The organism is Paraburkholderia sp. GAS448 (assembly GCF_050435685.1).
GTDB lineage: Bacteria > Pseudomonadota > Gammaproteobacteria > Burkholderiales > Burkholderiaceae > Paraburkholderia.
Map to the genome: position 1 here is coordinate 227555 of NZ_JBNDKT010000007.1, position 57671 is coordinate 285225.

A 57671-nucleotide genomic window follows, 5' to 3' on the forward strand; every position below is an offset into this window, starting at 1 on the left:
GGCTAAGCAGAGCCCGCTGAAATTCGTGTAGTTGATAGAGCATGGGTGCTCCCAGGTATCCGTAGCAAGGCCCGCCTGCGGCATCTACTGCAAAGCGCATGCTCAGTCCGCCTCGCGAAGGTCCCTCATTTCCGCGAAGCACTCCGCGCAGCAGACTGCCGTAACATCCGGCCAGTAATTCACGCGCTTCTGGACGTCGTCCTTCAACTCGCCGCATTTAACGCAGCGATTCAAGACACGGACCTTCAACGGTCGTGAGCGCCAACGGTCGAGCACGTTCATGTCAGCATCCTCCGCGTTGATCTGTGGTCGACTGCAATCACGATCAGCGCCAGACCGCGTCTCGACGAGCGCGGGCCAGCAGCATGACGCGTGTTCAATGGTGAGCATAGATCGACTGTGCGTCGTTCATCGCGAGCGCCGCTCCGGCCTGCGAAGCGCCCGTCGTCACACCGCCGACCGACGCTGCCTCGGGTGTTTGGCGTTGCGCCGCGATCTTCGCCTCGGCCGCCTGAATGTCGGCGGGGTAGTACCGATCTTTCGCTGCTGGACGATAACCGGCCTGTTCGACCCGGACGAGATCGGCTCGCACCTCGGCGCGGGTTACCGGTGCATTGGCGGCCTGGGCAAACACGAATGTAGGCGAGCTCAACGCGCTGGCAATCAGTACGGCCTTGATCAGTGCTTTCATGATGGTCCCCTTTGAGAACGTAGTGGCCACATTCACCATGAACGAGGCCTCGAGCCTCTCCATCGGCGTCGATGAAGAGTTGCCTTCATTCTCGGCAATGGCGCCTGTCTCGATGCTGACCCGCTCATTACAAGATCGTTATCTTTCCCGGCTGCCGGGCGCGCCTGTCGCCACTACGCTGTAAGCTTATCCGGTGCGGCGAAAGTCATTCTGTCGATTCTCCGTGGTCACTATCAGTCTGGCCGCAATCGAGTGGACGTTGAATACATCGGTCAATTGGAAGACGACATTGCTGATCTGTCGTTTCGCGGGACGTGCCCACGCGAACCATCTTTCGCGGTCCTGTTGTCACGCGCCGTTATTCCGACATTCTCGACCTTCAGAAAGGGGGCGGCCGGTGGCTGGGCACAGTAGCTGCCGAGCTGCGAATGGGCAGAAAGCAACTTATAGCCGTCATACCGTTGCCGATACCTGAACGTCGGGTATGGCCGACCTGCTTCCACCGGGCATCCGGCAGGTTACGAAGTGAACCAGCCATTGGAATGACGACAGTCTCTGTTGCGCGAACGGCAACTATTGGCCGTTCGGCGACGCATGAAACACTCCTGAAGAGACACTCACACAGCGGTCACCGCAGAATCTCCGAGCAAACCGATGAGCGTGCGCGCGTTCCGCTGCCCCTGGTCTTGATAATTGTTGTTAAGGAGCAACTTAGGATCGCCCGAAGCCTTTCTGGTTGGGGATCGGGGGTTCATTGTTGAGTGAAAATATGAATTTTTACCCGCGATTTACCCGCAGGTCGCTACCCGGTCTCCAGCAAAGTTTTGAGGGTGCTGCCCGCGCAGATCAAGGGTTTCGAGCGTTACGACTCGATTTTGGCGTCGCTGGGAGGTGGCGGATGATCTTGCTGTGGAGAGCCAGCAAGCTCCATTAGCCAGATTCGAAGAGGATCGCCGCACAACAGGAAACGATCAAGGCGGACACGCAACTCCGGGATGTCCTGCCGCGCGAATATGCGCTGGGTGAAATTGCGCATTCGGACGTGCTCCAGCAAGACGCGGTGTTGGCCCAGGCTGAGGAATGGCTGCCGCCGATGCAAAAGGAACTGGCACTGCAGCGCAACGCGCTGATCGCGCTTGTCGGTGGCTTGCCCAACGAGGATCGCGCTGCGGATTTCGAACTTTCTTCCTTGCATCTGCCGCAGGAGTTGCCGGTCAGTATTGCGTCGAAGCTGGTTGAGCAACGCCCGGACATTCTCGCTGCGACAGCGACACTGCACGCGGCGAGTGCGCAGGTCGGTGTCGCGATCGCCAGCCGTTTGCCGCAGCTTTCATTGACGGCATCGTTCGGCACGTCGCCGGGTGCGATCGCCAATGCCTTTTCGCCGTACAACCAGTTCTTCACCGTGATCGGCAAATTATCCCAACCGATCTTTGACGGCGGAACGCTCATGCATCGTCAGCGCGCGGCACAGGCAGCGTTCGACCAGGCGGCGGCGCAGTATCGCGTGACCGTTATCGGCGCCTATCAGAACGTCGCCGATGTTTTGCGGGCATTGCAGTACGACGCCAATACGCTGCAAGCCGCCGTAACAGCCGAGCAAGCCGCTTCCCGGAGCCTGGAGCACGTCCGCAGGCAGCAGTTTGGGGCGATGTCCTACCTGGACGTTCTGAATGCAGAGCAGATCTGCCAGGCGGCTCGGCTTACCGTGGTTCAGGCGCAGTCGGCGCGCCTGTCCGATACGCCGGCGCTGTTCCAGGCTCTGGGGGGCGGGTGGTGGAGTCGTTCCGATCCGACTATCGGGGCCAGCGGGCAGTTAGCGGGCAATTGATTCTCCGGCCACCTTTGTCGGTTGAGGGTGGGGGCGCAACGCTGCCAGCGTCAGATCGTTTCGCCTCTCACAAGGACTTCGTTCGGGTGAAGCCGGGGACGACGCAGCCCTCGAACGGGAGTTTTTCAGTACTTTAGTATCGAGCAGCTTTCACTAAAAAACCGTAGGGGCCGGGGCACTGCATAGGTGATGGCCGGAGCCCGGAGCCCATGACCGTTATCTGCAGTTTCGCCGGGCCCTTTTTCTGATCTTCCTCGTCAGGTTTTCAATGTCACGATGCCGCTTGGTTCGATGCCTCTAAACGGTTGCTCGCGCTCGTGTGTTTGGAGCAGAGTGGGAATTTTTCTGTCTTCAAACGTGACTTTGTAGATTACCGAAACGTCATTCTCGGGCCATGTCATTTTCACGCGGTCGATCCAATAATAGAAAAACACGAGATCGATGCCCTCCGATTTCACTCTCAAGGAGCCCTTATGAAAATCAAATTTTGCGTAGCGCTCATGGCGATAATGTCTGCGCCATCTGTTCTTGCTGAAAGTGGTCACGATGATCCGGAGTCAGCCATCTCCGTCGAAGCATACACGGGAGACCAAGCCGAAAAATCACTGTCCAGTCTCGATGCAGTTAAGGCAGAAGTTCCCGGGGCAGAAAAAACGCGTGGGCAGGTGCGGCAAGAACTGATCGAGTCAGAACACGCTGGCCTCGTGCCTGCTGGGAGAACTGGTTATCCACCGAGTCAGGCGACGATTAACCGTAATCGAGTGCGTTTCAGTCTTGCCGAGAAATATTGGATGAAGCAACAGTAACAAGATGATATTTCTAGCGATAGGCACTTTTTTTTGTTATGCATAGATATATGAACACAATAAGTCGTTTTAAGCGTGGTATCGATGCCGCGGCCCAATGTCGAGATCCATCGACGCGCTACCTCCGTGGGCAATTTATGCTGTCGCGATCTTTTTCATTGAGCCGTCTGATTGTTATTTTTGCTTTATTTGGAGCGGTCGCAGGATGCGCAAACTCGACGACGCAAGGAACGGCAGATTCTCTTGCTCGCAACGAAACGCCGCGCCTTCCACACGAATATCCATGCCAAAATATGCATGTGAAAACCTTGAACTGTCCGTCGAGGTAGAGGCAGCCACTGAGTCGTAGAGTAGGAATTTTTCTTCAAACTTGACTTTGTATATTGCCGAAACGTCATTTTCGAGCCATGCCATTTTCAGGCGGTCGATCCAATAATAGAAAAGCTCAGACCAATTTCGTCCGATTCCGCTTTCGGCGAGCTTTTACGAAAATCAGATTCTCCGCAGCGATTGTGGCTACGAGGTTTGCGAGCCCAAAACAGGAAATCACACGCAGAGAGCTGAAGGGCGCCACGTTAGAACGTTAGCGACCTATTAGCGGAGAGGACCGAAGCTGCGGTCCGGCGCAAGCGAGCCTTGATGCGTTTGCGAATGGGCACTACGAGAAGCTCTTCCCGCCAGAACTAACCTGGTGCATCGTAGCGCATGAGAGTCGCACATCCAATTCAAAGTCTACCGCATCAACCGGGCCGCCTCGAGGCCGGGCGACTGGCGAGTGCGTCCATCTCGGCAGAGAGCGGCATGCATGTTCGCAACTCGAACGAACCGCCACATCGACTTCGTATCGCTCAAGGTCGTCGACAATCCTGAACGAGCGTGTGGCTGGACGCGCCCCCTGCGAATCTTCGATTCGTGATCTGTCTACAGGGAAGGGGCCGCGTATCTCTCGCGCCCGCAAGCGCACCGTCAACCGGGCAGCTTCGCTGTATGAGGTTGCCAGTCGGCCTGCAGTGCCTGGGCGCGCGCGTAGACCTTCTCCATCTCCGCGCGCAGCGGTGCGACGGATTCATCTGCGAGGTCGAACTCCGCGCCCAGTGCCTCGTAAGCGGCATTGATCTCCCGCAGCAGTGCGCCTTCATCGACACGCGTGAGTTGTCCGTTCCGCACGACTATCTCGCCCGCAACGAATACACTGTCGATCGCGGCGCCGCGCTCGGCATACACCAGTTGCCGCACCGGATCGATTAGCGGCGTGAAGCTGATCGCGTCAGTTCGGTAGGCGACCAGGTCGGCGCGATAACCCGGTTCCATTGCGCCGAGCTGGCCGCCGAGTCCGAGCGCCGTCGCGCCGCCAATCGTCCCCGCATGCAGCGCTTCCGCTGCGGACAACCAGCGCGAATAATCGTCGCCGCGTATCTTCGACACCGCTGCGGCGCTGCCAAGCACGTTGAGCATATTGACGGTGACCGTCGACGCGCAGCCGTCGGAGCCGAGACTCACGTTGACGCCCGCATCGAGCAGCGCGCGCACTGGTTGAACGCCCGAGCCGAGCAGCAGATTGCTCCAGGGATTGTGCTGCACGCTTGCACCAGATCGAGCCAGACACGCGATCTCCGCATCCGACAACCAGACCGCGTGGATCAGCGAAGTGCCCGGCCGCAGAAATTCCAGCTCGGCAAGGCGCATCACCATGGACTTGCCGTAGAAGGCTTGCGCCGTGACCACCTGCAAGCGCGTTTCCTGAACGTGGATAATGACCGGCAGATCGTGCGTGTCGGCGAACTTGCGGCAACGCGCGAGAAATTCCGGCGTGCAGCGCTGCGGTGCGGAAGGGGCGATCAGCATGCCTACCCGGTCATGCCGGGGATGGTGACGCGCCAACTCGTTTTCCAGCAGCGAGAAGAACGCATCGGGTGAAGGTCGTGGCTGCGCACGCAGTTGCACAAGCAGCGCGGGTGGGAAAATGCTGTCCACCTCCGGGAAGTTATCGACGATCGCCCGATCCATCATCGAGAACCCCACGAGCGCGCGAATCCCCGCGTCCTCGTAGGCCTGGAAGATCGCGTCGACACTCGAGGTGTCGATGGCCTGGCCGAGGCTCACGTCGTCGACAAGCGTGGTCGTGCCGCTGCGCAACGACTCGAGCGCGCCGATCAATGTTCTCAGATAAATCTGGCGCGGCGTCAGCTTCACCGGCCGCGGCGCGCGCACGTAGTGCATCCACAACTCGAGCGGCAGGTTTTCGAGCCGTCCCTTGTGAAAATGCTCGTGCGAATGTTGATGGCCGTTGATGAGGCCCGGCACCAGTAGGCAGTCGTCGAGCGGTATGCGCTCGCCGTCGGTCGCGCTGCCGCCCGGCACGATGGCGGCGATACGCTCGCCTTCGATGACGACATCCACGCGCCGCTCCTCATAACGCTGTTGGGTGCCGTGTAATGCTCTGACGTTGGAGAGTATCTTGCGCACGGTTTCTGCCTGTTCGAATGACGGCGTTGGCTGCAACGGTTAGCGAAATTGCCGCGACAAGCCGGCGAGCCGCTCCATCAGTAGCATGGAAATCAAGGTGGCGACAATCAGCACGCCCGAGGCCGAAGCCGCCCGCACGTCTAGGCTGTCCTCGATGATGTGCCAAAGATGGATGGGCAACACTTCGGAGCGCGCGTCCGAGAGGAATAGCGACAGCGCGACGTTATCGAATGAATTCATGAACGCGATGAACGCCCCCGACGCAATGCCCGGCGTCAGCGCCGGCAGTACGACACGGCGAAACGTGAACCAGCTACTCGCGCCGAGGCACGTCGAACTGTCGAGCAGCGCGGGATCCAGTTGCGCATAACTGGCTGACGTCGTGTACAGCACATACGGTGCGCACAGCGCGATATGTCCGGCGAGCAGACTGTAGAACGAGAGCCCCGCGCTTTCGAGGTTGAACAGGATCAGAATACCCAGGCCCAGCGCCAGCGACGGAATGGTCAGCGGAGCCATGAAAAACGAATCGAGCAGTCGCGCGACGAACGTGCGACGGCGCGCGAGCGTCATCGCGGCGGCGACCGCCAGCACGGTCGCGCAGGCGGTTGCAGCGGCAGCCAGCTTCAGGCTCAACAGCAGATCGTCGATGATCTCCGGCGAATCGAAGATCAGCGCGCGATACCAGCGCAATGACAGCCCCGGCGGCGGAAACTTCAGCGAGTAGCCCGACGTGAGCGACGTCACCAGCACGATCAGCGTGGGCCCGATCAGCATCAACAGACCGATGCCGCCCATCAGGCCCATCACCGCGTTGAACGACAGGCGGCCCGGTGCGGTGCGGCGCGCCGGCATGACCGGCGGCGTGGCAAGCGTGGATTTAGCCATGGACAAATCCTCTGGTCTTGCGGCCGAAATAGTTGAGCAGCGTCACCACGAGCAGCACGCTCACCAGCAGAATCACGGCGAGCGTTGCCGCAAACGGATAGTTCTGCGTCTGGATAGCCTGTTCGTAGATGTAGAACGGCATGTACATCAACTGGCCGCCGCCCACCAGCGTCTGTACGACGAACGCGCTGACCGCGCCGGTGAATACCAGCAAGGTGCCGCTGAGCAGACCCGGCATCGCGAGCGGCACCGTGATCTTCCACCAGGTGCGCCAGCTCGTCGCGCCGAGCGCATGCGACGCCTCGGGCAAGCGTGTGTCGAGCGAAGTCAGCGTGGTGACGAGCGGCAACACCATCAACGGTAATTCGATCTGCGCCAGCGAGAGGATCACCGCCAGCGGCGTGTACAACAGCTTGATCGGCTGACCCGTGTACCCGAGTGCCGCCAGCATCGTGTTGACCAGCCCTTCATTGCCGAGAATCACGACCCACGCAAAGGTGCGCACAACGGAACTCGTCAAAAGCGGCAGCAGGATCAGCACGATCAGCACACGGCGCCAGCGCGGCGGGCTCACCACGTACAGGTGCGCCACCGGATAGCCGAGCACGATCGTCACCAGCGTGGTCGCCACACCGAGCCAGAGCGTTTGCCCGAGGATGCCCCGGTTATAGCTGTCGCCGAAGAACACCAGATATTGGCGAATGCCGACGTGCGTCATGGCCGTGTCGTTGTGCAGGCTGATCAGCGCGACGAGCAGGAGCGGCACGCCGACAAAGGCTATGAAGAACAGGCCCAGCGGCAGCACGAGCAGCCAGTCGCTAGGCATCCGGCGGTTCGCGTTCATCATGCGTCAGACCTTGACCAGACGGTTGAAACGATCGATGTATTCCGCCCGGCGCGGATTGATGCGTGCCCAGTCGACCTGTACGAACGACGTCATGTCGTTAGCGTTGCGAGCAATCGCGGCGAGCGCTGCGCCGAACGGCACTTTCGTGTTGGTCGGCGCGACGTAGTAGGGCGCACTCGTCATTTGCTGCTGCACTTCGACGCTCAACGCGGTGTTGATATACGCGGCGGCAAGATCCGCCGCCTGGGTGTTCTTCACGATGTTCATCGTGCTGCGCACCATGCCCCAGTTGCTGTCGGGGCGCGCGAGCGCCACCGGCACGCCCTTGGCCTTGAGCGATTCCACGTTATTGATGTAGTGGCAGGCAATATCCACCTGACCTTGCTGGAACAGCGTGCCGAGCGCGCCCGGATTGGCGGCGACCGCCCCGACATTCGGCATCAGACGCTTGATGTAGTCGAACGCCGGGTCCATGTGATCTTCGTCGCCGCCCAGCATCTTGGCGATCGCCACCATCCATACCGTGCCCAAGGTCGAGTCGAGACTGACGAGGCCCACGCGGCCCTTGAATTCCGGCTTGAGCAGATCGTTCCAGGACTTCGGCGCGGTCTTCACGCGCTCGGTGTTGTACGCGATGCCGTAGATCTGTGCGGACACATAGGCGCCCAGACCCTTCGGATCCACGAAGTGTGGAGGCAGATTTGCGAGGTTCGGCACGCGTGCCGCCGGAATGGGTTCGAACACGCCTTGCGCGATGCCCTGCAGGTAAGGCCCTTCGTCCATCATGACCACGTCGAACGGCGGGTTGTTGCGCGCGGCCACCAGCTTGGTCAGCGTGTCGACCGCCTGCGATGCGGTGAGCACCGCGCTCACGGTTGTGGCCTTCCGAAACGCGGGCAAGAGGATCTTGCGTTGCGATTCTTCCCACGCGCCCGGAAACGTCGTAGCGGCAAGGGATTCGGATGCAGCCATGGCAAGCGCGCTACCGAGCGACAGGCCGACGGCCCCAGCCGCTCCCATCAGTTGCAGGAGCTTGCGACGTTGTTGATCGATCAGCGACATAGGACCTCTGGATGAACGGTTGAACAAAATGAATCGGCGATAGCGAAGCGGGCGGCGCGTGGGGTCAGGGCTGTTGTGAACATGCGCTACACGCCTGCGGGATTGGGTGGCGCCGGCTTGAACGTGCGCACTCCCGCGCCCGGCTTCAGATCGAGCGCGACCCGCAAGCCCGGGTGCAACTCGGCGGCCTCGGCACGCGGTAGCGAGATCTTCACGGTCGTTCCACCATCGGTCTGGAGATCGACCACCAGCGTGGGGCCGATCGGCATCGCCAGTTGGACGGTGGCCAGCAGTTGACGCGCGCTGCCGCCGGCCTGCGGCAGCTGCCAGGTCCATTGTTCCGGGCGAACGGCCAGCAGGGCCGGGCCGGGCTCGCGACACGGACCTGGCTGAGGGACGGCCAGACCGGCGCCGTCGGCGAACTCTGCCAGGCATTGGTCGCCATGCATGCGCAGTGCGACCGGCAGCAGATTCGCGGTGCCGACGAAGGTGGCGACGAAAAGCGTGGCGGGCTGGTCGTAGATCGCCACCGACGAGCCGTATTGTTCGAGCCGCCCGCGATTGAGCACCGCGACCCGGTCGGCCATACTCATAGCCTCTTCCTGGTCGTGCGTCACCATCACGGTCGTGATGTTCAGTTCGCGCTGCAGACGACGAATCTCGATCTGCATATCCAGGCGCAGGTTTTTGTCGAGCGCGGCGAAAGGCTCGTCGAGCAGCAGGATGCGCGGCTCGACGGACAGCGTGCGGGCCAGTGCCACACGTTGCTGCTGACCGCCCGACAACTCGCGCGGATAGCGTTTCGCGAATGCGTCCATGCGCACCATCTCGAGCATCTGCATGGCCTTGCGAGCGGCGTCACGACGCGCGACGCCGTTGGCTTCGAGACCGTAGGCGACATTGGCGGCGACGGTCATATGCGGAAACAGCGCGTAGTTCTGGAAGACGATGCCGACGCCGCGTTGGCGCGGCGCGAGGCCGTCCACGCGTTGTCCGCCAATATGCACTTCGCCCTCGGACTGCACCTGCAAACCGGCAAGAATGCGCAACAGGGTGCTTTTGCCGCAGCCCGACGGACCGAGCAATGCAACCAGTTCGCCTGCGGCTATGTCGAGGTCGACGTCTTCGATCACCGGCACGGCGCCGAAGCGATGCCGGATGCCGCGCATCTGCACGGCGGCGCCGGTTGGAGAGATACGCGCCTGCGAAGCTGAAGGGACCGCGGTTACGCTGCTCGCTGAGCCGTGTTTCGGCTGTGAATCGATACTGTGCGGGGTGCTCATGCGCCAGCCCTTTTCCATAATTGCGTGGCGGCGCGCTTGCCGGTGGCGATAACCGCGACAGCGTCGCAACGGGTGGGCGCGCCGCCGTCGACCACGATCTCGCCATCCACGATGACCATTTCGACATCGCGCCCAAGTCCCGTGTGCACCAGCGTGCCCAACGGATTGTGATGTGGCGTCAGATGCGCGCGCCGGAAGTCGAACACGGCGAGGTCGGCGAGCCAGCCGGTCTTGAGGCAGCCGAGTTCGTCGCCGAGTCCCATCGCCCGTGCGCCGTTGTGCGTGGCCATGGCGAGCGCGTCGGCGGGTTGCCAGTCCGCGGAGACTTCGCCCAACTGGATACGCGCGATGGCGAGCGCCCAGCGCATGACCTCGGTCATGTCGGCGTGCATGTTGTCGGTGGCCAATGCAATGCGCGCGCCGGCGTCGCGCAGACGCGGCGTGGGTGCCATCGTGCCGCCCGTCGCGTTGCCCTTGGGAATGTGCGCCACCGTGATGCCAGCGCGTCCCACGCGCGCAATGTCGTCGTCGTCCAGATACAGACAGTGCGCCGCCACGAGCCTTTCGTTGAGCAGCCCGACTTCGTCGAGCAACTGCGCCGGACTTTTGCCCGAGCGCCGTTTCACCACGCTGACTTCGGCGCGGCTTTGCGCGAGATGCGTCGTCACGCCCAGATCGTGCGTGCGCGCTGCGTCGGCAATCAGACGCAGAAAGTCGTCGGAACAGGTGTCGGGCGCGTGAACGGCCAGTTGCACGCCGGTGCGGCCATTGCCCTTGCGATGCCAGCGGTCGGCGAGCGCCAGCGCGTCGTTGAGCGTGCGCTCGCCGGTCGCGGCGTGGTATTCCCAGCGCCCGTCCGCGACACCGGAGAAATCGACGTCGTGCAGGCGGCCGCATGAATACACACGCAGGCCGAGGTCGGCCATGGCGTCCATCGTCAGGTCGGCGTGGACGTAGGTGTCGTTGATCAGCGTCGAGCCGAAGAGCATTGCCTCGAGTGCGCCGAGACGCGCCAGCGCGACGGCTTCGTCCGGGCGCACGTCATGGCCGTGCGGAATGCCGGGCGTGTAGGCGGGCGCGAAGCCCAGGTCTTCGGCCACGCCGCGCACCATCGTCAGAATAGCGTGGGTATGCACGTTCACGTAGCCCGGCACGATCACGCGTCCGTCAAGCCGGCGCGTGATCCGCGGGCGTGTCTGCACCGGCAGATCGTGCGCGCGGCCGACAAAGGCGAGACGGTTGCCGCGCAGGCCGATGGCCGCGTCGTCCAATAGCGGTTGAGCCGCGTCCATCGTCACGACAGTGGCGCCCAGCAGCAACAGGTCAAGGTCAAGCTCGATAGGTGGAACAGTCATCAGTCAGGTGGTCCGCTTCAGTTCAGGTGTGCAGGTGCTGCAGGAAACGCCGGGTGCGCTCTTCGCGCGGACGGCCGAAGACGTCGCCGGGCGTGCCTTGTTCGACGATGGCGCCGGCGTCCATGAACACCACCCGATGCGCGACGTTGCGCGCGAAGCTCATTTCGTGTGTCACGACCATCATCGTCATACGGGCCGCGGCGAGATCGCGCATCACGTCGAGCACTTCGTTGACGAGTTCCGGGTCGAGTGCCGAAGTCGGTTCGTCGAACAGGATCATCTCCGGCTCCATCGCGAGCGCGCGGGCAATCGCCACGCGTTGCTGTTGGCCGCCTGAGAGTTGCGCGGGCCGTTTGCCGACGTGTTGCGCGAGATGGACTTTTTCCAACGCTACTTGTGCGCGAGCGCGGGCCGCGTCGCGCGGGAGCCCCAGCACGCGCTGCGGGCCGGCGGCGACGTTATCCAGTGCACTCAGATGCGCGAACAGATTGAAGCGCTGAAACACGAAGCCGAAGCGGCTGCGTTGTCGCGCCAGTTCGGCTTCGGGCAGCGCGCGGCCTTGCTCCGACAACCCGATACGCTGGCCGCCAAGGCGGATCGTGCCGCCGTCCGGTCTCTCCAGGAAGTTGAGACAGCGCAGGAGCGTGGTCTTGCCCGAACCCGACGGCCCGATCAGCACCACGGTCTCGCCGTGCCGGATCTCCAGCGAGACGGAGGGCAGGACGACCTTGTCGTCGAAGCGCTTGTGCAGCCCTTCTATGGACAGCAGCGTTGCAGCTCCGCCCTCATGCACGCGCGCGGCGGCGTCCATAGCGGACGCTGCGGGCAGGTCAGTGACGGTAACGGTGGAAGACATGCTGGAACCCGAACTCATGAAGTCAGTATTGCGGCAGTCGCCGCTCGAGGTAGCGCGACAGCCACGCCAGCGCCGAGATCAACGCGTAGTAGTAGAGGGCGATCAGCAGGAAAATCTCGAACGGCGAAAAATACGTTGCGATGATTTCCTGACCGGCGTGCGTGAGCTCATACACGGAGATCGCAGACAGCAGCGCCGAACCCTTGATTAGCGAGATCAGTTCGTTGGTGAGCGGCGGCAGGATGCGCCGCCACGCTTGCGGAAAGAGCACGTGCAGAACGATCTGGCCGTGACGCATGCCGATGGATTGCGCGGCTTCAGTCTGGCCTCGATCGACCGACTGCATGCTGGCGCGCACGATCTCGCAGATGAAGCCGCCCGCGTTCAGACTGAGCGCGATGACGCCGGCCCAGTACTCGTTGAAGTTGATGCCGATGACGGGCAGCGCAAAATAGACGAGAAAGATCTGCACGAGTAGTGGCGTGCCGCGCACGAAATCCACGTACGCCAGAACGGCGATGCGAACCCCCCGGTAGCGGCTGAGCGAACCGAAACCCAGCGCGAAACCGAGCACGATGCCGATCGCGATGGCCGCGAGACAAACCTTCAGCGTGGCCAGCAGGCCGACCGCGAGGATCGGCAATGCCATGACGACAATGCTCCAGTCCATGAACGCCACGCTCTCAGGAAAGCACCGGAATCGCGTCCGGCAAGTTCATGTCGAAACCGAACCACTTCTGCTGCAACGAATGCAACGTGCCGTCGGTTTTGAACTTGCGCAACTGCTGGTCGATGAAGCCTATCAGCGCGGTGTCGTCCGTGCGCGCTGCGATGCCCGCCCAGTTATCCGCGCCGATGCCCTTCACGATCGCGTATTTGCCCGGCGCGTTCTTCAGCACGAGCGAAAGCGTCGGCAACGTGTTGAGCACGCCGTCCACTTTGCCTTCTGCCAGCGCGATATAGGCGGCCGGATGGTCGTCGAAGGTTTTTACTTCCTTGAAACCCGCGCCGCCCGCTGCTTTCAATTGCGCATCGAGCTTCGGTTCGAGCGTCTGACCCGGCGAACCGAGCTTGAGTCCCAGCACCTTGCCGTTCATGCCGGTAATGCCGGTGACGCTCTTCTGATCCGCCGCCCGAATCAGGAGTGCCTGTGAGGCTTCGACGTAAGGCACGGAGAAGTCCACGCGTTTTTCGCGCTCGGCCGTGTAGCTCAGGCTGCTCATCACCAGATCGAACTTCTTCGTGTAGAGCGACGGAATCACGCCCGACCAGACCGTGTCGATGAACTGCGCCTTGACGCCGAGATTGCGGCAAAACGCGTTGGCGAGATCCACGTCGTAGCCGATCATCGTGCCGCTCGAGTCGCGGTACGTGAGCGGCGGATAGGTCGCTTCACAGCCGATGCGCAACGCGCCGGCTCTCTTGATTTCGTCAAGCGTGAGCCCGGCGGCCATCGCAAGGCGGGGCAAACCGATCGACACCAAGGCTGCTCCCGCGCAGGCACGTTGGAGGAATTGGCGACGCGTAGTTTGTTCGGACATCAGGCTCTCCAGAAAAATCACAGTACGTACAAGATAGAGACAGCGTGTAAAGCGGCGCGGAAGGTGCCGAATGCACTGCACGTTCCGCGCGCGCTCGCAAAGCCATTCTTACTCGCGATAGACGGCGGGAAAGGCAAAGCGCGCTAGCACCCGGTGAGCGTCAATGCGTGGGCTCAACGGCCGATGCGGTTGCGCCGGTTGCGGGCGCAAGGCCGGCAGGAACTCACCGCGGCCGCGTGTGCCGCTGGGCTGCACGCCGTCCCACACTACGTCGCCGCGCGACAGCGTCAGCGCTGGCCACGCTTTCATCTGCCAGCCCTCATACGGCGTGTAGTCGACGTTGTGATGCAATGCCTCGTTGGTGAGCGTGAAGGCACGATCTGTGTCCCAGATCACCAGATCAGCGTCGCCGCCGATTGCGATTGAACCCTTGCGCGGATAAAGGCCGTAGAGCTTCGCGGCATTGGTTGCGGTCAATGCGACGAAGGCATGAATGTCGATGCGTCCGTTCATCACGCCTTCGGACATCAGCAAGGCCATGCGCGTCTCGAGACCCGGTATGCCGTTGGGCACCTGATCGAAGGTCGGGTTTTCGCCGGCCACCTGCTTGCCGTGCGGACCGTCGAAGCGGAACGGCGCATGGTCGGAGGAGAGCACTTGAAACGTACCGTTCACGAGACCGTCCCAGACGGCCTGGCGGTTGCCTTCGTCGCGCGGTGGCGGACTGCATATACATTGATAGCCGCGAGGGCCATCTTCGAGCATGTCATCGGTCAGCAGCAGATAGTGCGGACATGTCTCGGCGTAGACGGCGAGGCCATGTCCTTGCGCCCAGCGAATCTGCTCGATCGCTTCGCGGCCGGAGACGTGCACAATCAGCACGGGCGTGTCGACCAGTTGCGCGAGACTGATGGCACGATGCGTCGCTTCGCGCTCGACCAGCATCGGGCGGGACAGCGCATGCCCGATCGGCGCGGTGATGCCTTCCTCCAGTAGCGCTTCGGTGAGCCACGCAATGCAATCGGCGTTTTCGGCATGAATCATCACCATGGCGCCGTGGACGCGGGCCAATGCGAGCAGTTCGATAATCTGACGGTCGTTCAGCTTGAGTGCCTCATACGTCATGTAGATCTTGAACGACGTATAACCCTCTTCGATCAGTTGCGGCAGCTCCTGTTCGAGCACATGCGGCGTGGGATCGGTGACGATCAAATGGAAGGCGTAGTCGATCACCGCGCGGGCGTGGGCGCGTCGGTGGTACGTATCGATCGCCGCACGCAGCGTTTTTCCCTTCTGCTGGCACGCAAACGGAATCACCGTGGTGGTGCCGCCGCAGGCAGCGGAAACCGTGCCGCTCAGGAAGTCGTCGGCCATCACGCTGTCGTCGCCGGTGTCCTGATCCAGGTGGCAGTGGCTATCCACGCCGCCTGGGGTGACGAGGCGGCCGCCCGCATCGATCTCGCTGGCGCCCCGAGCCAGTCCGCTGCCCAGCGCGACGATGCGCCCGTCGCGTACGCCGATGTCGGCAGTGAAGCGGTCGGCCGCCGTGGCGATATCCGCGTCGCGGATCACGAGGTCGAAGGCCGCCACCTCGCTCATGCGACCTCCCGGAACAGGCTGCCCCAGCCGGTGACGCGCGACGTCTCGATGCCGCTCATCCGCAGCGCTTTCCAGACCACCGTCGAGATGGTGTCGTACACCGGAATGCCGAGTTCGGCTTCGAGCTCTTCAGCGAGCGGCGCGCCGCGCAAATTGGTGCAAAAAATGGTAATCGCGTCGGGTTTGCTCTTTGCGACTTCGCGCGCCATCTCACGCAACGTATCCGCACTGACTTCCGAAAACGAAAAATTATCCTGCTTGTTCAGATGACGTTCACCGATACATTCAAAGCCCGCGCTGCCATACGTTGAGATGACCTTTGCCTGCACGTCGTCGCGATATGGCGTGACCAGACCGAAGCGGTGCACGCCCGTCATGGCGAAAATTTCGTTGAGCGCGAGCACTGAGGTGCAGGCGGTAATGCCGGTGCGTTCTGTGATGCTGCGGCACAGACGCTCGTCTGCCTCAAACCCCAGCCAGCCCGACGATGTCCCGTTCCAACCGATTACGTCCAGCTTCGCGTCGGCGAGCAACCCTGCCGCGCCGAGAATTTCCTCGTCGTCGAACTGGGCCAGCGCCTGTTCGGACAACGCGATCTGGGTTACCCGGAAGCGGCCGAAATGCGCGCTGACGTCGGGTAGGCCCGCGAGCATCGCCGAAGTGACCGGTTCGAGAACCGTGTTGGAAGACGGGGTCAACATGCCAATCAGAGTGCGTTGCGTCATGATTTCCATATCAAGGGTAGCTTCTGGCGGGCCGCGCCGGAAAAAGATGCTTGCTGGATTCTCCTGATGCAAACATTATGCCAACATAAATATGCGAAGTTGTACGCAATCCAGACTGGATTGTATGCAATGCTGGATGCGCGTTCGATAGCGGAAACGGCTGCTTCCTGAGCACCTTTCTCTGGAACGAACGTCAATGGATCATGGCGGAAGCTACGGTAAGCGCGCAAGAAGATGGTGCATGGCGCACCAAAATAGAATTATTGGCACTAAATGAGGGCTATTGCGCGGGCCAAAAGGCGTCTGCGAAAGAGGTCTCCAGGTAGTCGGGCTCAACAAGCGCCAATAACCGTTTGCATACAAAAAAAATTGCAGCTTCCTCCGTTAGAACATGATTTCGATGCGAACGCTCCATCGAATTTTTGTGTACAAAAATGCTCGCAATTGCTCTATCATCGATTCATTTCCCAGTTGCGAGAAACCCTTTGAGCCGAGCCTCCTCCATGCCTGCCAGTAAAGTTGCCGCGCCCAAGGCGCCGTTTACGAACGAGGAAATCTACGGCCGCATCCAGAAGGCGGTGCTTGAGCATCGCCTTGCACCCGGTACGAAATTGATTGAGGAGCGGCTCGCGGAAGTCTCGGGCGTGAGTCGGACCAAGATTCGCGAAGTGCTCAACAAGCTTGCCCATGAGGGGCTGGTCGAGCTGGTGCCGAATCGCGGAGCCTTTATCGCCAGCCCAAGCGTCCAGCAGGCGCGAGACGTATTTGTCACGCGGCGCATGATCGAGCCGGAAATGGCCAGACTGTTGAGCCGCACCGCGACGTCGGGGCAAGTGCGTGCGCTACGCAAGCACGTGCGGCAGGAAAGCGACGCGCGCAAGCAGAATGACCGGCCCGCCATCATCCGGCTGTCAGGCGAGTTTCATGTGCTGATCGCAGAGATGATCGGCAACGAAATCCTCTTGCGGATGATGCGAGAACTCGCGCCGTTGACGTGCCTCGTCATCACGCTCTACGACAAGCCCAACGCCCCGGCGTGCCCGCATCACGAGCACAGTGATCTGATCGATGCAATCGAAGCGCATGACGAAGCAAAGGCTGCGGCGAGCATGCTGGAACACCTGCAGCATATCGAAGCGACACTGAACTTCGACGAAGTGAAAGACGCGTGGCCGGATATCGAAGCGATTTTTTCCTGAGCTAACCCAGCTTCACTCCGTCGCACTCACCTGGCGCAGCGCATCTGCCGCCGCCGTATTGCGCTGTGCGATAGCCATTTGCAGTGCGGTGCCGCCGCGCACATCTACATGGTTCGCGTTTGCGCCGTGCGCCACCAGCACTGGGATCATATCGACGCGACGAAACAGCGCCGCCGCCATTCGCTGCAGGCCCGGTGCAGCCAGTAGCGGACCGTGAGGCCATTTCAGACCCGATTAAGCGTCGCCGAATGGATTTCCTTTTTTGGCGGATGGCGCCTGCGCCCTCGTGGCCAGATGGTTCTGCAACCAGTATGCAGCTTTGTTCAAGCCAGGTATTTGCCAGTCCTGTCCGATTTCGCAGATGAATATTCGATCGTCCGATGCGGTTGCAGGCGCAAATGCATTCGCTAGTTCCCTGGCACCTCGATCAGTGTTGAGCACCAGGAACGCTCCCATTTGATGAAGATGCCGACCAGGTTGCCAGCGGCGGCCGATCCATCGCGCTACCCGTCGTTGATACGAGAGATACTGATCTCCGAATAGTTGGGCAAGCGCGTGTTCCTCAGGAATGATCTGCACGACCGTGATGACGATCACGAACAGCGGCGGAACGAGTCATGGACTCGCGCTGCCGAGCCAGACCGCCCAGCCGATCAGGAGCAACTCCAATCCCAGATACATGGGGTTGCGGCTAACGCAAAAAACCCCGTCGGTCACAAGGCGCGAGGCCTTGCTTGGGTCCATGGGATTGGTGGTCGTTCGCGCCTGACGAAAACGGACGAAGGTGCCACGGCGATGGCGAGCCCGATCGCAGCGGGGAGGCTGCCGAATCGATTCCATGGCGGGCGATCCAGTGTGGGGGATGGACCAGGAATGAAGCCGTCCTGCGACGCCATGAGACCGATCCCGGGAAATCCTCTGGGGATCAGTCTCGCAATCCTTGTCCAGAGGAGCAAAAGCGCTCCTCTCGAATGGGGATCAATGGCCGAGGTGCATGTCGAAGAATTGAGTGATTTCTGCGAATGCCGCTCTGTCCTCAGGCACGCGATCATCCATCTGGTACTGAGCGTGCGACATTCCGTCGAAAACTTCGAGTTGTGCATCGACGCCGGACTGCTGAAGCTTCTGGTGCACACGGACCGTGTTGCTGAGCAGCAAGTCGCGTGTTCCCGTGGTCAGGATCGCCGGCGGAAAGCCATGCATGTCTCCGTAGACGGGTGAGAGCAGCGGGTCCTTCAGATCATGACCGTGCGCGTAGACTACTGCCGCGGCATGGCAGAACCCATTGGGCGACACCAGGACGTTGTCCACCTTTTCGTTCGTGTAGAACGAGTCACCAGTCTTCGTCAGGTCGGACATCGGCGTACCGGGCGCGATCGCACCCGGCATTTTCAGCCCTTCCTGCTTCGCGCGCAGCATCAGCTCGAGCACGAGCGCGCCGCCGGCCGAGGTCCCGAAAACGCCTACATTCTTCGGGTCGCTCGTCTGGAGCACCGACTTATACACAGTCTCGACGTCGTCGAGCGCCGCGGGGAAATAAGCCTCGGGCGGCATGCGGTAGTCGACCGAAATGACTTTGTAGTGTCCAAGACCCGCCATGATGATGGCCTCGCCCGTACCCGACTCGCCAGGGTAAAGCTCGTAGCAGCCGCCATGGATATGAATCAGCACCTTGTCGCGATGTTCGGGCGGAATATAGTTGGGCGTCACGATGTGCACCCTCACGCCGTTGATCGTCGATGCCTGCACCGTCACGTCCAGACGCTCGCGCAGGGGCGGGAGCGTTTGCATGACCTTTGCGGCCTGTGCGTTGGCAGCCGCTCTCCATCGCTCGCCCGTCGTCCACAAGACATTCCAGGCGGGGTTGAGTGGGGCCGCGATGAGCTTTTGCAATTGGGGGCTGACTTCCGTCGGCACCGGAATGGTCTTCGCGGGCACCTGGCGGGGCGCAAGCGCACCGTCGTCGGCAAGCGCCGCGCTGGAAACTGAGGCGAAGGCGGCGCACGCGAGCAGGAGGAATTTAGTGAGCTTCATGTATTGGCAGGGGGAGGCGTGTGGAAGGCGGGGCGTTCCGTTGCTGACAAGAGAATGCGCCGTTCCCGTCGTCGAGCTTGCGCAGTCTGCGATCGTTCCAGGTAAAGCCGAAATGAGAATGAGGTGGTTGATCCGTCACAGTCGTGGCCACGTCAATTTGACTCCAACGTAGTGCGTCGACAGACAGGTGGCGTTTCCGCCGCCGGGCCGGCGATGCATGCTCACGCAAGGCGATCAATTGCCTGCGATCTGTTTGCCGGGAAAGGGAAGGGGATCGGAGCGATTCCACCATCCACCGCCCAGCGCCTGGAATAGTGCCGCGGTATCGGCGAGGCGTGCCGACTGTGCCTGAACCACCGCAAGCCGTGCTGCCTCCTCAATCTGCTCCGCGTTTAGAACGTCCAGATTCGACATCGCGCCAAACTGCTGCTGCTTTTGAGTCAGCTCCATGGACCGGGACGCGGCCTGTTCGGCGATAACTGCGGCTTGCAGCGTATTGGCGTCGTACTGCAATGCCCGCAAAACATCGGCGACGTTCTGATAGGCGCCGATCACGGTCACGCGATACTGCGCCGCCGCCTGGTCGAACGCTGCCTGTGCCGCGCGCTGACGATGCATGAGCGTTCCGCCGTCAAAGATCGGTTGGGATAATTTGCCGATCACGGTGAAGAACTGGTTGTACGGCGAAAAGGCATTGGCGATCGCACCCGGCGACGTGCCGAACGACGCCGTCAATGAGAGCTGTGGCAGGCGGTTAGCAATCGCGACGCCGACCTGTGCACTCGCCGCGTGCAGTGTCGCAGCCGCAGCGAGAATGTCCGGGCGTTGCTCGACCAGCTTCGACGCAATGCTGACCGGCAACTCCTGCGGCAGATGCAAGGAAGAGAGTTCGAAATTCGCGGCCAGGTCCTCATTCGGCAAGCCACCAACAAGCGCAATCAGTGCGTTGCGCTGCAGGGCCAGTTCTTTTTGCATCGACGGCAGCCGTTCCTCAGCCTGGGCCAACACGGCCTCTTGCTGAAGCACGTCCGATTGCGCAATTTCACCCAGCGCATATTCGCGCTGCAGGACATCCCGGAGTTGCGTGGCCGCCTTGATCGTTTCCTGTTGCGCGGCGATCTGTCCGCGCAGTCCAGCCTCTTGAATGGCAGCCAGCACGACGTTCGTGCTCAGGGTCAGATAAGCCGCCTCCAGCTCGAAGCGCTGATTGTCAGCCTGCGCCGCAAACGATTCGACCGTCCGGCGGCCGAGGCCGAACGCGTCAAGAGAATACGAAACGGTGAGGCCGGCCGAATAGAGCGAATAGATAGATTTGTTGTTCGCAGCAACCGGTGCGAGGCTTGCAGTTGAAGTCTGGTTCTTGCTGCCGGATACGTCGAGTCCGACGCTGGGCAAGCGTGTGCCGCCTTGCGCGAGCATGTTTTCCCGCGCCACCCCGAGCGCGGCCTGGGCCGCTGCGATCGTGGGATTGGCCTTGAACGCCCGGTCCACGAGGTCATTCAGAGGCTGCGACTGAAACAGTTCCCACCACCGGCCCGAGATGTCCTTGTCCTCGATGAAGCTTTGCGCCCCACCGAATTGAGCGGGTGCTGATGTTGTGGTCCGCGCGAGCGGCTCCGGCGTGTATCCGGCGCCGCTCGGCGCCGACGGCTGCTTGAAGTTCGGACCGACCGCACAACCTGCGAGTAGCAAGGTTGCTAAAAGGCTTGTAGAGCGCCTGAAAGCCATGACTGAAGAACCCCCTTTCTATTCTGCAAATTGTGGCTGGGATGCGGACTCGGCTGACGTGCGCGGGGCCCGTCGCTTGCCGCTAAACCAGGGGTAGACAGCAGGCAGCACCAGCAGCGTCAGCAGCGTGGCGGACACCAGTCCGCCGATCACGACGGTAGCAAGCGGTCGCTGGACTTCAGCACCCGAGCCGGTGGAGATCGCCATCGGCAGGAAGCCCAGGCTCGCGACGGTCGCGGTCATCAGCACAGGCCGCAACCGGGTCATCGCGGCTTGCATCGCGGCCTCGACGGCATCGAGACCGCTTGCGCATTTTTCTTCGATGTAACTCACCATCACCACACCATTCAGGACCGCAATACCGAACAGCGCGATGAAGCCGACCGCAGCGGAAATGCTGAACGGCAGTCCGCGCATTGAAAGCGCGAAGATTCCGCCGATCGACGCAAACGGCACATTGAAGAAGATGAGCGCGGCGAGCCGCCAGTTTTTGAACATCAGGAACAGCAGCGCAAAAATCAACGCGAGCGCGGCCGGTACGACGACCGCAAGGCGCGACATCGCTTCCTGGAGATTCTGGAAACTCCCCGCCCACGAAACAGAATATCCGGGCGGCAGATGCACCTGTGACGTGACCGCCTGCTGCGCAGCCGCCACAAAACCGGCAAGATCGCGGCCGCGCACATTGGCTTGCACCGTGATGACGCGCTGTCCCTGCTCACGTGCAATCGCAGAGGGCCCCGGCTCCATGCGTATGGCAGCGATCTCGCTCAACGGAACGGCGCGGCCCGCGCCGTCGCTGACACGCAGATCGCCGATTCTCGCAACGCTGTCCCGATCATGCGGCTGAAGGTGAACGCGGATATCGAAGCGACCGTCGCCGTCGACGATTGTGCCCACGGTGCGACCGCCCAGCGACTGCACGAGGTCGAGCACCTGACTGGCATTTAATCCATAGCGCGCGATCGCCTCACGATTGACGACGATGCGCAGATAGGGCTGGCCGATAGTCTGTTCGGCCTCGACGTCGGCGGCTCCGGGCACGCGTGCGAGAACGGCGGCCACGCGCTCCGCCGTATCGTGCAGCGTGTTGAGGTCGTTGCCGTGGATTCGCACGGCAACGTCTGCCTGTACGCCCTGCAGCATGTCGTCCATGCGCATTTCGATAGGCTGCGCCCAACTCAGTTGCAGGCCGGGGACGTCGCGGTTCAACGCTGCTGAATAAGCGGCGACGAGTCCTTCCTGAGTCCGCGCAGTGCGCCATTGGGAGGTCGGCTTGAGCATGATGAACGTATCGCTCTGCTCGACCCCCATCGGGTCCGTCGGAATCTCCGAGGTACCACCCAGAGTGACCGTCGACTGCACCTCCGGAAAGCGCATCAGGGTGCGCTCGATCATCGTCTGCGTTTGAATGGCCGAGGCGAGCGAGATGCCAGGCAGTTTGGTCGTCGTGACAGTCAGCGCACCTTCGTCGAGACGCGGCAGGAATTCGGCGCCAAGGCGCGAGCCGGCCACGCAAGCGCTCAACAACAGCAGCACGGCCAGTCCCATCACAATGCCTGGATGGCGGGCGGTTCGCGCCAGCGCCGGCTTGTACATGCGGCGAGCCCATTGGATGATGCGGCTGTCATGTTCCGCCACCTTGCGCCGGAGCAGAAAACTCGCGAGCACCGGCATGAGCGTGAGGGTGAGCGCAAGCGAAGCGACGAGTGCGAAGATCACGGTCATCGCCATCGGTTTGAACATCTTTCCTTCGACACCTTGCAGGCTAAGGATGGGCAGGTAGACGGCAGTGATAATCACGACGGCATACGTGACCGGTCGCGCGACTTCCTGGGCCGCCTCGCGGACCGTCTGCAGGACCGGGCGGTCCGGCATTTCCGCGCGTCGGCGCACGACGTTTTCAATCAGCACGACGGCGCCGTCGACGAGAAGACCGAAGTCGATCGCACCCAGGCTCATCAGGTTTCCGGACATACCGGCGTAATACATTGCGGTAATGGCGGCCAGCATGGAGAGCGGAATGGCCAGCGCCACGATCAAGCCGGCGCGAGCGTTACCCAGCAGCAAAAACAACACCACCATGACGAGAACCGCACCCTCGGCCAGATTGTGGGCGACGGTATGGAGGACGCGGCCCATGAGATCCGCACGGTTGTAGTAGGGCGCTATCTCGACACCAGGGGGAAGGGAGCGCTGGATCTGCTTGATGGTCGATTCAACATTCTGCGCAACTACCCGCGTGTTCTGGCCGAGCGACATCAAGACGACGCCCACCACTGCCTCGCCGTGGCCGTCTCGCGTCACGCCGCCAAGGCGTGGCATCGGCGCCTCGACCACCCTGGCGACGTCGTGCACGTAAAGCGGCGCGCCGCCGCTGCGCGTACGCAACACGATGTTGCCGATGTCTGCGCTCTTTTGCAGCAGACCCTCGCCGCGGATGATCGCCTCACCGCCGTTGTGCTCGATCGTTGCGCCACCGGAGGCACCGTTGTTCACTTGTACGGCATTGAATACATCGTCGATTGACAGGCCGTAGCGAGTCAAAGCATCGTCCGAGACCTGCACTTCGTAGGTCTTGAGTTCGCCGCCATTGACGTTGACGTCCACCACGCCAGGCACCTGGCGCAGACGAGGAGCGACCTGCCAGTCGAGGATCGTGCGCAAGTCCATCAACGACTGTCCCTTGCCACGCACCTGGAACTGGTAGATTTCGCTCAGGCCATCGGAGAGCGGCCCTAGCTGCGGTGCACTGGTACCCGGCGGCAATTGCACGGTCTGCATACGCTCGGTCACCAGGTTGCGATCGAGGTAGATGTTCCCGCCGTCCGCAAAGCGCACGTAAAGTACGGACACGCCGTAACGCGATATGGAGCGCAGCCCCTGCATGCCCGGCAGGCCCTGCAGCGCCAGTTCGATCGGCGCGGTGATGTTGCGCTCGACATCGAGCGGCGCAAGACCCGGCGCCTGGGTGGTGACCAGTACCTGAAGAGGCGAAATGTCAGGGTCGGCATCGAACGGCAAGCGCTGCATGCTCATGAAGCCGATACCGGCCAGAAGCAGAACCAGAAGCAGCACGACGGCGCGGTTCCCGAGCGCTGCGTCAATAATCTTTGTAATCATGGGGTGGCCTCTCAGCCTTCGTCCGGAATGGCGTTCTGAAGGAAATCGGCTTTGAGCCAATAGCTGCCGTTGGTCACGACCTGCGTACCCGCCTTCACGCCCTCGATAATTTCAGTGAACCCGCCGCTGCTGACACCCGTGCGGACGACTTGCTTCGCAAAGTGGCCGGCGCCGGACGGAATAAAGACCGCTGTTTGACCATCCACGTCCTGCAGCGCGCTATCCGGCACCAGTACGGCATCGCGACCGAGCGGCGACGCGATATTCGCTGTGGCGAACATATTGGCGCGCAGGGCACCGTCGGGGTTCGGCAGGTCGCACCGCACGGTCACGGTACCGGTGTTCGGATCGACCTGGTCGGCGATGTAGGTGACGTGTCCGGCGAACTGTTTGCCGGGATACGCATCGACCGTGACGGCGACCGCGTCACCCTCTTTGATGGTGCCCAATTCCCGTTCAGGGACATTGGCTTGCAACCAGACTGTCGAAAGATCCGCCACTGCGAAGATCTGCAGCGACGTGTCGACGATATCGCCGGGCGCGGCTCCCACCGAATTGATCACACCGTCAAAGGGCGCCACTACAGCGCCCAACGAATCGCCGGGACCCAGTCTGGTCAAAGCGGCGTTGTCGCCACCCCTCGCGAGCGACCCGGTCGGCACCAGCCGCTGTCTCATGCCCAGCCACTTTTGCAACTCCGCCTCGCGCGAGCGTAACGTTGCCTGCGCGCTTGCGACCATCGAACGACGGCGCTCGAGTTCGCTTTGGGCCATCGCACCAATGCCAACCAGCTCGGTGGCACGCGTCAACGCCACCTGGGCGGTCGTGGCCGCGACCGTCGCGTCCGTGACCGCGGCCTGGGCGCTCGCCACCTGACTGCGCACATCGCTGAGATCGAAGTCATCCAGGACGGCGAGCCGTTGGCCCGCCCGCACGCGTTGCCCCACCACAACGTCAATTGCTTCGATCCGCCCGCGCGATGGAGAACTGACTTGAGCGAGATGCCTTGCGTCGAAACTGACCACGCCCGTGGCCTGCACCGAGCGCACAAGCGGCCGGAGCTCGGCGTTGGCGAAGTGCAGATCCATATTGGCGAGCGCCTCGCGAGGCACGTCCACTGCGGTGGGTACCGGCTGGTTAGACGCCACGGCGGAGGGTGGCGTCGTGTTCGCCTCGGCCGGAGAAAACGCATGAAAAGCGATCAGACTGCCGACGGCCACGACGCCGGCGGAGCCAATCGATACAAAAAGCCGCCTGCGGGTCAGCATGTCGCCTCCGCGCGCGCTGTCCGGCGCGACTGGGCGCCCCGGCCAATATCGTCAGTATCGTTGGCATCGCTAACGAAGCTGTGAAAAGCTCGCATGCACATCGAAGACGTATGGATATTTTGCATTTTCTGTGATCACTCAAGCATTGGAATGAAGGTCGACCCGAAAGCCGTTCCGGTTGACCGTGGAGTGATCTGATTTTTGCCTCGGCGCAATGAACGTGGTGTGGCGCGAAAATGACTTTTCGGTCATTCCTTCGTCATCGCGAGGATGAGCGCCCCAAAGACGAAACAGCGCGTAACTGGTACGATTCACTTGAGGCCATCGGCTTGCTCGCAACCACAACCTGGCCGAAAATGACTGATAAGTCATCCGCACCAAGATGGCAAAAATGTAATTTTCTTGCCATTCGTCTGTATCAATCGCCAGGATAGCTTCGACAATGCGGCGTTGGCTCCGCTTTAGCTTCCTGACCTAAAAGGTATTCGTGTCATGAGGATCCTGATCGTTGAGGACGAGCCCAAGATGGCGTCCTACCTTCGCAAGGGGCTGACGGAAGCCAGCTTTACTGTCGATATCGCCGCGGACGGGAGGGACGGACTGTTCCTCGCGTTGCACGAGGATTTCGACCTGATCGTGCTCGATGTGATGCTGCCGGAGCTGGATGGACTCAGCGTGCTTAAACGCCTGCGAATGGAAAAAAAGCACACGCCCGTGCTATTGCTCACGGCGCGGGATACGGTCGAAGACAAAGTCGCCGGCTTCGAATCGGGCGCCGACGATTACCTTTCCAAGCCGTTCGCCTACGCCGAGTTGCTGGCGAGGATTCGCTCGCTGATCCGTCGGGCGCCACGTACAGCGCGCGATGTCCTGGTAGTCGGGGATCTTGAGATCGATCTGATCAAACGGAGAAGTCGACGTGGGAACGCGCGCATCGACCTGACGGCCCAGGAATTTGCGCTTTTGCAACTTCTTGCTGAACGGCAAGGGGAGGTGCTGACACGAACGTTCGTAACGTCACAGATCTGGGATATGAATTTCGACAGTGACACGAATGTGGTCGACGTTGCTGTCAAACGCCTTCGCGCGAAAATTGACAGCGCATTCGACAATAAATTGCTGCATACCGTTCGAGGCATGGGCTACGTGCTCGAGGACAGATCTTGACTGCCTCTGCCAGACCTGCCGTCGCCAGACCGTATTCTCTACTCAAGCGCCTGACGGTAGCGATCTCGGTCGTTGCGCTATTCGTGTTTGCGTTGGTGGGTGGTCTGCTATACAACACGCTAGGGCTCGAACTCCAACGGCGAGATGACACCGAGATCGCCGAGAAGCTGGATCAGTTTCTACAACAGGCTCGCGATTTCGGTTCAACACAGGTGCTGCGCCAAAAAAGTGCGGTTTTCCATGAAGTGCTGCAGTCGCATCCTGCCGTCTATCTCCTGATCGCGAACAGCCGCGGCGACATCCTGGTCCAGCATTCGAACAAGCCGTCGCGCGAGTTGAGATCTATCGGGTCAAGTCACCCCGGTCAACATACGGCGTATACGTGTGATCCCCCAACCATCGGAACGTCCCGCTGCATCTTTGCGGACGAAACTCTGCCCTCAGGCGAAGGGATTCGCGTCGTTCTCGCGCACGTGGCGGCGGAACGGCAATCGCTACTCGACACCTATCAAGTCGATGTTTGGCTAGCGATTGCCGCGGGGTCGATCTTGATGGGCATCCTGGGTTATGCAATAGCGGGCAGGGGACTTTCGCCTGTAAAAGCGATTGGCCGTCAGACGTCAACCATTGAAGCGCACAGGCTGAACGAGCGCCTCGATATCAGCGCGGGTCCCATCGAATTGCAGGAAATTGCGGTATCGGTCAATCGCATGCTTGACCGTCTGGAACGGGCGTTCATGCGCCTGAGCCAGTTTTCGTCGGATCTGGCTCACGATATGCGAACACCGTTAGCGAACGTGATCAGTTCGTCGCAAATCACGCTGTCCCGCACTAGGACGACGGAAGAATACGAAAACCTGATCGACTCCAATATTGAAGAGTGCGAGCGTCTTCATCGAATGATTGAGAACATGTTGTTTCTCGCGCGAAACGACAATTCAAAGCAGTATTTCAAGCTGGGTGAAGTAGACTGCCGCGGCGAGCTCGCGAGGCTTACCTCGTATTTTCAAGGCATCGCCGAAGGGACGGGGGTCCGCTTCGTCATCGATGGCAACGCCACGATCTCCGCGGACCCAACCATGTTTCGCCGGGCAGTCAGCAACCTGATGTCCAATGCACTGGATCACGCCGCGGTGGGAACCGACATCGAACTGCGTACGTACGAATCGGAAGGCTATGTGACCATCGAGGTCACGAATAAGGGGCAGCCCATTCCCCCTGAGCACATCGAGAAAATTTTCGACCGGTTTTATCGAGTCAATGCGGCGAGACACGGGTCAGCCAAGAACACCGGGTTGGGTCTTGCGATCGTGAAGTCGATCATGGAGTCGCATCGGGGCAAGGTGGAAGTTGTGAGCAATCGCGACAACACGACCTTCGCGCTGTATTTTCCACGCTCTGCCTGAATCCACGCCGTCGTAAAGGCTAGAGTCCCCTTCAGGGGTGCGACCTTCACGCCTTCTGGCGTACCTGACGATCACGCCCTGCTCGGTCAGGGAGCGCGACGCCGGCTGCCGCAATATCTGGCGGATTTGCGATACGTGATTTCATGGAAGTGCCTGCCAATGGCATCGATTTCGCTGACGAGCACCTTACCGTAAGGCCTGACGGCGCGGCGGTGCTCGAGTTGATTCAGTATCGCGTGATGCCCGCCAACACCGCGACCGTTACGGTGCGATCACTGTCACCAGTGACATACCAGCCAGTGTCCACGCCGCAAGTATTTCAGTGTACTTTGGGAGAAGGTCTTCGCTTCGTCCATGTTTCGCGTGAACGTGATTGACACGGCGCCGTCGCCTTACAGGCGATAGCTCGCGCTGGCCGGTATTGCGTCGCTTTCTCATTAGAGTGACAGCGCGCGCCGGCAGAGAAATGCAGCGAGCGCCGCTAACGCCCGGGCGACCCTGAATGACTGTAGAAGCCGGACAACAGGTTGACGAGCTTGTCACGATCGTCGCCACAAGCATGCGTGAGCGCATGCGTCGGACCGTGGATGAATTTATTGGTGATCGCATGCGACAGTGCTTCGAGCACTGCGGCAGGGTCGTCGCCGCGTGCGAGCATTTTCTGCGCACGCTCGAGTTCAACTCGCCGCAGCCTGTCTGCCTGCGTGTGCATATGGCGGATCAGCGGCACCACGCTGCGCTGCTCGAGCCACCGCATAAACCCCTGAACCCGCGTCTCAATGATCGCTTCGGCTTGCGCGACCGCGGCCTGGCGCATCGAGGTGCCTTCGCGCACGATCGTGCCCAGATCGTCGACCGTGTACAGGAAGATGTCTTCGAGCTGCCCAACTTCCTGCTCGATATCACGTGGCACCGCGAGGTCGAGCATGAAGATCGGCCGGCGTTTGCGCGCCTTGACTGCGCGCTCGACTGCGCCGAGGCCGATGATCGGCAACGTCGACGCGGTGCACGACACCACAATGTCGAACTCGTGCAACCGCTCGGGCACATCCGCCAACGGAATAGCCTGACCGCGGAAGCGATTGGCCAGATTGCTGCCGCGCTCGGGGGTGCGGTTCGCGACTACCAGCGCTTGGGGCGCTCGCGCCGCAAAATGGGTAGCGCACAGCTCGATCATCTCGCCCGCGCCGATGAACAGCACGCGCTGGCTCGAGATTTCGTCGAAGATCCGTTGCGCCAACCGCACCGCGGCCGCGGCCATCGATACCGAATGTGCACCGATGTCGGTCTGGCCGCGCACTTCCTTGGCGACGGAGAAGGTACGCTGAAACATCTGGTTCAGGTAGGTGCCCACCGCGCCGACCTCGGACGCGGCGCGCACCGCCTCCTTCATCTGACCGAGGATCTGCGTTTCGCCGAGTGCCATGGAGTCGAGGCCCGAGGCGACGCGCATCGCATGGCGCACCGCCTCCGATTGCGGCAGCGCGTAGACATGTGGCGCCAGCTCGTCAGCCGGAATGCCGTGATATGCGGACAACCACGCAATCGCGTGCTCAGGGGCGGCTGGGTCATCGCTCGCGCAATAGATTTCGGTGCGATTACAGGTCGACAGGATCGCCGCTTCGGAGAGCGCGTCGCTGCTGAAGGCGGGGGGTTCAGCCGCCGGCGCAGTGTGCGCCGCCCCGCCGCGCACGCTGTTGCGCCCCCGCCAGGCGGCTCTCAGCGTCTGCAGCGCGGGTCGGATCTGTTCAAGCGGGAACGCCACGCGTTCGCGCAAGGCGACCGGCGCGGTGTGGTGATTGATCCCGATCGAGAGCAGTTGCATGTAAGGACAATGAGTCGGCGGATGGGCTGAGCAGCATGCTATGGTTTGCGACACCCGACTGCCAATGGTTTGTCTTTATAGATCCAATAGGCGCGCAGACCATACCGCATATAAGGACTTTCCCTTTTTAGCAAGCTCTATCCGGTCATGCGGTTGCGGTGCCACGGTCAGCGGGCGCCAGGCGAGTCGGCACATACGACGGATCGAAGCGCTCGCCCTTGGCCAGAATCACCCACAGGGCGAAGCTGGATCCAGGTTATGTGCGTTCGTCGCGTCAGCTGGCGGTAACGCCGAGCATAGCGACACCTGCGCACACTGGGGCGGTTACCTTGAGGGCGCCTGCTTGAAAGGACCGGGGAAGTCTTTCGATTGACATGTAGGAATCCATATGAGTTAGGTGGCGTAAGTGCCTCCTGTGACGCGTATAAAACAGGTTACTTTCGGCTGGCTTTCTGGTCGACACGTCGATGTTAGGAGCCTTACGGCCAGAAGAGTAAGGCGCTAAGAGCGAAAGTCGCGGAGAGCATGCGGCAGTGGCCGATTCAGGACCGGTGCCGCGAGTCTTCCCATGCGGCATATCTACGAAGCGCAAGCACTTGCACAGTACGTCAAGGCAGGATTGCCTTACATCAAAGGCAACTGCCTGCCGATACGCTTGATCGAGGACGATACATCGACCGTCGCCAACGCTGATTTCGTCCACAATCGGATCGGCTCGACGGTTAAGCCAAAGGTCTTTCTGGACGATTGATATCACGTCGTTACGATGGACAACGAGCGTGAGCTTTCAACCTCCACTTTGGCAATAGATTTTTTTGATCAATTCAATAGCGCGAGGCATGAAAAATTTGTCATCTCCCCGTCTCCTGAATGTCTGAATTGCCGCCCTAAGATGCAGCAGCGGTTGTGCCAGAGGTTGACGTCGAGCACGAACTAGCTGCCCTCGGAATCGACGATCGCGCTTCCGCGACCTGACATGCCCTCGCGCCCCGTGTTAAAAAGGAATCCACCATGAAAAGATCTAAGGCTTATCTCTCAGTAAGCATTCTCTCCGTTGTCTCGGCCATCGGTCTTGCTGAACTGGCTCACGCGGAAGGCGTGATGACCCGTGACACTGGCGCGCCTGTCGCCGACAATCAGAACTCCGAGACCGCCGGTCCCGAAGGCCCGGTTGTGCTGCAGGACTCGAATCTCATTGAGAAACTGCAGCGCTTCGATCGCGAGCGCATTCCTGAGCGCGTCGTTCACGCGCGTGGCACCGGCCTCTTCGGCGAGTTCGTGCCGAGTACCGACATCAGCTCGCTGACCACGGCCAAGGTGTTCACGCCGGGCACGAAGACCCCAGTCTTCGTCCGCTTTTCGACTGTGATGGGCTATCGCGGATCGCCGGAGCAGGCTCGCGACCCGCGCGGCTTCGCGATCAAGTTCTACACGCAGCAAGGCAACTGGGACATGGTCGGCATCAACTGGCCGGTGTTCTTTATCCGTGACGCCATCAAGTTCCCGGACTTCGTGCATGCGAACAAACCGTCGGCAGTGACCGGCGTGCAGGATCCGAACCTGGCCTTCGACTTCTTCGCTCACTCGCCCGAAGCGACCAACATGCTGACGCACCTGTACACGGACGAGGGCATGCCTGACTCGTACCGTCACATGGATGGCTTCGCCGTGCACGCGTTCAAGTTTGTCAATGCTCAGGGCGAAGTTCACTACGTGAAGTTCCACTGGAAGAGCCGCCAGGGCGTCCAGGGCATCCGCCCGCAAGACATCCCGCATTCGATCGGCGCCGACTGGAACATGATGACCAACGACCTGTACAACTCGGTCAAGGCACATTCGTATCCGCAGTGGGACCTGTATATCCAGGTGATGTCGCCGAAGGATCTGGCCAAGTACGACTTCGACCCGCTGGACGACACGAAGGTATGGCCGACGTCGATTCCTGAGCAAAAGATCGGCACCATGACGCTCAACCGCATTCCGGACAACTACTTCCAGTCCACGGAAGAGTCCGCGTTTGCGCCGTCGCGCCTCGTGCCGGGTATCGAGCCTTCCGAAGACCGGATGTTGCAGGGTCGCCTGTTCGCCTACGCCGATACGCAGATGTACCGTCTCGGACCGAACTACATGGATCTGCCGATCAACCGTCCTGTTGTGCCTGTGAACAACAACAACCAGGACGGCTTCATGAATGGCAGCGACCGCAAGGGTGAAGTCAACTACGAGCCCTCCGGTATCAACGAAATCTCCGAGCAGCCGAAGTACAAGGCCGTGCGGACACCGGTGTCGGGTACGATCCAGCAACAGGCGATCCACAAGACGCTCGACTTCCGTCAGGCCGGCGAGTACTACCGCACCTTGTCCGATCAGGACAAGACGGACCTGGTGACGGCGCTGTCGGCGGACCTCTCACACGTAACGAACGATGCGAACAAGTACGCGATGCTGTCGTACTTCTACAAGGCTGATTCCGACTACGGAACCCGTCTTGCGAAGGCGACGCACGCGGATCTGTCCAGGGTGCAGAGTACGGCTGCGCACCTGAGCGAAAACTAAGCCGTAGCGTTGAGCCTGCGCGAGCAGGCTCATCTTTGCCCGCAACCGACTTTCGACGGAGCACACATGCAATGCATTTCTACCGCGCGGCGCAGGATTCGCAGCGCGGCGGCCGCGGCCATAGCGGTATTGATGACGGTGGGTTGCGCGCAGCACATGTACCTGTCGCAAGGGTACTCGGGAGCAGATAACACAGCGGCCGCATCGAAGTACACCGACGACTGGTTTGCCGCGGCGCGTGCCGGACGAACCGATATCGTCCAGTTACTGATCGACGCGCACTATCCGCTCGAAACAAAGACGCCTGAGGGATACACGGCGCTGATTCTTAGCGCGTATGACAATCATCCGGACACGCTCAAGGCCTTGCTTGCCGCCGGCGCCAATGCGTGCGCGGCGGATCAGCACGGCAATACCGCACTAATGGGCGCACTTTTCAAGGGCGAGACGAACATCGCAAAGATACTGCTGGATACGCCCTGCAATATCGATCAGGCCAACAATGCCGGCGAAACCGCATTCTCGTTTGCGGCGCTGTTTGGCCGCCTCGACATGATCCCGGTGCTGGTGGCGCACGGCGCCAACGCGAACCACGTGGATGCGCGCGGCGGCACCGCACTGCAAATGGCTATCGCACAGCGCAATACGGCGGCGGCCGATGCGCTGCGCCAGGCAGGCGCGACGGAGTGAACCTGGGCTTGTCCGGGAAAAGATCGCTTCGGAGGTTTACCACAAATCTGCCAAAGTAGTGTTAGATTGAACCGCTGGGGCCTCATAACGTGACCCCTCCGCCGACCACTAGCATTGATGTAGTGACCGTTGAGAGGCGAGCGCACGCGGACCCTTGTCGATTTTTCCCTCTAGCTTAGGACTTAACCGATGAGCGAATCTACCAGGCAACCGTCGAAGGGTGGCCACTATAGTCTCTGGCGCCGCGCGGGTGGTCTGATTTTTGTGGCGGGTCAGGTCCCCCGAGATCCCGAACGAAACATTGTCGGCGACACGATCGAAGAGCAAACGACCGCGGTGCTCAATAATTTGCGCCTTGTTCTGGAAGACGCCGGCACTGATTTCAGCCGGCTCGTTCGCGTCCAGGTGTATCTGTCCGACATGAGCGAATTTCAGCGGTTCAACGCCGTCTATGCCAAAGTGATGGGGAGTGCCGCCCCCGTACGAACCACTATCGGATGCGCGCTCAACGGCGTGCGTATCGAAATCGATGCTGTCGCGGAACCTGCAGACGAGTCGACCAGCCCGCAGCAGTAGTGAAGTCAGCATTTCGTGGTGCGATCCACTGTTGGCGCGCCGTCCGGCGGGCAGGATGCTGGCGCGACGGGATCGCCCCGCCAGCCAGCAGTTGCTACTGAAGTTCGCGCAGTCTCTTCGTCTGCCTTCTGACCAGGCGGTCGACGTCGGCGATATCAGCCTCCGACAATCGGGGGCCGGGCTTGCGGAGCCCTGACGAGGCGAGAACTCCTCGTTGCGCCATCAAATGCTTTCTCACCGCAAGACCGATGTTCGACTGCTGCTCATATCGTGCAAGGGGCAAATACGCGTCGAAAATGTCGTGCGCCCGGTCAATGTCCCCGCTTGCGTGAGCCTTGCACACGTCAACCATCATTTCGGGGTAGGCGAAGCCGGTCATCGCGCCATCGGCGCCCCGTGTCAGTTCCTCTGGCAAGAACAAGCCGCCGCCGTTGCCAGTGAGTATTGAGAGCCGCCTGACGTCGCCTTTCTCGCTTGCGGCGCGGATCGCAGACAATTTGGCAAGTCCTGGCGAGTCTTCGTGTTTCAGCATGACGCATGTCGCCGAATTCTTCATGATGCGCAGTATCACCGTTGTGGACATTTGCACACCGGTAGACACAGGGTGATCCTGCAAGACCCAGGGGCAGCGTTCGCCAAGCGTTGCGTTGACCATATCGAAATACGCCACGATCTGTTCGTCGGTGCGCAGCGTCGGCGCGGGCGCCACCATAACGCCGGAGGCGCCCATGTCCATCACGCTCGACGCCAGTTCGCGCATTGGCGCAAAACCCGATGCCGAAGCCCCGACCACAACGGGTACGCGGCCTGCTACTCTGGACAGTACGCGCTTGACGAACGTGCGCGACTCCTCCGCTGTGAGCTTGGTCGCTTCGCCCAGGATGCCGAGGATCGTCAGGCCAGCCGCCCCGGCTTCAAGATAGAAATCCACCATTCGGTCGGTGCTCACCAGATCCAGATTGCCGTCATCTGTAAATGGTGTCACTGCGATCAGATATACGCCTTTGGCGTTCTCATCCAGTAACCTGGTCAAAATTTCCTCCAGATTGCTCAGGGACGCAGCCGGACGGGCGAGCACGTCGTCGATAAAATAAACCTCCGGACGGCGCTCCGTCTCGTACATCGATACTGCCTTTGGCGGCGCATCAATGCCTGAGTATAGTTAAGCTAAACGTTCGATATGAAACAAATAAAATGGCAGCAATGTATTTGCCAGGTGATTCTCCTTACGTTCGTCGTTGCGGCGAAAACCTCCCCCTCTGCGGATGTGCCGAAGCTAAATACGCGGTGCCCAGGTTCGGGCGACGATCTCAACCCAATTTGCGCCTTGACCGCCGCCACTGGATGAGCATAGCGCCAATGCGCCAGATTCCGCGTCGATGCTGAATAGCGAGACACGCGTCGATCTCTCACCGCATACGACGAGAAACCGACCTGACGGATCGATACAGAAGCCGCGCGGTTGCGCTTCGGTTTCGACGTGGCCGGCATGTTCCAGCATGCCGTCAGATCTCACGCGCAGCACGAGGAGGCGGTTCGTCGTACGTTCGGAGATATAGACGAAGCGGCCATCGGGACGTACATGGATATCTGCGGCCCAGATCAGCGATGAAAGCGTTGTCGGGTCTGGCTGTGGATCGGTAGCGGGAGGCCGCGCAAAGCCATCGTTCATCCCGGCAAGGACGCTTGCACGCGGAGATACGCCGTGCAGTCCCAGCTTGCCGTTGGCGGCGTCGCGCCGGAACACGGCAACGGTTGCACGAAATTCGCTGAGAACGTAGAGCCATTCTCCGCCGGGCGACAGACGCATGTGACGCGGACCGAAGCCGTCTTCAAACGACACGGTATCGACCACTGTAAGCAACTGCGTCTGGTTCTCGTCGATCTCGCAGCAGAGTAGCTCGTCGTTGCCGAGAGACGTCACGTAGACAAAACGGTTGTCGTCCGATACAACCACGGCATGCGCATTTCGAACGCCGGACAGGGTTTGGAGCGGAGTGCTGTCACCGCTATCCAGCCGCGCGACACTGTACACGATCACTTCGTGGCCGCCGTACGATGCGCCGAACAGAAAGCGGCCCGATCGGTCCGTCGCGATCGATACGAGGCTTGCATCGATCGCAATGCGGTATTCGTCGGTGAGATGACCGGTGCGCGTATCCAGCGCACATTTTACGAGCGACGGCGCGACGCCTCGCGTCGCTGCGTAGATCGTCCTCTGATCGGCGCAGACCGCGAGCGGCATCACCTGGGAGCCGATCGCATGCCGTTCGCTGGCACGCAACGTTGGTGTCGATGTGTCGAGCTCGTAAGTCGACAGGTGACCATCCGCTGAGTTGGAGACCAGTACAATGCAACTTTTCAAAATATCCACAATGTTCAATTTGATGGGAATTGCGACAGGTGATTAGCATTAGCTCGGCTTGAGAGTACTCATAGTACGTCTCAGTTTGCGTATGCGCTTGACGGCGGCCTACGGCGCCGTGAATACGGGCACGGAGACCTTGGGCCGCCTTTTCGACAAAGAATCAGCTGGTGTTCGAAGGGCCAGCCAGCGTTCCCGTGTGCAGCGGGGCGCGGTGCGCACGTTGGTGCTCTTGGGGCGGGCCACTGGAGGCGGTGTTGTCGTCATCGGTGATATCGGCGGGTAGGCGAAACCCCGGCGCATCGACATCACTTGTTCACCAGCCGCGCGGGAATCAGCGCGAGGATCAGCACAGCGGATAACGTCAGCGAAGCCGCGACGACGAGCAGCCCCGACGTCAAAGTATGCGTGACCGTCTTCAGCCACCCTATTACGGACGGACTGATGAACCCGGCGAGATTGCCTGTGCAGTTGATCAACGCGATGCCCGCTGCCGCTCCCGTGCCGCCGAGGAACGCGGTAGGCAGCGCCCAGAACATCGGCAACGCGGTCACGACACCGCTCGCTGCGAGAGTGAGCCCGATCATCGACAGCAGTGCATGGTCGCCGTTGAACGCGCAGATCGTGAATCCGAGCGCGGCCACAACCGCGGGCATGGCGACATGCAGCCGCCGCTCGCGCGTGCGGTCGGCGCTGCGGCCAGCCGTGATCATCGAAACGAGTGCGACCGAGTACGGGATCATCGTCAACAGGCCGATCATGAACGGATCGCGGATGCCGGTGCCGCGGATGATCGTCGGCTGCCAGAAGCCGATCGCGTATGAGCCCATTACGATGCCGAACAGAATCAGGCACAGCAGCCAAACGCGCCCCGACGTGAACACCATCCGCACCGAGCCGTGTGTGTGCGTCGACGCATCTGCATCGATCTCGTCCTGGATCATGCGCTTTTCATCGGGGCTGAGCCATTCTGCGTCGGCAATACGGTCGTCGAGATAGAAGAAGACCACAACCCCAAGCACGATTGCGGGCAATGCCTCGATGATGAAAAGCCACTGCCAGCCGGCCATTCCCCAGGTGTTGTGCATCACTTGCATGATAGACCCGGAGAGCGGGCCGCCGAAAATACCCGAAACCGGATTGCCCGCCATCAGCAGCGCGATCATCTTGCCGCGGCGGTGAGACGGAAACCAGTAGGTCAGGTAGAGGACCATGCCGGGGAAGAAGCCGGCCTCCGCGATGCCGAGACAGAATCGCATGACGTAGAACATCACCGGCGTCTGCACGAAGGCCGTCGCAATCGACAGCACCCCCCACGTCGCCATGATGCGTGCAATCCAGCGCCGTGCGCCGAATCGATGCATCAGCAGGTTGCTCGGCACCTCAAAAAAGAAGTAGCCGACGAAAAACAGTCCTGCGCCGAGTCCATACGCAGCTTCGCTGAGGTGCAGGCTGTTGACCATCTGCAGTTTTGCGAAGCCCACGTTGACACGGTCGAGATATGCAACCACGTAGCCAACGAACAGCAGCGGCATGAAACGCAATGCGACACGCCTGAAAAGCCAATCGGCGTCATTCGATTCAAACGCCGGGGCGAGAGAGGTACGGACGAACATGACAGTCTCCTGGCCCACCTTGATGTTATCGGTTGCCGTGGCGGGCAAATTGGCGAAGCGTTCATGTGTTGCCTGAATGAACGACAAGCGTCCCGCTATCGCTGGCGACAGGAGTATCGCGTGCGATAGGCGCATGAAGAAGTGGTGGCCGGTTGCTTCAAACACTAATTATTTTTTGGTCCGGCCAGGCGAATCATCGTTCTCGCTATCCGCGTGAGCGTCGAACCGTGCCTGCGCGCCCTTGCGCCCGGCAAAGAGTCGTTTCGGATGCGGTGGAAATGGCTTACGCGTCAGCGCCGTGCAGGTTTTCTTTCAACAATTCGACGGTCACCTCCCGAAACTCTTGCACGAGGCGCACGCGCGCCGACGAGCGGTTCCACAACAGCCCCACTACGCGCTTGGGGAACGGATGCGGGAGCGGCCATTTCGCCAGCGACAGGCCCGCGAAGCGCGTCATGAGCCAATCGGGAACGAGCGACACGCCAAGCCCGCGATCCGTCATTACCGCGAGCGCATCGAGCCCGTCGAGCTCGCAGCGCTGACGGGGCTTGATGCCGTGCTGTCGCAAATAGCCGTCGGCGAGCTGGCCCCCGACGACATTGCGGTCATAGCGCAGAAACGGCTCTGTCTGGAGCGTCGCATGCGGATCGGTGACCTGCATCGATGCCTGCGTCAACAGCACCAGCGGTTCCTCGCGGAACGTGTGCCAGTCACAGCTTTTCGGCAGCTCGAAAAGCGGCTGCACGAGCACTGCGGCATCGAGGTCGCCGCTCACGACCTTGCGGTACAGATCCGTCGAAGTACCGGGTTCGAGATAGATATCGATCTGTAAATGACGAGTCAGCAGTTTCGCAAGGACGTCCGGGATCAGACTCGTCATCATCGTCGGCGTGCCGCCGAGGCGCAGCTGGCCGGCCAGGACTGGCGCGTCGTGCAGATCGGACTTCAGGTCGCGGACTTCATGAAGCACCGTGCGGGCGCGATTAAGGATGCGTTCGCCGGCCTCGGTCGTTGCGACCGTGCGGCCGGAACGGCGCACGAGTTTCGTCCCCAGTTCGGCTTCGAGCATCTTCACGCGTTTGGCCACGGCGGCCGCCGTCAGGTCGAGTCGACGCGCGGCTTCCGCGATTGATCCGAGTTCGACCACGTAGACAAAGCTCTGCAGATAACGAGAGTCCATCGATAAAACTTTTATCTTTTAAAGAAACCACAGGATACTGTTTTTGATCGTCACGGGTTATCACAATTCATTGCGAGTGAGTGCGTGTCCTGAAACGCGCGGCCACCGTTCAACAGGAGGAGTGCTGGAAATGCCACGAATCGAATCGATTTCCGTTTGCACGGCCGTCGTTCCACTGGAACGCGTGACTTCGTTCGCCACGCGGACGGTGGCGAAACGCGAGTATGGTCTCGTCAAAGTCCGCTCGAGCGACGGCGTCGAGGGTATCGGCTTTTGCTACGTCGGCAGCGCAGGCGGCGAACTGCTGCGCGTGGCAGTCTAGCAATTACTCGCGCCCGTTCTGATCGGAAATGATCCTTATGCGGTTGAAGGACTCTGGCAGCGGATGTATCAGGAAGCGCTGCTTCAGGGCCGCGCCGGCACGACACCGGTGTCGCAAAACCAGCTGATCGCGTGCCAGCCATTCGAAGATGGCTGCGAATCCGTGCAGATCGGCACGCACTGAACAAACCGAACAAGCTCGCGCCAGGCAGCGATCGAGAACGGTCATGGAGGCGTTAATGGGGCGCGAAGAAGGTCGTTCTGTGCAGCATGACACAGCCGTTGCTCGCTCATTTCGTGAATCACTGCTGGCGATGCTCGGTATCGGCCTCGTCAACATGCTCGTCGCACTCGATCAGACGGTCGTCAGTACGGCGCTGCCTTCCATCGTCGCCGATCTGAATGGCGCTGAATACTACGCGTGGATTGCAAGCGTTTATCTGCTTGCGTCCGTCGTGTCGGTACCCATCTTCGGCCGACTCGGCGACTATTTCGGCCGCAAGGGCTTCGTGATTGCATCGATCACCACGTTTGTGGTCGCGTCTGCGCTATGTGGACTCGCGCCAGGCGTGGGGATGCTTGTATTCGCACGGGCGCTGCAGGGGATCGGCGGCGGAATGATGGTGGGCACAGCATTCGCGTCGATCCCCGATCTGTTTCCCGATCCGCACGCCCGTGTGCGCTGGCAGGTCGTGATGGCGGGTTCCTACGGAATCGCGACGGCAGCCGGGCCGTTCCTCGGCGGATTCCTGAGCGCTGTCTATGGCTGGCGCGCGACGTTTCTCGTCAACCTGCCCGTCGGGCTTGCCGGCCTCTATTGCTCGATTCGGTATCTGCCTCGTATCGAACAACGGGACAGACAGCGCACCACAATCGATTGGACCGGCGCACTGTTGCTGTCGATCCTGCTCGGATCGCTGCAAATGGGCATCGAGCGGCTGCCCACCAGGGGGCTTGCCTCCTCAATGCTCGCGTTTGTCGCGATTGCGATCGGCTCATGTGTCTTGTTGTACGAGTGCGAGAAACGCCACGCGCATCCGATTCTGCCGGTCGACCTGTTCGCCGACCGCAATCTCGTGCTGCTCTTCCTGCTGTCGTTTGCCGCGGGCTTCGCGATGTTTTCGCTGCTTTTCTTTATGCCGCTGCTGCTGCAAACGGGCTTCGGCATGACACCGCAGGCGGCCGGCATCGCGGTAACGCCGCTACCTGTGGGCCTGGCACTCGGCAGTCTCGCGAATACGCGGATCGTCACGCGTTTGCGTGCGCCGATGACAATCGTCACGGTCGGCTTTGCGCTGATCGGCGCGGGCTGCATCGGCGCGACGATGCTCAGCGGAACTAGCCCTCATGCGCTGGGCGCTGCATCGATGGGTGTGGCTGGCGTCGGGCTCGGCTTCATCTTCAACAACCTGAACGTCTTTGCGCAGGAATTGAGCGGGCCTACTCGCTTCGGCATTACGACCGCGCTGATCCAGTCGACGCGGATGGTCGGCGGCATGCTGGGAACGGCCACGATTGGCACGCTTGTCTCGCGCAGCCTGGCGCTCGGAGGCGGTCAGGCCGCCGTCGTGCATGCGATCCATATGGGTTTCGCAATCGACGTCCTGGTGGTATGCGGTGCGCTGCACTTTACGCGGCGCGTCGTCGGCGTGCACTTGCGCCGGTCGGGGGCGGTCCAGCAATGACGCCGCTGTCGCGAGCAGCGTCTGTGGCCAGCCGGGACCGTAAGGCGAGAGGCGGCGCCGAGCGAGATTATGAGGCGCATCAAAGGGCGCACGTCGAGCGAGTTGTACGAATCGGTTAGCCTCGTCCTGTGTCTGTCGTTGGAATTCCACGAGCTTCGACGCGCAGGAGAAGAAGCAGCGCGATCAGGACAAGCAGGACCGTCAAGCCAGAGAAGATTAGCGTGGCGCGTTGAATGCCGGCGACCTGCACAGCCATGCCCAGGCCGATCACGGGGAGCGAGATTGCGACATAGAGCACGACGAAAAAGCTTGATGTAACCTCGGCCCGCCGGTCGGGCGGGCTTTTCGCCGCCAGCTCTCCCAGTCCCGCGCGAAGGCTGATTCCCTGTCCAATTCCAGCCAGTGCCGTGCCGATCAGCAGCGCGACCAGTGAGCGCTCCGGCACGCACAGCGCGACACCCAGCAAGCCGGCAAGCAGCCCAATGCATCCGCCGGGCTGCCGCCAGCGTGGCGTGATGGAAGCCTGTACCGTCTGCCCAAGAGCCGAACATGCAAAAAGCAGGAACACGATCGCGCCAATTACGACACCGCTGTGATAGTCGAGTACGGCCCGGATCAGTTGCGGTGCAACGGCAGCAAAGAAGCCCACCACGACGAACCCGGCAAACCCGGCTACCGCCGCTGGTACGAACACGCCGCGTACCTCGGCGGGCAATGAGATTCTTTGAAACCCGAGTTTCACGCGTTCCGGAAGCTGTGCTGTTTCCGGCGCACTCCATACCCCCACCATTGCAATCGCAACGAGTACCAGATGCACGACATACGGAATTTGCATCGGCCGTGGCAGGAACTCGACGAGTATCCCGCTCAACAACGGGCCGCAACCCAGGCCCAGCATGTTGGAGGCGGTGGCCGCGAGGGTGGCGTGCCTGCGCCATGCAGGCGGCGCGAGTTCGATCACCGCGACGGTCGCGGTTCCGGTAAAGATGCCAGCCGAGACACCCGAGAGCAGTCGCCCCAGCATGAGACCCCATTGCCCACCGCTCAGGAGGAAGGTTACCGCTGACGCCGCCGAGGCACATAGACCGGCGAGCAGCATGCGCCGACGACCAAGTTGATCCGACCAGTTGCCGACGGTCAGCAGCGCACCGAGGACACCAATCGCATAGCAGGCGTAAATCACCGTGATGACGGTTGCTGTGAAGCCGTACTGCAGTTGGTAGTATCGATAGATCGCGGTCGGTAAGGTTGTTCCCATCATGTTGATCAGGAACGCCATGATAACCACCAGGAAGGCGGTGGCCGATTGCTGCCTCGTGGAAATGCCTTTCATCACACTGTCCCTTGCTGACGTTGCGCGCCGTGTTCTGCGCGCCGATGCGCGATTGCTGCCGTTCGTTCGTTGCCGTATAGCTGCATAGACTTTCAATTTGCGTTGTGTTCCATTGTTGTCGCGACGAGTGCCGGGGCTGCAGCCGCTTGCGTGAGCTCGTCGCTCGACCATCCTCCGCCGAGCGCGTGCAAGAGTTGCACATTTGCGCTCAGCTGACGCGTCTGGATATCGAGCTCGCTGCGTTGTGCGTCGAGTGCTACGGTCTGCGCCTGCACGACATCGAGGTGACCCACGGTGCGTTGCCGGTATTGGCGCAACGCGAGATCGACCGAGTACTGGGCTGCATCTGCCGCCTCCCGTTGCTCGCTAAGCGCGCTGCCGAGGTAGGACAGCAGGGCAAGGTGTCTTCAACCTGCTGGAACGCTGACAGAACCATGCTGCGGTAGCGCTCTCCGGCTTCCTCGGTTGCGGCCTTCGCGGATTTGAGCTGCGCACGACGATCAGCGCGATGATGGCCGACTGGCGGCGAGACGCGGACGAACCTGAATCGGTTTGATTGGCAGATCCTGAAAACACCCTGGTTTGGGGCCGCTAACTGCTGCCAACACTCGCAGACAACGCTTGTTTCGCGACGGCCTGAGATAGTGCATGTCCACATTGGGTGCATGGCGAGGTGCGCTCCATGCTCCCGAAGAATCTACTCTATCAAAACATAAGTCGTCGTGCGAAGACTTATTTTAGCGCTGCAGAAACCAGAGAGTCATGAAGGCCCCAAAGCCCGCTTTGACCGACGTAGTTCACACGCACGAGATTGCAGGGATCTTCAACGCAATGTGGTTTGTTCAATTGAACGACCGCAGTGTGTCGATTGAAAGCAGGCTCAATACGTTCTACAGCGAGTACAACGACACGCTGTTGACGCGATGGCGGCTTCGACTGTTTCTTTACTCCTCGGTTGAAGGACTGCAGATGGCGGCCTGGCGAGTGTGGCGGTCCTGCTGCTTCCGCTTTAACTCGACCGTCCTCGTGTGGCGCGCTGTGCAGCCTGACGCTTGTGACTTCCTTGCCATTTGTTTGATGGTCTGGCCCTTCGCAAAAATATAAGTCGTCAGTTGACGATGTAAATTATCGGCGATATCCTCGTGTCCAAAGAGGTGGCTGAACGGCGGTTAACCCACGGGTGAATCGCCCTGCGCGCGGCTGGAGTGAACCATGAGCAATATCAAGTGAATAGGGAATGGCCGTTGTCAGTCGCTGCGTTTGTCGGCGGCCACGGTCTGTCGCCGGTTGACGTTTTATGAACAACCAGGAAGAACTATTGATGACACACTTTGCTTTTACTCCCGGATCGGTTGCTGTCGTGACGGGCGGTGCAGCCGGCATTGGACTCGCTGCTGCGAAGCGGTTCGCGCAGCTTGGACTTCGTGTCTGCATCGCGGATCTAGGTGAGGACCACCTCATGCGTGCGGCGCAGGAGATTGGCAGCCTTGCGGTGCGAGGAGGAAACGATGTGATGGCCGTCGAGACGGACGTGAGCCGCGCAGAGGACCTGCGCCGCCTCGAGGCGGCGGTTCGGGATCGCTTCGGCGGTACGGATATCCTCATGAACAACGCAGGGATTCAACCGGGTAGCGCCATGTTCGGGGCGGCTGCTAACTGGGAACGGGTGCTCGATGTGAATCTGTGGGGCGTCATTCGTGGCACTCAGACCTTCGTGCCCGGGATGATCGCACGCGGCCGCCCGGGCCTCGTCATTAACACCGGTTCGAAGCAGGGCATCACGACGCCGCCCGGCGACCCGGCCTATAACGTGTCCAAGGCCGGTCTGAAGGCGTTTACCGAAGCGCTCCAGCACGAATTGCGCAATACGCCAGGCTGCCAGATCAGAGCGCATTTGCTAATCCCAGGCTTTGTGTTTACGGCTCTTACCGCGAAAGGTCGTATCGGGAAGCCGGCCGCTGCCTGGACGCCTGAGCAGACCGTCGATTTCATGTTGGAGCGGCTGGGCGCCAACGACTTCTACATTCTGTGCCCCGACAACGATGTGCCTCGGTCCCTCGACGAGCGACGCATTCTGTGGGCTGCAGGAGACATCGTCGAGAATCGACCGGCCCTGTCGCGCTGGCATCCCGATTACAAGCAGGCGTTCGAAGCGTATATCCAGAAGGACGACTGAGCTGCCGGCCCCGCGGATCGCAAGTGGAAGATGAATGATGGCTGGGGTTCCAATGTGGTGACGGAGCGAAACCTATCCGGATCCGGCGGTGGAGGTCCTCGATCCGCGCTTTCTGAAATACCGCATTGCCAATGCCGCAGTGGAGCGGCTTGCGACGAGAATGCGCTTTAGTGAGGGGCCCGTGTGGTTCGGCGACGGCCGCTTCCTGCTATGGAGTGATATCCGGAACAACCGCATCATGCGATGAGATGAAGAAACGGGTGCGGCGATCAGCCAAATTAGTGTAAGGAAGAAAGAATCAATGCAGAACTTTACGTTTCATAACCCCACCCGGATCATTTTCGGCGAAGGCCAGATTGCCGCGCTCGATGCGTATGTTCCAGCCGACGCGCGCGTTCTTATTACGTGTGGCGGCGGCAGCATCAAGAGCAACGGCGTGCTCGCGCAAGTGCAGGCTGCGCTCGGTGAACGCGCCTGGTTCGTCTTTGGCGGCATCGAGCCGAATCCAACTTACGAAACCCTGATGCAGGCGGTTGAGCTTGCCCGCGAGCAAGGCATCGATTTCCTGCTCGCTGTAGGCGGCGGCTCGGTGATCGATGGCACCAAGTTCATCGCGGCTGCGCTGAAGTTTGACGGAGACCCTTGGGACATTCTTGCCAGGCAGGCCGATCTGCGTGACGCGATGCCGTTCGGTAGCGTGCTGACGCTGCCCGCCACCGGTTCGGAGATGAACAATGGCGGCGTCATCAGCCACCGCGCGAAAGGCGACAAGTTGCCGTTCCGCAGTGACGCGACCTATCCGGTTTTTTCGGTGCTCGATCCGACGACGACCTATTCGTTGCCACCGCGGCAGATTGCCAACGGCGTGGTCGATGCGTTCGTCCATATCGTCGAGCAATATCTGACTTACCCGGTCGACGCGCGGGTGCAGGACCGTTTTGCCGAAGGGTTGCTCATTACGCTGACCGAAGTTGGTCCGCAAGCGCTTGCCGAGCCGCACAACTACGATGTGCGTGCAAACCTGATGTGGACGGCGACCCTGGCGCTGAACGGTCTGATCGGTGCAGGTGTGCCGCAGGACTGGGCTACGCACATGCTGGGCCACGAGATCACCGCGTTGCACGGACTCGACCACGCGCAAACGCTCGCCATCGTACTGCCGGCGATGCTGACTGTGCGCCGCGAGCAGAAGCGGGAGAAGCTGCTGCAGTACGCCGAGCGTGTATGGAGCATCACCAAAGGCAGTGACGACGAACGCATCACTGCCGCAATCACGGCGACCCGAGTGTTCTTCGAGCGGATGACCGTGGGGACCCGCCTGCGCGACTATCAGATTGGCGGCAGCACCATCGGGACGCTGATCGCGAAGCTCGAAGAGCACGGGATGACTGCACTGGGGGAACACGGCGACGTCACACCTGAGGTCAGCCGCGAGGTCTATCAATTTGCAGTTTGAGCGGCGCCTTGTCCGCTTGGCCGTTTATTTGGAATTCCATCATGAAGATTGGTTTTGTAGGTCTGGGCTCGATGGGCGCCGCGATTGCGATGAACCTGATCGAGTCCGGGCATGACGTACATGTTTTCAATCGCAGTCCCGCGCGTGCCGAACCTCTACGCAAAGCGGGCGCGAGCGTTGCGGCAAGCCCCGCGGAGGCGGCACAGTCGGCTGAAGTGATATTTACGATGGTGGCCGACGATGCCGCGCACGCATCAGTCACGTTCGGCGATGCGGGTATCGCCGCGGGGCTGAAGCGCGGCGCGCTGCACATCTCGATGAGTACGATTAGCGTGGCTTGTGCACAGGACAACGCAGCGAGGTACCGTGAAGCCGGACTGGGCTTTGTCTCGGCCCCAGTGTTTGGCCGACCCGATGCAGCAGCGGCGCGTAAGCTCTTCATCATGGCCGCGGGCGCAGATGAGCACCTTGAGGTCGCGGTGCCACTGCTTGAACAACTAGGACAGTCGGTTGGAATCGTCGGCTCGGATCCTTCTCAGGCGAACCTGGTGAAGCTGATCGGTAATTTCATGCTTTCGGTGATTATCGAAACATTGGGTGAAGCATGTGCAGTAGCGGGGAAGGCGGGCATTGACCCTATGCGTCTCGTGGAGTTGCTGACCAGCGCCAATTTCAACGCACCGCCGTACAAGATCTATGGCTCGCTGATTGCGGCACAGCGCTTCCAGCCAGCGGGCTTTTCGTTGCCGCTTGGCCAGAAAGACAACCGCCTGATGCTGGCGGCCGCCGAAGCACTTGGCGTTCCGCTACCGCTCGCGAGCCTCGTCCGCGACCGCTTCTTGAGCTTGCGCTCGCAAGGCATCGGCGCTGAGCATGACTGGTCCGCCGTCGCGCTGTGCGCGTTGTCGGACGCGGGCTTGAGCAAGCAGAGTCCGGCCGGTTAGGACCACAGGCGACGCGTTCGTGAGCCTGTGGGGCCGCCGGTGGTGTATGTGTCGCTCATCTAGCGCCTGTTGCCATTGCTCTGTGTCGCGCACGCTATTGCGACGCAGCAGCGGCGATCCGGGCTAGCGCGCCAAGACGCTCGACCGCTTTTTCCACATCGTTTGTCCAACGATAACCGGCGTTCAATCGCAGGCAATCATCGTAGGCGCCGCCCTGACCGAACAAATGCCCTGGGGCAAAACCGATACCCTCGGCGCGTGCCTGTTCAAACATAGGGCGCGTGCTGACGCGAGGGTGGCCGGTGGCTGGCAACTTTACCCAGAGAACGAATCCGCCACGCGGGTGGCTGATTTCTGTGCCTTCGGGAAAGTGACGAAGGACAGCATCGCGTAGTGCACGCTGCTGGTCCTGCAGCGCAGATTTGAGCCGTCTCAGGTGCAAAGCGAAACCGCCACTGGAGAGCATCCCGGCGACTGCGGTCTGCTGCAATTCGGCCGTGGCCATGCTGGTGGTGTACTTCAATGCCCGAACCTTTTCACTGAACTTTCCCGCCGCAATCCAGCCAAGCCGCAAGCCAGGGCACAGACTCTTCGAGAAGCCGCCGCATAGAAGCACATTGCCGGACGTATCGAAGGCACGTGCCGGACGCGGACGCAGCTCGTCGTAGCAGACGTCTCCAAAGATGTCATCTTCGATCAGGGGAATGTCGCGCTCCTGTAACAGGCTCACGAGCGCCGCCTTGTCTGCGTCTGTCGCGATGGTGCCGATCGGATTATTGGCGTTTGCGATCGTGACGACCGCCTTGACATGCGTTTCATCGAGGGCACGTTTCAGCGCATCGAGATCCATCCCGGTGCCGGTGCGGCACGGGATCGGCAGGACGCGCAGTTCGAGGGCGCCCAATATTTGCAGCAGCACGAAATATGTCGGCGACTCGACGGCCACGACATCGCCGGGTCGCGTCACCGCCCTGAGCGCAAGATTCAGCGCTTCGATGCAACCGTTCGTCACAATCAGCTCGTCCGGGTCGAGTTCGCAGCGATACTGCATCGCCTGACGAGCGATTTCTTGCCGCAGGTCAGGGTGTCCCGCCCCCCGCGCATGCGCGCCGACCAGATCCGGTTGCTGATACGCACGGCGGCGCAGCAGGACGTTCAACCTGTCGACCGGATACAGCGACGGCTCCCCGACAGCGAGGTCCAGACGAACCGCACACGGCGCACCTACCATAGCAAGGTGATCACGAGCCTGGGGATCGAGTTCTGGAGGTGGGTTGGGCCACCCGGTTGCTCGCGCGATGCCCGTGCGCTCCGGTCGCCGGGCGACAAAATATCCGGAACGGGGGCGGGCCTCGATATGCCCCTGCGTTTCCAGCCAGCGAAGGGCCTGCACCGCAGTAGTGAGGCTGACGTCGTGCTGCACTGCCAGCGTACGCACGGACGGTATGCGACTACCTTCGTCAAGTCCCGCATGTACGATTCCCTCCCACAATTGCTGGGCGAGTCGCTTATATCGTGGCAAAACGGATTCAGTTACCTGCATGCTGTTCAACTCATCGTCGCGAATCTGTTATCTAACAGATTCGCCGCTGCTGTGTATTGGCCTGCCGCGACCAAAATGCCAAGATTGCCGCTCTTTGAAGGAAATCCAATGAGCACTGCAATCCGCTACGACTTCCGCAGCGACACCGTTACCAGACCAGGCCCTTTAATGCGTGCTGCAATGGCAGCAGCCGAAGTGGGCGACGACGTTTTCGGAGACGACCCGACCGTAGGCAGACTCGAAGCAAAAGTCTGCGAAATGCTCGGCAAGGAATCTGCCCTGCTTGTGTCGTCGGGCACTCAGGCAAATCTTATCGCACTCATGTCGCATTGCGAGCGCGGCGACGAGTATATCGTCGGCCAGAAGGCCCACTGCTATCGCTGGGAAGCAGGTGGTGCCGCGGTGCTCGGAAGCATCCAGCCGCAGCCGTTGACCAACCAGCCCGATGGGACGCTCTCGCTCGCTGATATCGAAGAGGCCATCAAGCCAGACGATCCGCATTTTGCCCGCACGCGTCTGCTCGCGCTCGAGAACACGATCGGCGGGAAGGCCCTGTCTTTGGCCTACGTTGATGCTGCCACTTCACTCGCGCGCCGGCATGGGCTTTCGTGCCATCTGGATGGCGCGCGCGTGTTCAACGCGGCCGCTGTACTGGGCGTCCCGGCAGCGACGCTAGTGGCGCCGTTCGACTCCGCTTCCGTCTGCCTGTCAAAGGGATTGGGAGCGCCGATAGGATCGGTGCTTGCTGGCTCGTTCCCTTTTATCGCGCGAGCGCGGCGGTTGCGCAAGATGCTCGGCGGAGGCATGCGGCAGGCCGGCATCATCGCGGCAGCCGGACTATATGCGCTTGAGCACAACGTCGAGCGCCTGGTGGATGACCACGCTAATGCCCGGACCCTCGCAGAGGGTTTGTCGGCGTTCCCCGGCTTGACCGTGTCGGCGCCCGAGACGAATATCGTTTTCGTCAATGTTGCCGAAGAGATAGCAGGGACGTTTTCCGCTCACCTGGCGGCGCACGGCATTGGAGTCACTTCTGCGTATGGCGCGACGCAGCAGCGCTGGGTTACACACCTCGACGTCTCCGAGGACGCCGTTGAGGCTGCGCTCGCCGTCATGCGCGACTTCTTTGGCAGGCGATAAGGTCGTGATGACTAAGTCCTCACCGGACTTCTACCGTCGTCATCTTATTGCGCTGAAGCCAGATCAGCCAATCATCTGACTACTCGAACTCCGAGGTGACTTGCGGGCGATCCAGATCACCTGCCGCGCAAGCATTTTCCGGGTGAGCCGGCCATTCGTAAAGTTCGAGCATTTTCGTTGCTAGCAGGCACGTACACAAGTGAACAGCGCACAGGGAAACGCGGCGCGAGAAATCGGCCGCACGTTCCAGGTTCTCATGCTCGTGCTGACCGCGCTGGCGATCTCGACAGGCGGCGTGATCGCCTGGTGGATCACGCGTGACACTACGCGGGCGCTTGGTGGCGAACCAGGTGAGGTCAAGCATCTCGCCGACGCGATCGGCAGTGGCGACCTGTCCCAGGCGGTGCGGGTACGACCTGGTGATAGCGACAGCATACTTGCGGCCATGGAACGGATGCGCAATGCCCTGCGTGAGGTCGTCGAAAGCGTGCGGCAGCATGCCGACGGTGTCTCGACGACAAGTGTTCAGATCAGCCAGGGCAACGCAGATCTGTCGACTCGTACCGAATCGCAGGCTGCGTCGCTGCAGCAGACTTCAGCGTCGATGGATCAACTCACCGGCACTGTCAGACAGAATTCGGATAGCGCCAGGCAAGCCAGTGCAGTAGCTACGACGGCGGAGGAGATAGCCACGCGTGGCAGTGAGACTGTGCAAAGTGTTGTTGACACGATGGACGGAATCTCGGCGTCGTCGGAGCGGATGGCGGAGATCATTTCGGTCATCGAGGGCATAGCGTTCCAAACTAACATTCTCGCGCTCAATGCCGCTGTGGAAGCTGCTCGCGCGGGCGAGCAGGGGCGTGGTTTCGCGGTTGTCGCGAGCGAGGTCCGCTCGCTCGCGCAGCGCGCAGCGACCGCTGCAAAAGAAATCAAGGCGCTTATCGACGAATCGGTGCAGCGTGTCGAGGCGGGGTCGTTCAGGGTTCGCGACGCAGGAGCGACGATGGCGGAGATTCTCCAATCGGTGCGGCAGGTCAACTCGATCATGGCCGAGATCGCCACGGCGTCGGAAGAGCAGAGCGTCGGCATCGACCAGGTCGGTCAGGCAATCGTGCAAATGGACGAAGCGACGCAACAGAATGCCGCGCTGGTTGAATAGGCATCGGCAGCTACGCGATCGCTGGAAGAGCAGGCGTTTGCATTGCGCAGCGCAGTCGGCGCTTTCCGCATACGCGATTCGTCGGCAACGGAGCGTGATTGAGCCGCTCGACTATGAAATCGCAAAGTGAAATTGACAGTGACGGGAAGCCCCCACCCTGTTCAGTGCTCGCGTGGTGCCGCCGCCGTACCGCGCACGCTCAGGTCGGCCAACACCGTATTTGCCGTACTGACTGATGGACAGACGCGCGTGAAACGCCGCGCAGTTGAAACCTGCGCTGGCGAGCCCCCCGCGCACCGGCGCACGCGCCGCATCAGTCAATCTCCTCGATGCGTCCCGCGAACTCGTTGAGACAGCCGAAGCCGCCATGAAACAGCGCCTCCTGCTTGTCTTCGCTTGCGCTCGTGGCCAGGATTTGCGCCGCATAGTGTTCGGCGTCGTCCTCTGGCTGGTAGCCGAGGAAGCGCACGTTCGAGTTGTCCCAGCGATTGCGCGCGTTGGCTGATACGCCGTACGCGACAATGAAGTGATAGTCCGGATGATCGATCGCGCGGCGCACGAGTTGCACGGTGTCCCGGTGGCTGATCCACGTCAAGAGATGGCGCGGGGCCGTCGGCCGATCATCGGGGCGGAACGACCCGATGCGCAGGCAGGCAACGGAAAGACCGTACTTGTCGGCATACAGTCGTCCCAGCGCTTCCCCGAACACTTTCGATACACCGTACCGGCTGTCGGGGCGGGGCATGACGGTGTCGTCGATCATCCGGTCGCGCCGATGAAAGCCGACCGCGTGATTGGAGCTGGCGAATATCACGCGCTTCACGCCCGCGCTGCGCGCCGCCTCGAAAACGTTGTAGCAGCCTTCGATGTTCAGGCGGCGGATGCGGTCCCAGCTGTCCTCATCGGGAATGCCCGCGAGGTGCACGACACAATCGATGCCGTCGATTGCGCCCGCGAGCTGGATGGGATCGCTGATGTCGGCGCTTACCACCTCTTCGCCGGGGCCGGCGGGTTCCTGCGCGGCAATATCGGCCAGCCTCAAGAGGGAATAGTGGCCCTGCAAGCCCTTTCGCAATGCACGGCCGATGTGCCCTGCGGCACCTGTGATCAAAACTCGAGTCATTCAATGGCTCCTTCGTTTGCGGGTTGACGGCTGCAAGCGCTTACCAATCAGCCCAAATCTGGGCGACGGGTGATGCGAAGTCAAATCGAAAAGCGCTACGGTGTGCGCGGCGCTGGCTCCAGGTGTGCTTGTCCACCCTGGCCGATGGCCGCCGCGCCGGCGCGGCGGTGGTACGCCTCGATATAGGCGTCGCGCGCCGGGCTCAGATGCGCTCGGCACAGTTCGACGAGCCTCGACTGGTCACGCCCCGCGAGCGCTTCGAGCATTTGATGATGTTCGATGCGCGCCTTCTCGACGTATTGCGGAAACATGAGGGAAGCGGAACGGATGGCGTGTGTGCGCCGCTCGTACTCGCGGATGGCTTCGGTCAAGGCGCGGTTCTCCGATAGCGCGAACAAGGCGCGGTGAAACGCCATGTTCGCCCGAAACACGCCGCGCAGGTCGCCCGCCAGGGCGGCGGCGTCGTGCGCTTTCTGGATTTCGGCGAGCTCCGCGAGCTGCTCCGACGCAACCGGCAGGGCGATGCGCTGGGCTGCGCTGGTTTCGAGAATCTCCCGCACCGCATACAGATCCATCACTTCCTGCGGCGTATATGACTTCACAAGCGCGCCGACATTCTTGCGCCGTTCGACGAGACCGCGTTGCTCCAGCTCGGCAAGCACTTGCCGCACCACGTGGCGCTTCAACGTGAGGCGTTCGCAGAGGTCGTCCTCCACCAGACGTTCGCGCGGATGCAGCACGCCGAGCACGATCTGCTCTTCGAGCGTGTCGGATACGCGGGCGACGGTAGCGTCAATGTCACGGTCCCGCACGGCTGCGGCGCCCGTGTTCTTGCCTGATGACCGGCTGGAAGTAGGGAGGCTGTTCATGTCGATCGGATGATTCAGATGCACGGGTGTTCCAGGAAAACCGCCCAGTATAGACAAAATCGTCCGCGAAATGCCACGGCTTGCCGCTCACGGGCGGCAAGCCGCTGCGCACGGGCGCGGGCTCATTCACGTAGCTTGGGCACCTTTACGGTCTGCTGCGACGCCCGCAGGAAATCGAAATCGCAGCCGTGATCGGCCTGCGTGATCGAGGTCAGGAACAGCTTCCTGTAGCCGCGCTCGTGCGGATCGATGGTGTGCGTCTGCAACTGCTCACGGCGCCGGCCCAGTTCAGCGTCGTTGACGAGCAGCTCGATCGATCGCCTGGCGACGCTCAGCCGAATCCGGTCGCCCGTGCGCACGAGCGCCAACGGACCACCGATTGCCGCTTCCGGCGTCACGTGCAGAACGATCGTTCCCGCCGCCGTGCCACTCATGCGGCCATCGGATATGCGCACCATGTCTTTCACGCCGAGCCGGCCCAGCTTCTTCGGGATTGGGATGTAACCCGCTTCGGGCATGCCGGGTGCGCCGACCGGGCCGATGCCCTTGAGCACGAGGATGTCGTCGGCTTCGACATCGAGCTCGGGATCGTCGATGCGCCGCGCGAGATCCTCGGCGTTTTCGAAGACGACGGCACGCGCCTCGTGTTCCATCAGCTCGGCGTTGGCCGCCGACTGCTTGATGATCGCGCCGCGCGGTGCAAGGTTGCCGCGCAATACGGCGATGCCGCCTTGCGGGAAGATCGGAGCATCGAACGGACGCACGACGCTTTGCTTGAAGCTCGCCGGTGCGGCGTCGAGTTCCTCGCCGAGCGTGCGTCCGGTGACGGTGAGCGCATCGAGGTGAAGCAGCGGTTTGAGTTCGCGCAACACGGTCGTGAGTCCACCGGCCTTGTGCAGGTCTTCCATGTAGTGCTGGCCCGACGGCTTGAGATCGACGAGCACCGGCGTTTCGCGGGCCATCTTGTCGACCGCGCCGAGCTCGACCTCGATGCCGAGGCGGCCGGCAATCGCCGTCAAGTGAATGATCCCGTTCGTCGAGCCGCCGACTGCAAGCAGGACGCGCAGCGCGTTCTCGAATGCGGCAGGCGTCAGGATGCGATCGGGCGTGAGCTTGTTGGCGATCATCGCCACGGCTGTCGCGCCGGTGCGTTCGGCGACGCGGATGCGGTCCGCCGTCACTGCGGGCGCGCTCGCGCCGCCGGGCAGCATGATCCCGAGCGCCTCCGCGATACAGGCCATGGTGCTGGCCGTGCCCATCACCGAGCAGGTGCCCACCGTCGGCACGAGCTGGTTGTTGACGTCGTCGATTTCGCGCGCGTCGATCTCGTCGCCGCGAAAGCGCGCCCAATAGCGCCGGCAGTCGGTACATGCGCCGACCCGCTCGCCGCGATGCGAGCCCGTCAGCATCGCGCCGGTGACGAGTTGAATCGCGGGTACGCCTGCCGCTGCGGCACCCATCAGTTGCGCCGGCACGGTCTTGTCGCAGCCGCCAATCAGCACGACGGCGTCCATCGGCTGCGCGCGAATCATCTCCTCGGTGTCCATCGACATGAGATTGCGCAAATACATGCTGGTCGGGTGCGAAAAGCTCTCGGCGATGGAGATCGTCGGAAATTCGACCGGCAACCCGCCAGCCAGCATCACTCCGCGTTTGACGGCTTCGACAAGTTGCGGCGCGTTGCCGTGGCAGGGGTTGTAGGCGCTGCCCGTGTTCGCGATCGCCACGATCGGTCGCGACAGCGCGTCGTCCGTATAGCCCGCGCCCTTGATGAACGCCTTACGCAGGAACAGCGAAAAGCCCTCGTCACCGTAGTTGGTGAGCCCTTTCTTGAGTCCACCTCGCTCTGCTGGTTTGTCCATGGCTGGTTTGTCCATAATGATATCGACGAAATTATCAATAATCTTGACACCGATGATATCGGCTTTTATAGTGAGCCGCAAGTCAGCAGCAGGGCAGTCAAGCTGCGGACAATTTTCAAAGGATCGAAAGATGAGAAAGCGAGTAGTGCTGTACCGCGCGGTGTCAAAGGACATCGTCGAGAGCCTGCGCGAACACTTCGATGTCACCGGGTTTGCCGGGGTCGACGACGGGAATCGCCGCGCGTTCATCGAAGCGCTCGGGACCGCTCACGCCATCATGGGCAACATGCTCAAGATCACGACGGACCTGCTCGATGCGGCGCCGTTGCTCGAGGCGGCGTCGACCATCTCGGCGGGCTACGACGCCTTCGACGTCGGCGAGCTGACGCGGCGCGGCATCGTGCTCACGAATACGCCCGACGAGGTGACGGAAACGACGGCGGATCTCGCGTTCGCGCTGATGCTCGCGAGCGCGCGCCGTGCGCCGCGAAGCGCGGCAAGCGCCGTAAGACATTTGAGCAAGGAGCCTGTTTCATGTGGCAAGCGAGCGAACGATACCCCGATCCGCGCATTCAGGTATTCGATCCCGAATTCGAGAAGTTTCGGCTTCCCTATGCGGCCGTCGAGCGCATTGCGACCGGCTTTCGCTGGGCGGAGGGGCCCGTCTGGTTCGGTGACGGGCGCTACCTGCTGTGGAGTGACATCCCGAACAACCGCATGATGAAGTGGGAAGAGGAAACCGGCGCCGTCAGCGTGTTCCGCAGCCCGTCGAACTATGCAAACGGCAACACGCGTGATCGTCAGGGGCGGCTGATTAGCTGCGAGCACGGAGGGCGGCGCGTCACGCGCACGGAGTACGACGGCTCGCTCACGGTGATCCTCGATCGCTTCGACGGCAAGCCGCTGAACTCGCCGAACGACGTGGTGGTCAAGTCGGACGGTTCGATCTGGTTCACGGACCCCCCCTTCGGCATTCTCGGCAACTACGAGGGCCGAAAGGCGCAGCCCGAGTTGCCGCAAAACGTTTATCGCGTCGACGGCGCATCCGGTGCGGCGACTATTGTCGCTGGCGACATCAAAGGGCCGAACGGCCTTTGCTTCTCGCGCGACGAAAGCCTGCTCTATGTCATCGAGTCGCGCGGCACGCCGAATCGCCTGATCCGTGTGTACGACGTGGTTGATAACGGCACAGCGATCGTGAACGGCCGCGTGTTTCTCGATGCGGGCGCGGGGACGATCGATGGCCTGCGCTGCGATGTGCACGGCAATCTATGGTGCGGGTGGGGCATGGGCAGCGACGAGCTCGACGGCGTCATGGTTGTCTCGCCACGCGGCAAGCTCATCGGACGCATCGCGTTGCCCGAGCGATGCGCCAACCTTTGCTTCGGCGGACCGATGCGCAACCGCCTGTTTATGGCTTCGTGCCAGTCGGTGTATGCACTTTACGTCAACACGCAGGGTGTCGCCGGGGGGTGACATCCGCACCGGACAGGCCCTTTCGTGTGCGCGCAGCGTCGAACAAACGAAGTTTCATAACTCTATACGATAAATTGTCCTGATTATATTGGAGACATGATGTCAGGGAAATTCAGATTCACCGTTGCGGGGTTGCTGTTCGCCGCGGGAATGATCAACTACATGGATCGTGCGGCGCTCGGCGTCGTCGCGCCTATCATCAGCAAGCAGTTGAGCTTGTCGCCGTCGCAACTTGGCGTCATCTTCAGCAGCTTCTTCGTCGGATATTCGATCTTTTCGTTCGTCGGCGGCCATCTTGCCGACCGCTTCGGGCCCGTGCGCGTCTTTTCGTGGTCGATGGGCGTGTGGTCCCTGCTCTGCGGGATGACAGCGGGGGCGGTGGGCTTCGTCTCGCTGTTCATCCTGCGTGCGCTCTTCGGCTTTGGCGAAGGCCCAATGAATTCCACGACGAACCGTGCCATCACCAACTGGTTCCCGCGCGAAGAAACAAGCTCGATGATCGGCTTCACGTTCTCGGGACAGACGCTCGGCAACGCGCTTGCCGGGCCGCTCGTCGGCCTCGTGGCAATCGCCTTCGGCTGGCGCGTGTCGTTCATCGCGATCGCTGCGCTCGGCTTCCTGTGGATCGTGGTCTGGCGGTTCTTCGTGACCGACACGCCCGCGCAGAGCCGGCGGGTGAGCCGACCGGAACGTGAACTGATCGAGCGCAGCCGCAGCGTCGCTCATCCGAGCGAACAGGGCGCCAGTGGCACAACGTTGCGCACCTACCTGTTTCGCCGGAGCACGCTTGCGCTCGGCGTTGGCCTCTTCGCGGTGAACTACACGCTGTTCATTTTCATCTCGTGGCTCCCGAGCTATTTCACGAACGCATTGCACATGGACCTGAAGAGCATGAGCCTGATGACGGCGATTCCCTGGGCATGCGGCACGATCGGCTATTTTGGCGGCGGTCTCGCGGGAGACGCGCTCTTCAAGCGCATGGAGAACAAGCTGCTCGCGCGAAAGCTTGCCGCAGTGGTGCCGCTCGCGGTGTCGGGGCTTGCCATGGTCGCGGTGAGCATTGTCTCGTCGCCGGCGCTTGCTGTCACGTTCGTCGCTGCGGCAGTGCTGTTTCTTACCGCGTCGTCGCAGGCCGTTTGGGCCGTCGTTCATGAACTCGTGCCGGGCAGGCATCTCGGTGGCGTCAGCGGATTCGTGCACCTGATGTCGAACATTTCAGGAATTGTCGGGCCAACCGTCACAGGCTTCGCGGTCGAATACTTCGGCGGCTACAGCAGCGGTTTTGCATTGGGCGCGACGATCGATCTCATCGGCGTGCTGGCGATGGCTCTCTTCGTGCGCAGCAACGGTGGCATCCGCGCGATAGCGTCGGGTTCGGCAGCCTGAATGCCGGAGGGCGGCGCGGGCGGACTCGCGCGGACATTCATCAACCAAGCGGCTGATTAGCCGGGAGCAAGACAATGGATTTAGGAATTAGCAGGAAGACAGCGCTAGTCATGGGTGCAGGCGGCGGACTGGGCCGCGCGATTGCGGTTTCGCTAGCGCGCGAGGGCGTGAACATCGCGCTCGCCGATATCGACGAGGCCGCGCTGCAGTTGTCCTCGCAAGCCGTCGAGGACGCCGGCGGCCAGGCGCTACCCCTGCGCTGGGATCTGAGCGATCTGGCGTCGATCGAGGGCCACGTCGCGGCGATCGAGGCGCGCTTCGGCGGCGTCGATATCCTCGTGAACAACACGGGCGGCCCGCCGCCGACGCCTGCTTCGGGGCAACCGTCCGAGGCATGGCAGAAGTATTTTCAATTGATGGTGCTTCCCGTGATCGCGATCACCGATCGCGTGTTGCCAGCGATGCGCGAGCGCAAGTGGGGGCGCGTCATTACGAGCGCGTCGTCAGGGGTCGTC

The 57671-nt window shown here is 61.3% G+C and carries 50 protein-coding genes and 6 pseudogenes (2 of these 56 running past the window's edge); 24 read left to right on the forward strand and 32 right to left on the reverse strand.

The features are described from left to right. Positions 1-43 (reverse strand): annotated as a pseudogene (locus tag P3T23_RS16260) (polyhydroxyalkanoate depolymerase) (its annotated part extends 119 nt beyond the left edge of the window); the annotation flags it as partial. Between the two features lie 333 nt (positions 44-376). After that, positions 377-691: a DUF4148 domain-containing protein gene (locus P3T23_RS16265; RefSeq protein ID WP_429317181.1), complete on the reverse strand. Its 315-nt coding sequence runs from the start codon at positions 689-691 to the stop codon at positions 377-379. A gap of 22 nt (positions 692-713) precedes the next feature. On the opposite strand from P3T23_RS16265, the gene P3T23_RS16270 reads away from it, so the two are divergent. Continuing rightward, positions 714-875, forward strand: coding sequence for a hypothetical protein (locus tag P3T23_RS16270; RefSeq protein WP_429317182.1), 162 nt, complete (start codon positions 714-716; stop codon positions 873-875). A gap of 678 nt (positions 876-1553) precedes the next feature. On the opposite strand, the gene P3T23_RS16275 is transcribed toward P3T23_RS16270, so the two are convergent. Next, entirely contained in the window at positions 1554-1727 is a 174-nt protein-coding gene (locus tag P3T23_RS16275; RefSeq protein WP_429317183.1) for a hypothetical protein, read from the reverse strand. Between P3T23_RS16275 and P3T23_RS16280 the strand changes: the two genes are divergently transcribed. Together P3T23_RS16280 and P3T23_RS16285 are read left to right on the forward strand one after the other, a co-directional pair. Next, on the forward strand, positions 1692-2522 hold the full coding sequence (locus P3T23_RS16280; RefSeq protein WP_429317244.1) for an efflux transporter outer membrane subunit: 831 nt from the start codon (positions 1692-1694) through the stop codon (positions 2520-2522). The two genes, P3T23_RS16275 and P3T23_RS16280, sit on opposite strands and share 36 nt — an antisense overlap. A 473-nt stretch (positions 2523-2995) precedes the next feature. Next, positions 2996-3328: a DUF4148 domain-containing protein gene (locus P3T23_RS16285; RefSeq protein ID WP_429317184.1), complete on the forward strand. Its 333-nt coding sequence runs from the start codon at positions 2996-2998 to the stop codon at positions 3326-3328. A 966-nt stretch (positions 3329-4294) separates the two neighbouring features. On the opposite strand, the gene P3T23_RS16290 is transcribed toward P3T23_RS16285, so the two are convergent. The 11 genes from P3T23_RS16290 to P3T23_RS16340 form a co-directional block, all read right to left on the reverse strand. Beyond that, positions 4295-5728 (reverse strand): amidohydrolase family protein, encoded by a 1434-nt coding sequence (locus P3T23_RS16290; protein WP_429317185.1) that lies wholly within the window; start codon positions 5726-5728, stop codon positions 4295-4297. A gap of 105 nt (positions 5729-5833) precedes the next feature. Next, positions 5834-6682, reverse strand: a complete 849-nt coding sequence (locus P3T23_RS16295) for an ABC transporter permease (protein ID WP_429317186.1) — start codon at positions 6680-6682, stop codon at positions 5834-5836. Next, positions 6675-7529 carry an ABC transporter permease gene (locus tag P3T23_RS16300; RefSeq protein ID WP_429317187.1) on the reverse strand — a complete coding sequence of 285 codons (855 nt, stop codon included), beginning with the start codon at positions 7527-7529 and terminating at the stop codon, positions 6675-6677. The genes P3T23_RS16295 and P3T23_RS16300 overlap by 8 nt, the downstream gene beginning before the upstream one ends. Before the next feature lie 3 nt (positions 7530-7532). Continuing rightward, positions 7533-8591 carry an ABC transporter substrate-binding protein gene (locus P3T23_RS16305; protein ID WP_429317188.1) on the reverse strand — a complete coding sequence of 353 codons (1059 nt, stop codon included), beginning with the start codon at positions 8589-8591 and terminating at the stop codon, positions 7533-7535. Positions 8592-8677: 86 nt separating this feature from the next. Beyond that, on the reverse strand, positions 8678-9874 hold the full coding sequence (locus P3T23_RS16310) for an ABC transporter ATP-binding protein (protein WP_429317189.1): 1197 nt from the start codon (positions 9872-9874) through the stop codon (positions 8678-8680). Next, positions 9871-11229 (reverse strand): amidohydrolase family protein, encoded by a 1359-nt coding sequence (locus tag P3T23_RS16315; RefSeq protein WP_429317190.1) that lies wholly within the window; start codon positions 11227-11229, stop codon positions 9871-9873. Before P3T23_RS16315 ends, P3T23_RS16310 begins: the two co-directional genes overlap by 4 nt. Before the next feature lie 22 nt (positions 11230-11251). Next, entirely contained in the window at positions 11252-12085 is an 834-nt protein-coding gene (locus P3T23_RS16320; protein ID WP_429317191.1) for an amino acid ABC transporter ATP-binding protein, read from the reverse strand. A 22-nt stretch (positions 12086-12107) separates the two neighbouring features. Beyond that, entirely contained in the window at positions 12108-12755 is a 648-nt protein-coding gene (locus tag P3T23_RS16325) for an amino acid ABC transporter permease (RefSeq protein WP_429317192.1), read from the reverse strand. 13 nt (positions 12756-12768) lie between these two features. Next, on the reverse strand, positions 12769-13626 hold the full coding sequence (locus tag P3T23_RS16330) for a transporter substrate-binding domain-containing protein (RefSeq protein WP_429317193.1): 858 nt from the start codon (positions 13624-13626) through the stop codon (positions 12769-12771). A 108-nt stretch (positions 13627-13734) separates the two neighbouring features. Further along, complete coding sequence (gene hydA, locus P3T23_RS16335) at positions 13735-15216, reverse strand: dihydropyrimidinase (protein WP_429317245.1); 1482 nt, start codon at positions 15214-15216, stop codon at positions 13735-13737. Positions 15217-15221: 5 nt separating this feature from the next. Beyond that, positions 15222-15950 carry a maleate cis-trans isomerase family protein gene (locus tag P3T23_RS16340; protein WP_429317194.1) on the reverse strand — a complete coding sequence of 243 codons (729 nt, stop codon included), beginning with the start codon at positions 15948-15950 and terminating at the stop codon, positions 15222-15224. Between the two features lie 503 nt (positions 15951-16453). Between P3T23_RS16340 and P3T23_RS16345 the strand changes: the two genes are divergently transcribed. Next, positions 16454-17149 carry a GntR family transcriptional regulator gene (locus P3T23_RS16345; protein ID WP_429317195.1) on the forward strand — a complete coding sequence of 232 codons (696 nt, stop codon included), beginning with the start codon at positions 16454-16456 and terminating at the stop codon, positions 17147-17149. Positions 17150-17161: 12 nt separating this feature from the next. Here the strand turns inward: P3T23_RS16345 and P3T23_RS16350 are convergent, their stop codons facing one another. The 7 genes from P3T23_RS16350 to P3T23_RS16380 all read right to left on the reverse strand — a co-directional run bounded on the left by P3T23_RS16350 (position 17162) and on the right by P3T23_RS16380 (position 25302). Next, on the reverse strand, positions 17162-17329 hold the full coding sequence (locus P3T23_RS16350; protein WP_429317196.1) for an ankyrin repeat domain-containing protein: 168 nt from the start codon (positions 17327-17329) through the stop codon (positions 17162-17164). A gap of 54 nt (positions 17330-17383) precedes the next feature. Then, a complete protein-coding gene (locus P3T23_RS16355) occupies positions 17384-17746 on the reverse strand; it encodes a methyltransferase family protein (RefSeq protein WP_429317197.1) in 363 nt (120 codons plus the stop codon). An 18-nt stretch (positions 17747-17764) separates the two neighbouring features. Next, on the reverse strand, positions 17765-17989 hold the full coding sequence (locus P3T23_RS16360; protein ID WP_429317198.1) for a methyltransferase family protein: 225 nt from the start codon (positions 17987-17989) through the stop codon (positions 17765-17767). Between the two features lie 138 nt (positions 17990-18127). Beyond that, on the reverse strand, positions 18128-19183 hold the full coding sequence (locus P3T23_RS16365; RefSeq protein ID WP_429317199.1) for an alpha/beta hydrolase: 1056 nt from the start codon (positions 19181-19183) through the stop codon (positions 18128-18130). Positions 19184-19417: 234 nt separating this feature from the next. Next, positions 19418-20875: an efflux transporter outer membrane subunit gene (locus tag P3T23_RS16370; RefSeq protein WP_429317200.1), complete on the reverse strand. Its 1458-nt coding sequence runs from the start codon at positions 20873-20875 to the stop codon at positions 19418-19420. Positions 20876-20929: 54 nt separating this feature from the next. Continuing rightward, entirely contained in the window at positions 20930-24034 is a 3105-nt protein-coding gene (locus P3T23_RS16375) for an efflux RND transporter permease subunit (protein ID WP_429317201.1), read from the reverse strand. An 11-nt stretch (positions 24035-24045) separates the two neighbouring features. Continuing rightward, entirely contained in the window at positions 24046-25302 is a 1257-nt protein-coding gene (locus P3T23_RS16380) for an efflux RND transporter periplasmic adaptor subunit (protein WP_429317202.1), read from the reverse strand. 492 nt (positions 25303-25794) lie between these two features. Between P3T23_RS16380 and P3T23_RS16385 the strand changes: the two genes are divergently transcribed. From P3T23_RS16385 to P3T23_RS16395, 3 genes and pseudogenes are all read left to right on the forward strand, one after another. Beyond that, positions 25795-26469, forward strand: coding sequence for a heavy metal response regulator transcription factor (locus tag P3T23_RS16385; RefSeq protein ID WP_429317203.1), 675 nt, complete (start codon positions 25795-25797; stop codon positions 26467-26469). After that, positions 26466-27875, forward strand: coding sequence for a heavy metal sensor histidine kinase (locus P3T23_RS16390; RefSeq protein ID WP_429317204.1), 1410 nt, complete (start codon positions 26466-26468; stop codon positions 27873-27875). Before P3T23_RS16385 ends, P3T23_RS16390 begins: the two co-directional genes overlap by 4 nt. Positions 27876-27973: 98 nt before the next feature. After that, positions 27974-28252, forward strand: a pseudogene (locus P3T23_RS16395) (VirK family protein); the annotation flags it as partial. Positions 28253-28356: 104 nt separating this feature from the next. Here P3T23_RS16395 and hemA read toward each other — a convergent pair. Continuing rightward, positions 28357-29700 carry a glutamyl-tRNA reductase gene (gene hemA / locus P3T23_RS16400; protein ID WP_429317205.1) on the reverse strand — a complete coding sequence of 448 codons (1344 nt, stop codon included), beginning with the start codon at positions 29698-29700 and terminating at the stop codon, positions 28357-28359. 568 nt (positions 29701-30268) lie between these two features. Between hemA and P3T23_RS16405 the strand changes: the two genes are divergently transcribed. The 4 genes from P3T23_RS16405 to P3T23_RS16420 all read left to right on the forward strand — a co-directional run bounded on the left by P3T23_RS16405 (position 30269) and on the right by P3T23_RS16420 (position 33522). Then, the gene (locus P3T23_RS16405) at positions 30269-30451 is read left to right on the forward strand and encodes a hypothetical protein (protein ID WP_429317206.1); all 183 of its coding nucleotides are present in this window, start codon (positions 30269-30271) and stop codon (positions 30449-30451) included. Positions 30452-30801: 350 nt separating this feature from the next. Beyond that, on the forward strand, positions 30802-32256 hold the full coding sequence (locus tag P3T23_RS16410; RefSeq protein WP_429317246.1) for a catalase: 1455 nt from the start codon (positions 30802-30804) through the stop codon (positions 32254-32256). A gap of 66 nt (positions 32257-32322) precedes the next feature. Next, positions 32323-32946: an ankyrin repeat domain-containing protein gene (locus P3T23_RS16415; protein WP_429317207.1), complete on the forward strand. Its 624-nt coding sequence runs from the start codon at positions 32323-32325 to the stop codon at positions 32944-32946. A gap of 189 nt (positions 32947-33135) precedes the next feature. Beyond that, complete coding sequence (locus P3T23_RS16420) at positions 33136-33522, forward strand: RidA family protein (RefSeq protein WP_429317208.1); 387 nt, start codon at positions 33136-33138, stop codon at positions 33520-33522. A gap of 94 nt (positions 33523-33616) precedes the next feature. Here the strand turns inward: P3T23_RS16420 and P3T23_RS16425 are convergent, their stop codons facing one another. The 4 genes from P3T23_RS16425 to P3T23_RS16440 form a co-directional block, all read right to left on the reverse strand. Continuing rightward, positions 33617-34645 carry a dihydrodipicolinate synthase family protein gene (locus P3T23_RS16425; protein ID WP_429317209.1) on the reverse strand — a complete coding sequence of 343 codons (1029 nt, stop codon included), beginning with the start codon at positions 34643-34645 and terminating at the stop codon, positions 33617-33619. 153 nt (positions 34646-34798) lie between these two features. Next, on the reverse strand, positions 34799-35896 hold the full coding sequence (locus P3T23_RS16430; protein WP_429317210.1) for a lactonase family protein: 1098 nt from the start codon (positions 35894-35896) through the stop codon (positions 34799-34801). Between the two features lie 299 nt (positions 35897-36195). Further along, on the reverse strand, positions 36196-37503 hold the full coding sequence (locus tag P3T23_RS16435) for an MFS transporter (RefSeq protein WP_429317211.1): 1308 nt from the start codon (positions 37501-37503) through the stop codon (positions 36196-36198). A 283-nt stretch (positions 37504-37786) separates the two neighbouring features. Then, on the reverse strand, positions 37787-38683 hold the full coding sequence (locus tag P3T23_RS16440) for a LysR family transcriptional regulator (RefSeq protein WP_429317212.1): 897 nt from the start codon (positions 38681-38683) through the stop codon (positions 37787-37789). A gap of 130 nt (positions 38684-38813) precedes the next feature. On the opposite strand from P3T23_RS16440, the pseudogene P3T23_RS16445 reads away from it, so the two are divergent. Together P3T23_RS16445 and P3T23_RS16450 are read left to right on the forward strand one after the other, a co-directional pair. Then, a pseudogene (locus P3T23_RS16445) lies at positions 38814-39107 on the forward strand (mandelate racemase/muconate lactonizing enzyme family protein); the annotation flags it as partial. A gap of 211 nt (positions 39108-39318) precedes the next feature. Beyond that, complete coding sequence (locus P3T23_RS16450; RefSeq protein ID WP_429317247.1) at positions 39319-40689, forward strand: MFS transporter; 1371 nt, start codon at positions 39319-39321, stop codon at positions 40687-40689. A gap of 115 nt (positions 40690-40804) precedes the next feature. On the opposite strand, the gene P3T23_RS16455 is transcribed toward P3T23_RS16450, so the two are convergent. Both P3T23_RS16455 and P3T23_RS16460 read right to left on the reverse strand, forming a co-directional pair. Then, positions 40805-42193, reverse strand: a complete 1389-nt coding sequence (locus P3T23_RS16455) for an MFS transporter (protein ID WP_429317213.1) — start codon at positions 42191-42193, stop codon at positions 40805-40807. Then, entirely contained in the window at positions 42115-42315 is a 201-nt protein-coding gene (locus P3T23_RS16460; RefSeq protein WP_429317249.1) for a hypothetical protein, read from the reverse strand. Before P3T23_RS16460 ends, P3T23_RS16455 begins: the two co-directional genes overlap by 79 nt. 469 nt (positions 42316-42784) lie before the next feature. On the opposite strand from P3T23_RS16460, the gene P3T23_RS16465 reads away from it, so the two are divergent. The 5 genes and pseudogenes from P3T23_RS16465 to P3T23_RS16485 all read left to right on the forward strand — a co-directional run bounded on the left by P3T23_RS16465 (position 42785) and on the right by P3T23_RS16485 (position 46598). Next, positions 42785-43126 carry a hypothetical protein gene (locus P3T23_RS16465; RefSeq protein ID WP_429317214.1) on the forward strand — a complete coding sequence of 114 codons (342 nt, stop codon included), beginning with the start codon at positions 42785-42787 and terminating at the stop codon, positions 43124-43126. 217 nt (positions 43127-43343) lie between these two features. Then, positions 43344-44198, forward strand: coding sequence for an SDR family NAD(P)-dependent oxidoreductase (locus tag P3T23_RS16470; protein ID WP_429317215.1), 855 nt, complete (start codon positions 43344-43346; stop codon positions 44196-44198). An 88-nt stretch (positions 44199-44286) separates the two neighbouring features. Beyond that, positions 44287-44442, forward strand: a pseudogene (locus P3T23_RS16475) (SMP-30/gluconolactonase/LRE family protein); the annotation flags it as partial. Between the two features lie 57 nt (positions 44443-44499). After that, on the forward strand, positions 44500-45654 hold the full coding sequence (gene yqhD / locus P3T23_RS16480) for an alcohol dehydrogenase (protein ID WP_429317216.1): 1155 nt from the start codon (positions 44500-44502) through the stop codon (positions 45652-45654). 41 nt (positions 45655-45695) lie between these two features. Next, positions 45696-46598, forward strand: coding sequence for an NAD(P)-dependent oxidoreductase (locus P3T23_RS16485; protein WP_429317217.1), 903 nt, complete (start codon positions 45696-45698; stop codon positions 46596-46598). A 94-nt stretch (positions 46599-46692) separates the two neighbouring features. Here P3T23_RS16485 and P3T23_RS16490 read toward each other — a convergent pair whose 3' ends face one another. After that, entirely contained in the window at positions 46693-48141 is a 1449-nt protein-coding gene (locus P3T23_RS16490; RefSeq protein WP_429317218.1) for a PLP-dependent aminotransferase family protein, read from the reverse strand. 108 nt (positions 48142-48249) lie between these two features. On the opposite strand from P3T23_RS16490, the gene ltaE reads away from it, so the two are divergent. Continuing rightward, positions 48250-49281 carry a low-specificity L-threonine aldolase gene (ltaE, locus tag P3T23_RS16495; protein WP_429317219.1) on the forward strand — a complete coding sequence of 344 codons (1032 nt, stop codon included), beginning with the start codon at positions 48250-48252 and terminating at the stop codon, positions 49279-49281. A 472-nt stretch (positions 49282-49753) separates the two neighbouring features. After that, positions 49754-50542, forward strand: a pseudogene (locus P3T23_RS16500) (methyl-accepting chemotaxis protein); the annotation flags it as partial. 211 nt (positions 50543-50753) lie between these two features. Here the strand turns inward: P3T23_RS16500 and P3T23_RS16505 are convergent. From P3T23_RS16505 to P3T23_RS16515, 3 genes are all read right to left on the reverse strand, one after another. Further along, positions 50754-51563 (reverse strand): NAD-dependent epimerase/dehydratase family protein, encoded by an 810-nt coding sequence (locus P3T23_RS16505; protein ID WP_429317220.1) that lies wholly within the window; start codon positions 51561-51563, stop codon positions 50754-50756. A gap of 95 nt (positions 51564-51658) precedes the next feature. Further along, the gene (locus P3T23_RS16510) at positions 51659-52456 is read right to left on the reverse strand and encodes a GntR family transcriptional regulator (RefSeq protein WP_429317221.1); all 798 of its coding nucleotides are present in this window, start codon (positions 52454-52456) and stop codon (positions 51659-51661) included. 98 nt (positions 52457-52554) lie between these two features. Beyond that, positions 52555-54294, reverse strand: a complete 1740-nt coding sequence (locus tag P3T23_RS16515; protein ID WP_429317222.1) for an IlvD/Edd family dehydratase — start codon at positions 54292-54294, stop codon at positions 52555-52557. A 130-nt stretch (positions 54295-54424) separates the two neighbouring features. Between P3T23_RS16515 and P3T23_RS16520 the strand changes: the two are divergent. From P3T23_RS16520 to P3T23_RS16535, 4 genes and pseudogenes are all read left to right on the forward strand, one after another. Next, a pseudogene (locus P3T23_RS16520) lies at positions 54425-54757 on the forward strand (bifunctional glyoxylate/hydroxypyruvate reductase B); the annotation flags it as partial. 71 nt (positions 54758-54828) lie between these two features. Next, positions 54829-55770: an SMP-30/gluconolactonase/LRE family protein gene (locus P3T23_RS16525; protein WP_429317223.1), complete on the forward strand. Its 942-nt coding sequence runs from the start codon at positions 54829-54831 to the stop codon at positions 55768-55770. 96 nt (positions 55771-55866) lie between these two features. Next, positions 55867-57156 carry an MFS transporter gene (locus P3T23_RS16530; protein WP_429317224.1) on the forward strand — a complete coding sequence of 430 codons (1290 nt, stop codon included), beginning with the start codon at positions 55867-55869 and terminating at the stop codon, positions 57154-57156. Positions 57157-57230: 74 nt separating this feature from the next. Then, positions 57231-57671, forward strand: partial view of an SDR family oxidoreductase gene (locus tag P3T23_RS16535; protein ID WP_429317225.1) — the 5' portion only. Its footprint extends 345 nt past the window's final position; only the first 441 of its 786 coding nucleotides appear in the window; its start codon is at positions 57231-57233; its stop codon lies off the right edge, out of view.

Coding starts and splice junctions, on each gene's coding strand:
- P3T23_RS16375 (WP_429317201.1), bottom strand. CDS start 24,034: ATGATTACAAAGATTATTGACGCAGCGCTCGGGAACCGCGCCGTCGTG.
- P3T23_RS16330 (WP_429317193.1), bottom strand. CDS start 13,626: ATGTCCGAACAAACTACGCGTCGCCAATTCCTCCAACGTGCCTGCGCG.
- P3T23_RS16320 (WP_429317191.1), bottom strand. CDS start 12,085: ATGTCTTCCACCGTTACCGTCACTGACCTGCCCGCAGCGTCCGCTATG.
- P3T23_RS16410 (WP_429317246.1), top strand. CDS start 30,802: ATGACCCGTGACACTGGCGCGCCTGTCGCCGACAATCAGAACTCCGAG.
- P3T23_RS16415 (WP_429317207.1), top strand. CDS start 32,323: ATGCAATGCATTTCTACCGCGCGGCGCAGGATTCGCAGCGCGGCGGCC.
- yqhD (WP_429317216.1), top strand. CDS start 44,500: ATGCAGAACTTTACGTTTCATAACCCCACCCGGATCATTTTCGGCGAA.
- P3T23_RS16275 (WP_429317183.1), bottom strand. CDS start 1,727: ATGCGCAATTTCACCCAGCGCATATTCGCGCGGCAGGACATCCCGGAG.
- P3T23_RS16425 (WP_429317209.1), bottom strand. CDS start 34,645: ATGTACGAGACGGAGCGCCGTCCGGAGGTTTATTTTATCGACGACGTG.
- P3T23_RS16385 (WP_429317203.1), top strand. CDS start 25,795: ATGAGGATCCTGATCGTTGAGGACGAGCCCAAGATGGCGTCCTACCTT.
- P3T23_RS16450 (WP_429317247.1), top strand. CDS start 39,319: ATGCTCGGTATCGGCCTCGTCAACATGCTCGTCGCACTCGATCAGACG.
- P3T23_RS16470 (WP_429317215.1), top strand. CDS start 43,344: ATGACACACTTTGCTTTTACTCCCGGATCGGTTGCTGTCGTGACGGGC.
- P3T23_RS16350 (WP_429317196.1), bottom strand. CDS start 17,329: ATGGCGGCGGCGCTGTTTCGTCGCGTCGATATGATCCCAGTGCTGGTG.
- P3T23_RS16365 (WP_429317199.1), bottom strand. CDS start 19,183: ATGAAGCTCACTAAATTCCTCCTGCTCGCGTGCGCCGCCTTCGCCTCA.
- P3T23_RS16285 (WP_429317184.1), top strand. CDS start 2,996: ATGAAAATCAAATTTTGCGTAGCGCTCATGGCGATAATGTCTGCGCCA.
- P3T23_RS16405 (WP_429317206.1), top strand. CDS start 30,269: ATGCGGCATATCTACGAAGCGCAAGCACTTGCACAGTACGTCAAGGCA.
- P3T23_RS16345 (WP_429317195.1), top strand. CDS start 16,454: ATGCCTGCCAGTAAAGTTGCCGCGCCCAAGGCGCCGTTTACGAACGAG.
- P3T23_RS16340 (WP_429317194.1), bottom strand. CDS start 15,950: ATGACGCAACGCACTCTGATTGGCATGTTGACCCCGTCTTCCAACACG.
- P3T23_RS16465 (WP_429317214.1), top strand. CDS start 42,785: ATGAAGGCCCCAAAGCCCGCTTTGACCGACGTAGTTCACACGCACGAG.
- P3T23_RS16360 (WP_429317198.1), bottom strand. CDS start 17,989: ATGGAATCGATTCGGCAGCCTCCCCGCTGCGATCGGGCTCGCCATCGC.
- hemA (WP_429317205.1), bottom strand. CDS start 29,700: ATGCAACTGCTCTCGATCGGGATCAATCACCACACCGCGCCGGTCGCC.
- P3T23_RS16305 (WP_429317188.1), bottom strand. CDS start 8,591: ATGTCGCTGATCGATCAACAACGTCGCAAGCTCCTGCAACTGATGGGA.
- P3T23_RS16310 (WP_429317189.1), bottom strand. CDS start 9,874: ATGAGCACCCCGCACAGTATCGATTCACAGCCGAAACACGGCTCAGCG.
- ltaE (WP_429317219.1), top strand. CDS start 48,250: ATGAGCACTGCAATCCGCTACGACTTCCGCAGCGACACCGTTACCAGA.
- P3T23_RS16440 (WP_429317212.1), bottom strand. CDS start 38,683: ATGGACTCTCGTTATCTGCAGAGCTTTGTCTACGTGGTCGAACTCGGA.
- P3T23_RS16420 (WP_429317208.1), top strand. CDS start 33,136: ATGAGCGAATCTACCAGGCAACCGTCGAAGGGTGGCCACTATAGTCTC.
- P3T23_RS16490 (WP_429317218.1), bottom strand. CDS start 48,141: ATGCAGGTAACTGAATCCGTTTTGCCACGATATAAGCGACTCGCCCAG.
- P3T23_RS16455 (WP_429317213.1), bottom strand. CDS start 42,193: ATGGTCGAGCGACGAGCTCACGCAAGCGGCTGCAGCCCCGGCACTCGT.
- P3T23_RS16300 (WP_429317187.1), bottom strand. CDS start 7,529: ATGATGAACGCGAACCGCCGGATGCCTAGCGACTGGCTGCTCGTGCTG.
- P3T23_RS16505 (WP_429317220.1), bottom strand. CDS start 51,563: ATGACTCGAGTTTTGATCACAGGTGCCGCAGGGCACATCGGCCGTGCA.
- P3T23_RS16380 (WP_429317202.1), bottom strand. CDS start 25,302: ATGCTGACCCGCAGGCGGCTTTTTGTATCGATTGGCTCCGCCGGCGTC.
- P3T23_RS16435 (WP_429317211.1), bottom strand. CDS start 37,503: ATGTTCGTCCGTACCTCTCTCGCCCCGGCGTTTGAATCGAATGACGCC.
- P3T23_RS16530 (WP_429317224.1), top strand. CDS start 55,867: ATGATGTCAGGGAAATTCAGATTCACCGTTGCGGGGTTGCTGTTCGCC.
- P3T23_RS16515 (WP_429317222.1), bottom strand. CDS start 54,294: ATGGACAAACCAGCAGAGCGAGGTGGACTCAAGAAAGGGCTCACCAAC.
- P3T23_RS16295 (WP_429317186.1), bottom strand. CDS start 6,682: ATGGCTAAATCCACGCTTGCCACGCCGCCGGTCATGCCGGCGCGCCGC.
- P3T23_RS16265 (WP_429317181.1), bottom strand. CDS start 691: ATGAAAGCACTGATCAAGGCCGTACTGATTGCCAGCGCGTTGAGCTCG.
- P3T23_RS16525 (WP_429317223.1), top strand. CDS start 54,829: ATGTGGCAAGCGAGCGAACGATACCCCGATCCGCGCATTCAGGTATTC.
- P3T23_RS16315 (WP_429317190.1), bottom strand. CDS start 11,229: ATGACTGTTCCACCTATCGAGCTTGACCTTGACCTGTTGCTGCTGGGC.
- P3T23_RS16325 (WP_429317192.1), bottom strand. CDS start 12,755: ATGGACTGGAGCATTGTCGTCATGGCATTGCCGATCCTCGCGGTCGGC.
- P3T23_RS16485 (WP_429317217.1), top strand. CDS start 45,696: ATGAAGATTGGTTTTGTAGGTCTGGGCTCGATGGGCGCCGCGATTGCG.